The 47913-nt window shown below is 40.6% G+C and carries 35 protein-coding genes; all 35 read left to right on the top strand.

The genetic code is table 11. From position 1 onward, the window contains the following. The first annotated feature begins 390 nt into the window (after nt 1–390). Entirely contained in the window at nt 391–1866 is a 1476-nt protein-coding gene (locus ROSEINA2194_RS09715) for a hypothetical protein (protein ID WP_007886215.1), read from the top strand. A gap of 85 nt (nt 1867–1951) precedes the next feature. Then, nucleotides 1952–3286: an ATP-binding protein gene (locus tag ROSEINA2194_RS09710; RefSeq protein ID WP_007886214.1), complete on the top strand. Its 1335-nt coding sequence runs from the start codon at nt 1952–1954 to the stop codon at nt 3284–3286. Between the two features lie 129 nt (nt 3287–3415). Continuing rightward, entirely contained in the window at nt 3416–6712 is a 3297-nt protein-coding gene (locus tag ROSEINA2194_RS09705) for a DEAD/DEAH box helicase (RefSeq protein ID WP_007886213.1), read from the top strand. Between the two features lie 348 nt (nt 6713–7060). Continuing rightward, nucleotides 7061–7723, top strand: coding sequence for a F0F1 ATP synthase subunit A (locus tag ROSEINA2194_RS09700; RefSeq protein WP_044927571.1), 663 nt, complete (start codon nt 7061–7063; stop codon nt 7721–7723). A 48-nt stretch (nt 7724–7771) separates the two neighbouring features. Continuing rightward, nucleotides 7772–7996, top strand: coding sequence for an ATP synthase F0 subunit C (atpE, locus tag ROSEINA2194_RS09695; protein ID WP_007886211.1), 225 nt, complete (start codon nt 7772–7774; stop codon nt 7994–7996). 19 nt (nt 7997–8015) lie between these two features. Beyond that, complete coding sequence (gene atpF / locus ROSEINA2194_RS09690) at nt 8016–8522, top strand: F0F1 ATP synthase subunit B (RefSeq protein WP_007886210.1); 507 nt, start codon at nt 8016–8018, stop codon at nt 8520–8522. Continuing rightward, complete coding sequence (gene atpH / locus ROSEINA2194_RS09685) at nt 8503–9006, top strand: ATP synthase F1 subunit delta (RefSeq protein ID WP_007886209.1); 504 nt, start codon at nt 8503–8505, stop codon at nt 9004–9006. Before atpF ends, atpH begins: the two co-directional genes overlap by 20 nt. 4 nt (nt 9007–9010) lie before the next feature. Then, nucleotides 9011–10513, top strand: a complete 1503-nt coding sequence (gene atpA / locus ROSEINA2194_RS09680) for a F0F1 ATP synthase subunit alpha (RefSeq protein WP_007886206.1) — start codon at nt 9011–9013, stop codon at nt 10511–10513. A 6-nt stretch (nt 10514–10519) separates the two neighbouring features. Further along, nucleotides 10520–11413, top strand: a complete 894-nt coding sequence (gene atpG, locus ROSEINA2194_RS09675) for an ATP synthase F1 subunit gamma (RefSeq protein ID WP_007886205.1) — start codon at nt 10520–10522, stop codon at nt 11411–11413. Nucleotides 11414–11425: 12 nt separating this feature from the next. After that, nucleotides 11426–12829, top strand: coding sequence for a F0F1 ATP synthase subunit beta (gene atpD / locus ROSEINA2194_RS09670; RefSeq protein WP_007886203.1), 1404 nt, complete (start codon nt 11426–11428; stop codon nt 12827–12829). 3 nt (nt 12830–12832) lie between these two features. Beyond that, nucleotides 12833–13255, top strand: a complete 423-nt coding sequence (gene atpC / locus ROSEINA2194_RS09665) for an ATP synthase F1 subunit epsilon (protein WP_007886202.1) — start codon at nt 12833–12835, stop codon at nt 13253–13255. 461 nt (nt 13256–13716) lie between these two features. Further along, nucleotides 13717–13848: a hypothetical protein gene (locus ROSEINA2194_RS22025; RefSeq protein ID WP_408639583.1), complete on the top strand. Its 132-nt coding sequence runs from the start codon at nt 13717–13719 to the stop codon at nt 13846–13848. Nucleotides 13849–14000: 152 nt separating this feature from the next. Beyond that, nucleotides 14001–15794 (top strand): sensor histidine kinase, encoded by a 1794-nt coding sequence (locus ROSEINA2194_RS09660; protein WP_227970513.1) that lies wholly within the window; start codon nt 14001–14003, stop codon nt 15792–15794. After that, a complete protein-coding gene (locus ROSEINA2194_RS09655) occupies nt 15782–16534 on the top strand; it encodes a response regulator transcription factor (protein WP_007886199.1) in 753 nt (250 codons plus the stop codon). The genes ROSEINA2194_RS09660 and ROSEINA2194_RS09655 overlap by 13 nt, the downstream gene beginning before the upstream one ends. After that, nucleotides 16518–17789: an extracellular solute-binding protein gene (locus ROSEINA2194_RS09650; RefSeq protein WP_007886198.1), complete on the top strand. Its 1272-nt coding sequence runs from the start codon at nt 16518–16520 to the stop codon at nt 17787–17789. The genes ROSEINA2194_RS09655 and ROSEINA2194_RS09650 overlap by 17 nt, the downstream gene beginning before the upstream one ends. 211 nt (nt 17790–18000) lie before the next feature. Further along, nucleotides 18001–19311 (top strand): ABC transporter substrate-binding protein, encoded by a 1311-nt coding sequence (locus tag ROSEINA2194_RS09645; protein WP_007886196.1) that lies wholly within the window; start codon nt 18001–18003, stop codon nt 19309–19311. A 73-nt stretch (nt 19312–19384) separates the two neighbouring features. Continuing rightward, the gene (locus ROSEINA2194_RS09640) at nt 19385–20317 is read left to right on the top strand and encodes a carbohydrate ABC transporter permease (protein WP_007886195.1); all 933 of its coding nucleotides are present in this window, start codon (nt 19385–19387) and stop codon (nt 20315–20317) included. Between the two features lie 15 nt (nt 20318–20332). Further along, nucleotides 20333–21187 (top strand): carbohydrate ABC transporter permease, encoded by an 855-nt coding sequence (locus ROSEINA2194_RS09635; protein ID WP_007886193.1) that lies wholly within the window; start codon nt 20333–20335, stop codon nt 21185–21187. A gap of 36 nt (nt 21188–21223) precedes the next feature. Beyond that, entirely contained in the window at nt 21224–22531 is a 1308-nt protein-coding gene (locus ROSEINA2194_RS09630) for an alpha-L-fucosidase (protein ID WP_007886191.1), read from the top strand. 19 nt (nt 22532–22550) lie between these two features. Further along, a complete protein-coding gene (locus tag ROSEINA2194_RS09625; RefSeq protein WP_227970514.1) occupies nt 22551–25490 on the top strand; it encodes a glycoside hydrolase family 98 domain-containing protein in 2940 nt (979 codons plus the stop codon). Nucleotides 25491–25566: 76 nt separating this feature from the next. Beyond that, on the top strand, nt 25567–26829 hold the full coding sequence (locus tag ROSEINA2194_RS09620) for a Gfo/Idh/MocA family protein (RefSeq protein WP_007886188.1): 1263 nt from the start codon (nt 25567–25569) through the stop codon (nt 26827–26829). 71 nt (nt 26830–26900) lie between these two features. Continuing rightward, complete coding sequence (locus tag ROSEINA2194_RS09615; protein ID WP_044927570.1) at nt 26901–29129, top strand: alpha-galactosidase; 2229 nt, start codon at nt 26901–26903, stop codon at nt 29127–29129. A 375-nt stretch (nt 29130–29504) separates the two neighbouring features. Next, nucleotides 29505–30086: a manganese efflux pump MntP gene (locus ROSEINA2194_RS09610; protein ID WP_007886184.1), complete on the top strand. Its 582-nt coding sequence runs from the start codon at nt 29505–29507 to the stop codon at nt 30084–30086. Between the two features lie 253 nt (nt 30087–30339). Then, complete coding sequence (locus ROSEINA2194_RS09605) at nt 30340–31308, top strand: calcium/sodium antiporter (RefSeq protein WP_007886182.1); 969 nt, start codon at nt 30340–30342, stop codon at nt 31306–31308. Between the two features lie 135 nt (nt 31309–31443). After that, complete coding sequence (locus ROSEINA2194_RS09600) at nt 31444–32460, top strand: ATP-binding protein (protein ID WP_007886181.1); 1017 nt, start codon at nt 31444–31446, stop codon at nt 32458–32460. A 135-nt stretch (nt 32461–32595) separates the two neighbouring features. Continuing rightward, on the top strand, nt 32596–33000 hold the full coding sequence (locus ROSEINA2194_RS09595) for a zinc ribbon domain-containing protein (RefSeq protein WP_044927569.1): 405 nt from the start codon (nt 32596–32598) through the stop codon (nt 32998–33000). Between the two features lie 215 nt (nt 33001–33215). Further along, a complete protein-coding gene (locus ROSEINA2194_RS09590; RefSeq protein ID WP_044927568.1) occupies nt 33216–33413 on the top strand; it encodes a hypothetical protein in 198 nt (65 codons plus the stop codon). A gap of 205 nt (nt 33414–33618) precedes the next feature. Further along, nucleotides 33619–35616, top strand: coding sequence for a methionine--tRNA ligase (metG, locus tag ROSEINA2194_RS09585; RefSeq protein WP_007886173.1), 1998 nt, complete (start codon nt 33619–33621; stop codon nt 35614–35616). A gap of 187 nt (nt 35617–35803) precedes the next feature. Beyond that, nucleotides 35804–36496 (top strand): response regulator transcription factor, encoded by a 693-nt coding sequence (locus ROSEINA2194_RS09580; RefSeq protein ID WP_007886172.1) that lies wholly within the window; start codon nt 35804–35806, stop codon nt 36494–36496. 16 nt (nt 36497–36512) lie between these two features. Beyond that, a complete protein-coding gene (locus tag ROSEINA2194_RS09575; protein WP_007886171.1) occupies nt 36513–38606 on the top strand; it encodes a sensor histidine kinase in 2094 nt (697 codons plus the stop codon). Continuing rightward, a complete protein-coding gene (locus ROSEINA2194_RS09570; protein ID WP_007886169.1) occupies nt 38603–39244 on the top strand; it encodes an HAD family hydrolase in 642 nt (213 codons plus the stop codon). Before ROSEINA2194_RS09575 ends, ROSEINA2194_RS09570 begins: the two co-directional genes overlap by 4 nt. 177 nt (nt 39245–39421) lie before the next feature. Beyond that, complete coding sequence (locus ROSEINA2194_RS09565; protein ID WP_044927573.1) at nt 39422–41713, top strand: hydratase; 2292 nt, start codon at nt 39422–39424, stop codon at nt 41711–41713. Between the two features lie 140 nt (nt 41714–41853). Beyond that, the gene (locus ROSEINA2194_RS09560; protein WP_172727084.1) at nt 41854–43188 is read left to right on the top strand and encodes an AI-2E family transporter; all 1335 of its coding nucleotides are present in this window, start codon (nt 41854–41856) and stop codon (nt 43186–43188) included. Nucleotides 43189–43285: 97 nt separating this feature from the next. Continuing rightward, complete coding sequence (locus tag ROSEINA2194_RS09555) at nt 43286–45898, top strand: tetratricopeptide repeat protein (protein WP_007886164.1); 2613 nt, start codon at nt 43286–43288, stop codon at nt 45896–45898. A 58-nt stretch (nt 45899–45956) separates the two neighbouring features. Beyond that, nucleotides 45957–47855, top strand: a complete 1899-nt coding sequence (gene glgB, locus ROSEINA2194_RS09550) for a 1,4-alpha-glucan branching protein GlgB (RefSeq protein WP_007886162.1) — start codon at nt 45957–45959, stop codon at nt 47853–47855. Nucleotides 47856–47913 lie beyond the last annotated feature (58 nt).

Below are 47913 nucleotides of genomic sequence, written 5' to 3'. Positions count from 1 at the left end.
GATAAAAATAGTTTGATTTGCGAAGAAATTACGAGTATTGTAATTATAACGACTGAAAATACAGTTGTTTTACCTTACCTATGAGGAATTGACACTCTCTGTTCTTTAGACATTTCCTTCATGTTTTTTGTTTTACCTTACCTATGAGGAATTGACACGTATAGAGTTAAGATACCTCTACCATTATTACAGGTTTTGTATCATTTCCAGAGCCTGTTTTACCTTACCTATGAGGAATCAACATAACCGCGCAAACATTGTCCGAAGACATTTCCTGCAAAAAATTAGGAAATGTCTTTTTATGATACTGAAAATCCTTGGCAGTTTTGAAAAGATGCTTATAATAATAGTTAAGCAATGGAAAAAAGTAGAAGACATGGGAGAAGGCTTATGGTGAATATTTTATGTGCGAGAATCCGGTATATTGTTCCATTTATGTTTTGCAGTGAGACATCTTACGATAAGCTGGTAGAGGAGATTGCAAAAAATCCTTTGTGGAACATCCAGAAGATGCATGAGCAGGAAGCGGAGCAGGATTTGTATCAGATGATAGCAGACTGCTTTGAGATGGACGAAAAACAGAATAATATCGGCTGTTCATTGCACTATTGTATGCCTGGAAACAATATTTTGGAGATTAATTATACAAAATTTAAGAAAGACTTTGTCGTGTCTATAACGGATTTGGGCTTGTACTTATTTCGTTCAGGCGTTGGTTTTCTGTGGTATGAGATTTCACTTCCGCAGGGAGCAGCTGCGGATGAGATAATGCTTTTTCAAAATGAATTCAAGGAACTGTCTTATGAAAGATTTGTCTCTAAACGGAGAGAAAATGACCGCTACACGTTTGAACAGAATGAGAATCGAAATACAGCTATTTTAATGGGACATTGGATTAATCGGTTATTAGCGCAGTTCCCATTTACGGTTACTTATTATGCAGAGCGGAGAGATTGTCTGGAGAAGGGAAAATGCATACCGGATAAGGCAATTTTATTTAATTATGTTGTTATGGCGGGCGAAGATAAAGAACAGTGGTGGGATTACATTTACCGGATTACCAATGGTTATAATAAAAAGTATATGCGGAAATCGGATTTTTCCAATGATATATTGGAACCTTTTGAACACGCATATTGCTATGCAACTTCACAGGGATGCGGATATTATGCAATACTGAATGAGCAGAACCACAATTTTTACATGCGGACTTTCCGGAAAAAAGTAATGGTGGATTATTTCTTATTAGAAATATTGGCATTATACCAATATTATTCTATTTTAAAGTTTACAAAGAACATGGAAGGTGAATTATCTGCGGAGCGTGAAAAATACCAGTTGGAATCGGAAGATATTTTGAGTGTGTTGAAAAACCTGAGCGCAGAGATTAATATTTTCCTTGTAAAAAGTGTCTATTCGTCTGTGAGTCATATCAGCCATCAGAATGATTTTTATGAATATTTGTTAAGGAGACTGCGAATCAGAGAAAATATTGAAGGATTGACAATAGGACTGGAATCGCTGGAAAAGCTTCAGGAAGCAAGGGAAAGAGAGCGGATACAGAGAATTGAAAGTCTGGAAAATGAGGAACAGGAATTATCGGATGACAGATTAAATATTGGTTTGGGATTGATTTCTATTCTTGCATTAGTTTCAGCAATTGCAGATGGATACGGAGCAGCGGATGCGCTGGTGAAATTATTTCATTTGCCAGAGTGTATGCGTGTCTGGATCAGTGTGATACTTTTAATTTTGGTTGTAATTATCGCGGTAATAGCAATCTCATCAATTGTGCCGTCAATAAAGAGATCCAGAAGAAAACGAAAACGCTGGAAAGAAAGATGGAAAAATAAAAACGTGAAATAATAAATAAAAATAGTTATAAAAACGTGAAAATTGTGTATAATAATCATATAAAAACGTGAATAGAAAAAACAGGAGAAGATTACATATGTATCTCAGAAGAAAAATAGATGATTATCTCACACAATGGAAAAATAATGAAAATAGATACCCGCTGATCATAAAAGGCGCAAGGCAGATAGGGAAAACAGAGTCTGTGAAGCATTTTGCAGACCGAAATTATGAGAGCGTTGTTTCAATCAACTTTGCATTGGAAAAGCAGTTTCAGATGATATTGAGCGATGGGTATGACGTAGAAAATATTATAAAAAATATTTCCCTGATTGATCCTTCTAAAAAATTTATTGCGAACCGAACCCTGATTATTTTTGACGAATTACAGGAACTTCCGGATATTGCAACATCATTAAAAGCATTTAAACTGGACGGACGATTTGATGTGATCTGCAGTGGTTCTTTACTTGGAATTAATTATAAGAAAATTCACAGTAACAGTGTCGGTTATAAAACAGATTACGAGATGTTTTCTATGGATTTCGAAGAATTTTTATGGGCAAAGGGATATTCAGAAAGCCATGTAAATGAAATGTTAGAGCATATGACTTCCGGAAAACCGTTTTCAGAGACAGAGCTAATGGTTTATAAGAAACTGTTTCTGGAATACTGTGTTCTTGGAGGAATGCCGGCGGTTGTAAAGCAATTTATCGAAACGAATACATTCTCAGAAACGTTGGAAATCCAGAGACAGATCCAGCTTGACTATGAGGAAGATATCAGAAAATATGCAGAAGGGCTGGATCAGGCGAAAATAGCAAGTGTTTATCGGAGTGTTCCGGCACAGCTTGCCAAAGAGAATAAGAAGTTTCAGTTAAGTAAAATTGACAAAAAGGCGCGAAGCCGTGAATATATGGGATGTATTGACTGGTTAAAGGATGCAGGGGTAGTTTCTGTCTGTTATTGTCTTGAGTATCCGGAACTGCCATTAAAGGGAAATTTTGATGATTCCAAATTCAAACTTTATTATCCGGATACAGGGCTTTTGATTGCTTCTTTAGATGAAGAAGCACAGATAGATTTACGTGCAAATAAAAATCTCGGCGTTTATAAAGGCGCACTATATGAGAATTTTGTCGCGGAAGCGTTTTTAAAACAGGGGTTAGGTTTGTATTATTATAAAAAGGAAAATGGAACGCTTGAGGAGGATTTTTTTGTCAGAACATCAAACGAACTCGTTCCAGTAGAAGTCAAGGCAAATAATAACCGATCAAAATCTTTGAGACAGCTTATTGATAACAGCAATTATGCGGATATTAAGTGGGGAATAAAACTGGCTGACAGTAATATTGGAATAGAACAGGGAGTTCATACGTTTCCATATTTCTGTACTTTCTTGTTAAAAAGATATCTGGCAGAACAAAATTAAAATTCAAAGAAAAAACTATAGCTGTCTTTTCCGTTTTTGTGTTATTATAAAAGGACAGTCGTAATTATGGCGCTATCGAATAATTACAGACAGTACGAATGAAAATGAAAGGACAGAGTAAGTAGTAATATGTTTTCCGTATCAGACATTAAAGAGACAGTGTATCCGGCGGCGTACCGGAGAGGGAAAGAGCTGTATGAGACGGCGGGGGTTTTTGATTTTTCCTATGAGTTGTATTTAGTGGATGAGCTGCCTGTGGCTGATGTCAGGGCAAAAGTTCGTGGAATCAATCAGGAGTATTATGAAGTGACAGCCACTATCGACGAGGAGTTCGGGGATGTGACGAACTGCAATTGTGGATGTGAGGCTTTTTATAATTATGAGGGGATGTGTAAGCATTGTGTAGCAATGCTTTTGAATTATGTAAACAAGAGAACTCCAATTGAGATTCTCAAATTAAAGAGAGGTCAGAGCACAGAGACGCCGGAGGAGGGGAAACGTCCGGTTGGAAAAATGGAGACAGCAGCACCGTTGAAGAATCTGCTGAGCCAGTATTCCATGCGTGCAACATCAAAATATATGCTGCCGGAGACCATTTACGGCAAGGTCGAGTTAGAACCTTATTTTGAGATGGACTACGGCTATGCAAGACTGGAATTTAAAATTGGAATGGAGACAAAGTATGTGTTAAAAAACATTTCCGCGTTTTTACATTCCGTTCAGGTCAATGAGAAAGTACATTACGGTAAAAAACTTGATTTTTATCATCACATGGAAGCTTTTTCGGAGGATGCAAAGCGCCTGATCCGGTTTATGCAGCAGCAGGATGATGATAAAAAGCGCCAGAGTAAGTTCCATGCTTATTATGCCTACACCGGCGGCTATGAGCGTACCATGGAGCTTGATGGTGTGGGGATCGATCGGTTTTTGGAAGCGGTGAAAGGAACTCCTTTTCATGCAACGATCGGTTATGATATGAATGAAAGCTACATCTATAATGGAACAAAACGCAAACCGAAGCTGATACTGAAAGGTGGAAGTGCGGGAGCGTTTCTCTGCATGGAAGATCTGCCGATGATCGAGGGCGACAAGTATTATTACTTTTATGAGGATGGGGAGATTTTCCTCGGAGAGCCATTGTTGAAAGGAAAAGTATCAGACTTCTTCCAGTTTTTACACCGCCAGGTAGGGGGAGACTGCTATATTGCAGCAGAAGAGCTCGCAATGTTCTGCAGAGATCTTCTGCCGATGGTGAGGGAGAGCTTCGATGTGATCCCGGAAGGATTTGACGAGGCGCTTTACGTTCCGCCGAAGCCGGAATTTGAGTTATATCTGGACCGCCAGGCAATGGATGTTGTCGGTGCGAAGCTGGTCGCAGTCTATGGGGATAATAAATACAACGTGCTTGCCAAAGTAGAACCGGGCGAGGTGCGTGATCTGTCAGAGGAGCTGCGCATCAAGAGCCTTGTGGAGCCATATTTCAATGAGTATGACCATTCGAAGACATTTTTTGTCATTGCAAAAGACGAAGATCTGCTCTATCAGCTCGTGGCGGGCGGATTGCAGCGGTTAAGCCATTTTATGGCAATTTACACATCGGACAAGTTCCGCAATATGAAAGTGGTCAATGCGCCGAGCGTATCCGTGGGTGTCTCCTTAAAGAGTGACCTTCTGGAATTAAAGGTACACTCCGATGAGATGTCCTCCGAGGAGCTGGCATATCTGCTTTCCAAGTACGACAGAAAGAAAAAGTATATCCGTCTGAAAAACGGGGATTTCTTAGATATCAAAGAGGATGGGATCAGTGCGCTTGCAGAAGTCAGTGAGGACTTACAGCTTACCGAGGCAAGCCTGAAAAAAGGAACGGTCGTGATCCCAAAATACCGCGCTATGTATCTGGATGCAGCACTGAAAAATAACCAGCTACTGTCCATCGAGAAAAACAGGGAATTCAAAGGCATGGTGCGGAACATGAAGACCATCGAGGACAGCGATTATGAAGTGGTGGATTCCCTGAAAAATGTTATGAGAAACTATCAGAAAAACGGTTTCCTCTGGCTGAAAACGCTGCGGGAGAACGGTTTTGGCGGAATTCTTGCGGACGATATGGGACTTGGAAAAACGCTTCAGGTAATAAGTCTTCTTCTGGCAGAGCGTCAGGATTATGATGCCGGGGAAAAGGAGCGCCGCAGATCACTTATTGTATGTCCGGCATCTTTAGTTTATAACTGGCAGAAAGAGATTGAGCGTTTTGCACCGGAACTTGAGACTGTGACGATCACAGGAAGTGCACCGGAACGGAAAGATATCATCCGTCACACCACGGACGGGCAGATCCTCATCACATCCTATGATCTGTTAAAACGTGATGTGGAGTATTACAAAAACATTGTGTTTGCAGTTCAGGTCATTGATGAAGCTCAATATATTAAAAATGCCGGAACGCAGGCGGCAAAAGGCGTCAAGAAGATCACGGCAGCCTTTAAGCTGGCGCTGACCGGTACACCGATCGAGAACCGCTTAAGCGAGCTTTGGAGTATCTTTGATTACCTGATGCCGGGATTTTTGTATACATACCAGAAGTTCCGTGAGGAGATCGAGACACCGATCGTTGTGAACAAAGATGAGAACAAGATGGAACGTTTACAGCGTATGATCCGTCCGTTTATCCTGCGACGGTTAAAAGGTGATGTATTAAAAGATCTTCCGGAAAAACTCGAAGAGAATGTTTATGCGAAGATGGAGGGCGAACAGCTGGCTCTTTATGATGCGCATGTACAGCAGATGAAGCAGATGTTAGACGGCAAGAGCGAGGCGGAATTTAAGTCCAACAAGATCCAGATCCTTGCGGAACTTACAAAACTGCGTCAGCTCTGCTGTGATCCGGCACTTTTATTCGAAGATTACAAGGGCGAATCCGCAAAAGTCCAGATGTGTATGGATCTGATCGGAAACGCAGTGCATGGTGGACACAAGGTGCTGTTATTCTCCCAGTTCACGACCATGTTAGACCGTCTGGCGGAACAGCTGACAAAGCTGGGCATTGATTACTATATGCTCACCGGCTCCGTCAATAAGGAAAAACGTATGCAGATGGTAGACAGCTTTAACAAAGATGATGTCCCGGTGTTCTGTATCTCCTTAAAGGCAGGCGGAACCGGATTGAGCCTCACCGCAGCGGACATCGTCATCCACTACGATCCATGGTGGAACGTTGCCGTGCAGAATCAGGCGACCGACCGTGCACACCGTATCGGGCAGAAGAATGTCGTGACGGTTTACAAACTCGTCTCTCAGGGTACGATCGAGGAGAAGATCATTGATATCCAGGAGAAAAAGAAAAAGCTTGCCGAGCAGGTGCTGGAGGGCGAGGGAATGGATTCCGTAGTATTCACAAAAGAGGAGATCATGGAACTTCTCGGCTGATCAAAAAAACATAAGTCATTGAATTACAATTATTACAAATGTAATCCAATGACTTTTTTGTATCAAAATCACATAATTATCAAGTTCAAATTAACATTTCTTGGAAAATCTGTAAATTTAATCACAGACAAAATCAGATAAATGTATTTTTATTAAAAATGCAATTCACAAGAAAAACAAAAAAGTGCACAAAAAATAAAATAAAAACTATACAAAATATACAAAAAATAGAAGGGAAAAATAGTCTTTCGAAAAAATTGACATTTCAATAAAAAATAACTAAAAATATGTTTGGCAATCAAAAATAAGAAAGGAAGTGGTCATACGGAAGAACTATCAAAGGAGCTGATGGCGCAGTTGAATTGTGATACGGCATTTACAATCCCGCTTTTTGGCGGAATACCGGTAGCAGAATCGGTTGTTGTCACGTGGATCATCATGGCGGTATTACTGATCGCAGCGGCAATACTCGGGCGGAATTTAAAGGTTGAAAACGTCGGTAAGAAACAGCTCGTATTGGAAACGATAGTTGGAGGTCTCTATAACTTCTTCTATGATCTTCTTGGCGAGGAGGGAAAACAGTATATCCCATATCTGATGACAGTCGGTGTCTATATTGGGTTTGCCAATATGATCGGTCTGTTTGGATTTAAATCACCAACGAAGGACGTAGGCGTGACGGGCGCACTTGCACTTATGAGCATCATCTTAATTGAGGCTGCAGGAGTGCGGAAAAAAGGTACAAAAGGGTTTTTGAAAAGTTTTGCAGAACCAATCCCGATCATGCTGCCGATGAATATCCTCGAAGTATTCATCCGGCCATTATCCCTGTGCATGCGTTTGTTTGGTAACATTTTAGGCGCATTTGTAATTATGGAATTAATCAAAATTGTAGTGCCGATTTTTGTACCGGCAGTGTTAAGCCTTTATTTTGATCTGTTTGACGGATTCATACAGGCTTATGTATTTGTATTTTTAACATCACTCTTCATTAAGGAGAGCATTGAGTAAACACACTCACAGAAAAATTGAAAAAGAAATGGTAAAGGAGAAAACATCATGAATTCATTAATCGCAATTGGAGCAGGTATCGCAGCATTAACAGGCATTGGAGCAGGTATTGGTATCGGACTTGCAACCTCAAAAGCAACGGACGCAATCGCAAGACAGCCGGAAGCAGACGGAAAAATCACAAAAGCATTATTACTTGGATGTGCATTGGCCGAAGGTACTGCAATTTTCGGTATGGTAGTCGCAATTTTAATTATCTTATTCTTAGGCTAAAGAAAGGTTATGGTAGAGTATGCAGTTATTAAGAATTGACTGGAATGTCCTCTTTACCATCATAAATCTGCTGATTCTTTATTTTGGACTTCGCAAGTTTTTGATCAAGCCGGTGACAAATGTCATGGAACAGCGCAGACAGATGATCGAAGGTCAGATGGCGGATGCGAAAAAGACTACGGAGCAGGCGAATGAACTTAAGAGCCAGTATGAGGATGCATTAAAACAGGCACATGACGAGTCCGCACATATTGTGGAGAAGGCAAGAAAAACGGCACAGGCAGAATATGAGAGCAGAGTAAATGCTGCGGATCAGGAAGCAGAAAAAATCATTGCAAATGCACATAAGACCATTGATCTTGAGCGTGAAAAGACAGTGCAGGATCTTCAGACGCAGATTGCAGGACTTGCAATGATGGCAGCCGGAAAAGTGCTTGGCAAGGCAGATGCAGCAGAGCAGAATAAGCTCATGTATGAGCAATTTTTAGCTAAAACAGGTGGTTGCAATGACACAGACAGCAAATAATTACGGAACGGTTCTTTTTGAGCTTGGTATCACAAAAGAAATCGTGGAAAAGACAAAAGAAATATTTGAGCTGACCAGTGAGCTGCCGCGTGTGTTGAACTGCCCGGTTGTTTCCAAAAAAGAAAAGCACCGGATGATCGAAAGATTTTTTCCGCAGCAGATACATCATTTTTTGAAAGAACTGTGTGACCATGAACATATGGACGTGATCGAAGATGTGTTTGCGGCATACCAGAACTGTTATGATGAAAAAAACGGGATACTCCGTGCAAAAATGCAATGTGCAGAGGTGCCGGATGAGACGCAGCTTGCACAGATCAGAAACTATCTGGCAGGGAAATATAAAAAGACACAGGTAGAGCTGGAATTCGAAAAAAAGCCGGAACTGATCGCAGGATTCGTGCTCCGCGTGGGAGACATCGAAGAGGATTTCAGTATCAGGGGACGGCTTGACAGATTACAACAGAAATTAACATGGAGGTGACGACGTGGGTTCCATAAATTCAGAGGAGATTATCTCCATCCTGAAAACAGAAATCGAAAATTATGACATGGTATCCGGTGAACAGGAAGTTGGTTCTGTCATCTGGGTTGGCGATGGGATCGCAACCATTTATGGAATAGAGCATGCCATGTATGGTGAGATCGTTATATTTGAAAACGGCATCCGTGGTATGGTTCAGGATATCAGACGTGACCAGATCGGCTGTATCATTCTTGGAAAAGATACAGAGATCAAAGAGGGCACAAAAGTAACACGCACGAAGAAAAAAGCAGGTGTTCCGGTAGGAAATGACTATCTTGGAAGGATTATCAATGCACTTGGCGCACCAATCGATGGAAAAGGTGAAATCCCGGCAGATGATTACCGTGCAATTGAACAGGAAGCACCGGGTATTGTAGACAGACAGTCCGTAAACCAGCCGCTTGAGACAGGTATTCTTGCAATCGATGCAATGTTCCCAATCGGACGCGGACAGCGTGAGCTGATCATCGGTGACAGACAGACAGGTAAAACATCCATCGCAGTCGATACCATCTTAAACCAGAAGGGAAAAGATGTGATCTGTATTTACGTAGCAATCGGACAGAAAGCTTCTACCGTTGCGAAACTTGTGAATACTTTGACAAAGCACGATGCATTGGATTATACGGTTGTACTTTCTGCAACGGCAAGCGAATCCGCTTCCCTGCAATATATTGCACCGTATGCGGGAACAGCACTGGCAGAATATTTCATGTATCAGGGAAAGGATGTACTGATCGTGTACGATGACCTTTCCAAGCATGCAGTTGCATATCGTGCATTGTCCCTGCTGCTTGAGCGTTCTCCGGGACGTGAGGCATATCCGGGTGATGTATTTTATTTACATTCCAGACTGCTCGAGCGTTCCAGCAAATTATCGGATGCTTTAGGCGGAGGCTCCATCACAGCACTGCCGATCATCGAGACACAGGCAGGCGATGTATCTGCCTACATTCCGACAAACGTTATTTCCATCACAGACGGACAGATTTTCTTAGAGAGTGATCTGTTTTTCTCCGGTATGCGTCCAGCGGTAAACGTCGGACTTTCCGTATCCCGTGTCGGTGGCGCAGCACAGACAAAGGCAATGAAAAAGGCTTCCGGTACCATTCGTATCGACCTTGCACAGTACCGTGAGATGGAAGTATTTACCCAGTTCTCCTCGGATCTTGATGATACGACAAAAGAGCAGCTTCAGTATGGAAAAGGTCTGATGGAACTGTTAAAACAGCCGCTCTGTCACCCGATGAGCCTGGCAGACCAGGTCATCACACTGGTGGCAGCAAACAAGCGTCTGCTTTTGGATGTGGAGACAGCAAAGACCAAGGAATTCCAGCTTGGAATGCTTGATTTCTTCCACACAGAGCATATGGAGATCGTAAATGAACTGAATGAGAAAAAAGTTTTAGACGATACGATCACAGAACAGATTGTTGAGGCGGTTAAAGAATATAAAAGCAGGTGATAAGGCATGGCAAATACCAAGGAAATTCAAAAACGAATGAAAAGTATCCGGGATACCATGAAAATCACAAGTGCTATGTATATGATCTCTTCCGCGAAACTTCGCAGCGCAAAGCAGAAGTTAGAGCAGACAGAACCGTATTTCTATACGCTCCAGTCCGCAATTGCAAGATTTTTAAGACATATGCCAGATACGACAAACCGCTATTTTGATCAGAGGGAGCAGATTTCCGACAATGAAAAAAAGCGTGGTTACATTGTGATCACCGCCGACAAAGGTCTTGCGGGTGCATACAATCACAATGTCATCAAAATGGCACAGGAACTGTTTTCCCAGGGGGAAAACAATAAGTTGTTTGTCGTTGGAGAGCTTGGACGTCAGTATTTTGCAAAGGAAGGACTTGAGGTAGACGCAGAGTTTAAATACACTGTGCAGAATCCGTCCCTGCACCGCGCACGTGTCATTGCAGATTATGTGATGGACTTATACGTGAACGGTGAGTTAGACGAGGTTTATCTGGTCTACACGAAAATGGAAAATTCTTTTTCCATGAACGCGGAGAAACAGAAATTACTTCCGCTGGCAAAAGAGGATTTTATCCATCCGGCTCCGGCGGACATTTATCAGGAAGAGATCAAAGTGGAATCATCCATGGAAGAAATCTTAGAGCATGTGGTTCCAAACTGTGTAACCGGATATATTTATGGTGCGCTGGTGGAGTCTTTTGCCAGTGAACATAACTCCCGGATGATGGCAATGCAGACAGCGACTGACAGTGCAAGATCCATGATAAGCCAGCTGTCTATTGAGTATAACCGGGTACGTCAGGCTGCAATCACGCAGCAGATCACAGAGGTGATCGGTGGTGCAAAGGCACAGAAAAATAAGAAGAAAAAATAGGAAGGAGCTTCTATGAAAAAAGGTAAAATTGTTCAGGTCATGGGGCCTGTCGTTGATGTTGAATTTGAAGATAACGACCTTCCATATATAAAAGATGCACTTGAGGTAGACAATCACGGAAAACGCTGTGTTATGGAAGTTGCACAGCATATTGGAAATAATACCGTCCGCTGCATTATGCTTGCCGCAAGTGAAGGTTTACATAAAGATATGGAGGTTATCGCTGAGGGCAGTGGTATTAAAGTTCCGGTTGGAGCAAAGACTCTGGGCAGACTTTTTAATGTGCTCGGTGATACGTTAGATGGTGGAGAGAATCTTGATGCAGAAGAACACTGGGTGATTCACAGAGATCCGCCGTCCTTTGAAGACCAGAGCCCTGTCGTAGAGATATTAGAGACAGGTATTAAAGTAATCGATCTGCTTGCCCCATATGCAAAGGGTGGTAAAATCGGTCTGTTCGGTGGTGCCGGAGTTGGTAAGACCGTTTTGATCCAGGAGTTGATCCGTAACATTGCGACAGAGCACGGCGGATACTCTATTTTTACAGGTGTAGGAGAGCGATCCAGAGAGGGTAACGATCTCTGGTCCGAGATGAAGGAATCCGGTGTTCTCGAGAAGACCGCGCTAGTGTTTGGTCAGATGAACGAGCCACCAGGAGCACGTATGCGTGTCGCAGAGACAGGACTTACAATGGCAGAATACTTCCGTGATGAGGAACATCAGAATGTATTGTTGTTTATTGATAATATTTTCCGTTTTACACAGGCAGGTTCGGAAGTTTCCGCACTGCTTGGACGTATGCCGTCAGCCGTTGGTTATCAGCCGACACTTGCAACGGAAATGGGTGAGTTACAGGAGCGTATCGCATCCACCAAGAATGGTTCTGTTACTTCTGTACAGGCAGTTTATGTGCCGGCGGATGACCTGACAGACCCGGCACCGGCAACCACATTTGCGCATCTTGATGCAACGACCGTTCTTTCCAGAAAAATCGTAGAGCAGGGTATTTATCCGGCGGTTGATCCGTTAGAGTCCAACTCCCGTATCCTGGAGGAAGATGTTGTCGGAAAAGAGCACTATGAGACAGCGCGTAAAGTACAGGAAATTTTACAGAAATATACAGAATTGCAGGATATCATCGCAATTTTAGGTATGGAAGAACTCTCCGAGGAGGATAAACTTGTCGTTTACCGTGCAAGAAAAATCCAGAAATTCTTATCCCAGCCGTTCCATGTTGCTGAGAACTTTACCGGTGTTCCGGGAAAATATGTTCCGTTGAAGGAGACAATCCGTGGATTCAAGGCGATCATTGACGGCGAGATGGATGACTATCCGGAGGCAGCATTCTTTAATGTCGGAACCATTGACGAAGTCGTGGAACGTGCTAAAGAAATGGGTGCAAAACAAGGAGACTAAATTATGGCAAATACATTTAGTTTAAAAGTGATCGCCTGTGACAGAATTTTCTTCGATGGCAGATGTACACAGGTGGTTCTGCCGCTGCATGATGGCGAGAAAGCAATCCAGGCACATCATGAAAATATGGTTTTTGCAGTGGAGATCGGTGAAATCCGTATCACAGATGAGAACGGAAAAGAGATTATGGGAATCACGGGAACCGGATTTGCCCAGATCATCAACAACCGTGCCACGGTGCTGGTGGATACCTGCGAATACCCGGAGGAGATTGACATCCGCCGTGCGAAGGAAGCAAAAGAGCGTGCCGAAGAGCAGCTCCGCCAGAAGCAGAGTATTCAGGAATACCACCGTTCCAAGGCATCCCTCGCAAGAGCTATGGAGCGTCTAAAAGCCGGCAGGAGAGATACGCCAATAGGATATTGATCAATGTGGTAAATAATTGTAACAGTTCAGCTCTCCGGCTGAACTGCATAAAAAATCATTGTTAAAAACGCTGAATTTTTCCTTTTTTATAGGGACTTTTCCACAGTAAATATATTTTTCTGCACAGTTGGAGGATTATAAGAAAGTTCCTACAAAATATGTGCATAACTTTTGGAGATATTCTTGTTTTTTAGCGTTTTAAGCTTTGTTGATCCACATTTTTTCATGATCAGCCTGTGTTATCCACTGTCATTTTGACGAATAGCAGAAACGTTCGGATTCGCTTTTTTCTTCTGTTTCTGATAAAATCATACTATCAGAAACAGAGAAGGGAGGCGGTCATGAATGGGCGGAAATTATGAAAAAGGTTTATACAACCAGCTTATGGAAGTCATGGCACGCCTTGACGCAGATTTGCCAAGAAGGATGAAAAAGCCCTGTTGAACCGCCTGGAGAAATATATGCACAACCACCTTTTGTTCCTGCATGACTTCCGTGTTCCGTTTGATGATAACATGAGTGAACGTGACCTGAGAAAAGTCAAGAACCGGCAAAAGATGGCCGGAGGGCTGAACTGTTACCATGATTATTAAGTTCAAATAGAAATTACTCGACTGTTCCTGTTTGATGTGTTAGTATATAAAGAATTAGTGAATTTACTATAAAAAGTAATGTGTGAAGCATGATTGTACCTGTGAGAAGGTCGAATATATACAAACATTTCATTAAAATGGGGAAAAGAAAAATGAGAAAAAGACATACTTTAAAGAACGAGCTGACAGTATTTATGTTGCTCGCATCAGTAGTTACATTAATGCTGGTTGCCATAGCAGTTTGTTATGTCTTTTTCTCATTTTTTTTCAAAAATACGCAGGAAGATATAGAATATGTGCTTAATAATACTACTCAACAATATCAATCTCATATGCAGTTTATAGAAGATGGGGCAATTTCTATAAGGCATAACAGTTTATTGGGAGATTTTTTTCAAACAGATTCGTGTGATGCAGATATTGCAAAAGAACAATTAATGTATAGTATGGAGTTGTTTGCAGACAGAAATCAAGTAAATCAGCAGCTGCCATTTGTTACGAGTGTTTATTTATTCAATAACTGGGATCAGTGTATCAAGGAATATTACTATGCAATTACGTTAGCTTCTGAGAAGCAACAGGAAAAATCTTATAAAAACATGCAGCAATGGTTCAAGAAAGATAAAAATCAATATGCATGTGTAACGGATAGTAAAAATCTTAATATTCTTTTTCGCATATATGATGATAATATGAAAGAAATGGGCATTGGAATAGCCCAAATTAGTCTTGAAGCAATAGAGGGAATATTTGAAGATATAGAAGGTTATCAGGATTATTCATGGAGTATATTGTCACACAATAATTTAATGTTAGTGTCAGGGGGAGATGCAACACAAAATGATCTATTGAAAGAAAAAGTTGTATCTTGGAGTGGAAATAAGAATGTGGAAGGAAGGAAAGTAATTGTCAGTGCTGATGCGAGTGGTTTTGGATTAAGAACGATTATCGCAGTGGGGCAGAATAATATTCTGGCAATCTTACGTCCGACACTAATTATCTTTTTAGTGGGATTGGTAATTGTATTAATATTGACTTTTTTGGTATCTTATGGAATCAGTTATCGTTTTACAAAACCTGCAGCTAGAATGATCGCCAATATTCGAGCATTTGGAAGAAAGGAATTGAACGTAAGAATGGAGGATTCTTCTATACAGGAATTCCATGATATCGGACAGGTGTTCAATGAAATGGCAGATAGAATCGAATACCTGATTACGGAAGTATATGAAAAACAGTTATTGGCAACGCAATCACAGGTGAAATATTTACAGTCTCAGCTTAATCCTCATTTTCAGTTTAATATTCTTGCAATGCTCAGTTTAAAGGCAAAAATGGCTGGGAATGAGGAGTTATATGAAAGTTTGAATGCTTTTTCCAAACTAATGCAGGGAAAGATTTTCCGTGAAAAAGAAATAAAAATAAAAGTGAGAGAAGAACTGGAAATTGTTCAATTCTATTTGTTTTTACAAAAGGAACGCTATCAAGATAAATTAACTTATGAAATCAATATAGAAGATGAGCAAATAAAAGAGAATCTGATTCCAAGACTTTTGATTGAACCGCTTGTGGAGAATGCTGTGTCGCATGGTTTGGAACCCAAAAAGGAAAGTGGAATCATAAGGGTATGCATGTATGAGGAGAATTTCATTGAAGAGAATGATGAAATAAAAAAACAAAAGAAAACTTCCAAAATACTTCATATTATTGTTGAGGATAATGGTGTTGGAATTGATTATGAAAAAATGAATGAGAAATCGACAGAAGAAGTTCAACAGCCGGAGAAGATAGATCACACTCATACAGGATTTGAAAATACTCGGAAAATGTTACAAATTTTGTATGGTGAGAATTATAAATTTAACATTTGGAGTGAGAAAGGAAAAGGAACAAAAATTGAAATAATTCTTCCGGCAGAAAGAGGGGAAATACCATGTGGAAAGTAGTAGCGGCGGATGATGAAGGATATATAAGGGAAGCATTAAAAAAGTTGATAAATTGGGAGAAAATGAATTGCGATTTGGTGTCAGTTCTTGAGGACGGACAAGAGCTTATCCAATGTATAGAGAATGAATCTCCAGATATAGTGATCACAGATATTCAGATGCCGGGGGTAAACGGTTTAGAAGTGTGTAAATATTTATATGAAACTAGACCGGAAACACAGGTGATAATATTAACAGCATATTCAGATTTTGATTATGCCAAATTTGCGATCAAGTATAATGCATGTGAGTACGTTTTGAAGATATCCATTATGGATGAACTTCCAGAAGCATTAGAAAAAGCAACGGGAAAATTAACTCAACTAAAAAAAGAAATTGAGAAAGAGGAGATTGCTGTATCAGGACAAAGAACACTACTTCAGCAGATTGATCAGTATGTAGAACAAAATTTTAAAAATAAAATATCATTGGATGAGATTGCAGATGAATTACATGTAAATAGGAGTTATTTAAGTAGATTTTATAAAAATAAAACAGGAATAAATCTGTTTGATACAATATTAAATCTTCGAATAGAAGCAGCAAAGGAATATCTTTTAAATACAGATATGAAAACTTATGAAATTTCGGAAGCGATTGGAGTTGACGATGCAGGATATTTTTCGAAGATGTTTAAAAAAATTACTGGGGTTTCACCTAAAGAATTTAGGAAGCAGGGGAAAGATGAAAAAAACTACTAAGCAGCTAATTGTCCTAATGCTAATTTTAGGAGTTGGTTGTATTTTGGAAGGGTGTGGAAAAGAGAGTAATCACAGTGTTACTATTACGTTGATCCATGCCTGGGGAGGCACAGAAGAAGATCATGTTGCGATGAGAGAGATTTATGAAGAATTTCAGGAAGAAAACCCGGATATTAATTTACAGATGATTTCTATGCCGACAAGAGAAGATATGATGAGAAAAGTAGAAGATATGATAATGGTCGGTAATATACCAGATATTGTATCTTTTAGTGGAACAGGTGAAAATAGTACCTATGATTTTATGATTGAAAATAACATGGCATTAGATATCTATCCATATATGCAACAGGATCAAGAATTTGCTGATAGTATTTCAGAAGTAAATAAAGAATACTGGAGTACGGAAAATGGAGAGTTGTACTCTGTGGCAGATGCACTAATGTTAAGCGGAGGGTATTGGTATAATGAAGATATTTTAAGGGCAGCAGGAATTGAGAAAGTGCCAAAAAGTTGGGATGAATTTCAAACAATGTGTAATCAGATTAGTGAGTGGGCGTTAAATGAAAAAAATGAAGTAAAAGCACTCCAACCAACGGTAGAAGGATGTTTATACTGTATGGATCACATGTTAGCTGGAAGTGAGAATTCTCGATTTGAAGGACATAATCTTATATTTCAGGATGAAATTTTCAATAATGCAATAAATCGGATGAAACGAATGCATAATTCGGCTATTTCTGAAAACGCTGACTATAGTTATCGAGATGAGACTCATCTTTTTAATGAAGGAAAACTGGCAATTTATATTAATGGAGTATGGGGAGCACCGATGATTTCAAAGCAGATTGATGCTAAATATGCACTCTTGCCAACAGACGAGGGAGAATCAATGTCATGTATTTCTTCTGGTTTAGGGTACGTTTTAGGCAATAGTGGGAATGAAGAAAAAGAAAAAGCAGCAGTTAAATTTTTGAAGTACATACTTAGCAAGAAGGTTCAGACGAAAATTCTTGAAAAGACAGAGCAAATTCCGGCAAATCCAGATATATCTTTGGAATCTTATAAGGAAAATAAAAGCAGATTGTATCAGGCAGCTACACTTGTTCTTGAGGCAGACGAAAAAATAGAGGTTCCGAATAATATTTGGTCAGCCGAACAAAAGGATTATTTTACAGAAACCATTTTGGATGTACTGACAGGAAATCTATCTATACAAGAATTTGAAGAAAATTTAGAAAACAAACAAAAATAAAATATGTGCATGTTGACTCTAAAATAGAAACAACATGCACTTTTTTTGTACAAAAATACGAAAAATATTGACAAATGGTAAATATTTTACGTATTTGCTTTGGCAATATGTAAATATTATACGGTTTATAGTCAACCGTATATATTCAAAATGAATAAAAATAAATGTAGAATACACTTAACAAATACAACCGATATGAAAGGAGTTAAAAATGAAAAAAAAATTAGTTAGTGTATTGTTAGTAGCAGCAATGGGAGCATCTGTTTTAGCTGGATGTGGTAGCAGCTCGGTAAAAGAAGATGGAGGAGAGAAGAAGAGCGAATCTAGTGGTAACAATGTTCTGGAGTTCTATCATGGATATTATCAGGATGAAAGTGAGTGGGCTGCGGCGCAGGTAATGAGAGATATTTATGACGAATTTGCGCAGGAACATGCAGATGGAGATGTGACTTTTAAACCGATTGCTGTTGAAAACAGAGATGATATTGTAAGTGCGCAGGTTGCGGGTGGTTCTTTCCCGGATATGGTAGATGTTGGAGGAGATGGAATACCACAGGCAGCAATCTCACAGGATCTTGTTTATGACTTGAAAACGTATATTGATGAAAATAATTTGCAGGATGCAGTAGGACTTAATTACACACAGCATGATCAGGATGGGCATATTTATGCAGTGCATGATCAGATTGAAAGCCGTGGTCTTTGGTATAATTCAAGTATTTTTGAAAAAGCAGGTATTTCTACAGATGCATTTACAGATTGGAATACATTTGGAGATGCAATGACGAAGATTGCAGATCTGGGAGATGATACTTATGGCTACATAGCTGGACAGGGTTCTAGCTATATTGTGAATGCAATTATGGCGTCTACAGATGCAGGAAAGAAAATGGTTGAATCCGAATTGACAGAAGATACAGTAAATTCAGATGAATTTGCTAATGCATTCAAAACAGCAGCAAAATTAGATCAGGCAAATGGATCTGAGCATACAACAGATGATAATGGAAATTTAATGGCTGAATTTAACACAAATGGAAATGTTGGAGTGCTTTTTAATGGTGTATGGAATGCAAGTGGAATTGATGCATCACTGGTTGATTCTATTGAACCAGCGTTATTCCCGGGCAATGTTGCGATTGCATCAGCAGGTGGTGGACTTGCAGTAGCAAACAATATGAGTGAAGAGAAGACAGAGCTTGCACTGGAGTTTATTAAATATATGACTAGCAAGGAAGTACAGGAAAAGATTTTTACTGAAGTACAGGCAAATCCATGTAATACAACAGTTGATCTTAATGCACTTGCAGAAACAAGTGGTGATACTGCAACACAGAAACTTGCAGAAGCATGTGCTCAGGTTAATTCAGCAGATACAATTGTAATTGATATGAAATATACTTGGGGTTCAGATGTGGATAAGGCGATTGTGAATGCTCTGATGGAGTGTGCAGTTTCAGGAACAGATATTGATGCAAGATTCGAATCACTTCAGAAAGAATTACTTGCATTGATTGGTTAATTAAAATTGATTTAGATGTTGATATGAGGGAGGGGAGAGAATATCCCTTCCCCTTTTTATTGGAGGAACCGAGTTGAAAGATAATATTTGTAAGAAGAAAAAAAGTAAATTAGGAATAAGACGTACAGGTTTTATTGTTGCTTTTTTGGCACCAACAATTATAGCGTTTTGTATTTTTTATCTGTATCCAATAATTACAGTATTCGTTACGTCTTTTTGTAAATGGGATTATAGTAATATCACGTCTCCGGAATTCTTTGGATTTCAAGATTTATGGAATAATTATGAGTACATTTTTAAAAAATATCCATTTTTCTGGGAGGCACTTAAGAACTCTACTACATGGGCAATTCTTGGTGCAGTTGTTCAGATTCCAGTTGCTACATTAATAGCTCTGGCTTTGTCAAGAAAAATAAAGGGAATTAAGTTTGTACGGAACGTTTATATTATTCCTAATATGATCTCTACAGCAGCAATGGGAGTGATATTTTTACAGTTATATAATCCATCTTATGGAATTATCAATCCGATAATCAGATTGTTTAATAAGAATTTTACAGATAATATCCTTTTATTAAAAGGACCGGCATTTATAGCTATGACATGTGCTTATATCTTTTTTACTGGAACTACAACATTAATGATACTTGGAAATATTATGGCAGTTCCGGAAGAAGTAAGGGAGGCAGCAATGTTAGATGGAGCAAGCGGATTAAAACAGGATTGGTTTATTACGATTCCAATGATTAAAGGAACATTAAAAACAGTGTCTATTCTTGCAGCAACGTCTGGTTTCCTTCTTTATAATGAGGTATATTTCCTGACAAAAGGAGCGGCAGGAACATATAGTATCAGTTATGTGATTCGCGAATTAGCAATTACAAGCCCGCGAACTCAATTCGGACGTGCAAATGCTGTTGCTTTGATACAGATTTTAGCAGGACTGGTTATTATTCTGGTAATTAATTTTGTATATAGTGTTTCATTAAAAAAAGAGAAACATTAGGAAGGAAGAAGCGTTATGAAAAAATCTCTACATAGAAAAACTGTAAATAATTTGCCAACAGGAACCAAAATTGTAACATATATATGTTTGGCGTGGGCGCTAATTGTCTCTTTAGTTCCGTTGATTTGGCTTGTGTTATCGAGCTTAAAGAAAGATCCGATGGCGAGACCTGGGTTTCAGTTGCCGGAGTCGATTTGTTTAGATGGATATATTTCTACTTTTAAAGATCTTCATGTATTTCGTTATTTTGGAAATAGTTTAATTGTTGCAGGAATATCGGTATTAATTAGTGTGGTTATGATTTCTATGTCTGCTTATGTAGTTGCAAGAATGGAGTTTAAAGGGAAAAAACTGGTAAATATCCTTTTATATTCAACAATGTTTATACCAGCGACTGCTTTGACTTACCCTGTATATAATTTAATCAATAACTTACATTTGTATGATACAAGAGCCGCATTAATTCTTATTTATTCTTGTAGTGGAATCGCAGTTAGTTTTTTTGTTATAAAAAATTATTATGATAATATTCCAAGAGAATTAGAGGAGGCCGCAAGAATTGATGGGTGTGGCTATGTACAGACATGGGTAAAAGTTATTTTTCCGATTGCACGTCCGGGAATTATGACAGCAGCAGTTTTGGCTTTTTTAAATAACTGGAATGAATATTATTGGGCTTCACTTGTATTAATCACGCGAGAAAAATTGACAGTCCCGGCATTACTTTCAACATTTACAACGGCATTTAATACGAATTATAACGGATTGTTTTCTGCGATGGTTGTCATAATTCTTCCACCAGTAATATTGTATTGTGTTTTCAGTAAGTTCTTTATTGAAGCATTATCAGGTGGTGCAGTGAAAGGATAATAGTAGAAGAATCGTAGAAAAAAGGAGATTAACAATATGAATCGGGAAATAAAAGAACGAACAAAATGGTTTATGGATGCGAGATTTGGAATGTTTATACATTGGGGATTATATTCAATTCCTGCTTGTGGCGAATGGGTTATGTCTCAAAAAGAAATGACAATAGAGGAATATAGGAAATATTTCGAACAATTTGATCCGGTGGATTATGATCCAAAAACATGGGTTCGATTAGCAAAAGAAGCGGGAATGAAATATGTAGTTTTAACGGCGAAACATCACGATGGTTTCTGTTTATTTGATTCAAAATTAACGGACTATAAAGCGACAAATACAAAGGCAGGACTAGATCTGGTAAGAGAATTCGTAGATGCATGTAGAGAAGAAGGATTAAAGGTAGGACTCTATTTTTCAATTATTGACTGGCATCATCCAGATTTTCCAAAGTATGGAGACCGCCAGCATCCAATGAGAAACAATGCAGCCTATAAAGATGAAAAAATTGATTTTGATCGATATTTAGATTACATGCATGGTCAGGTAAAAGAACTGGTGACAAATTATGGGAAATTGGATTTGCTTTGGTTTGACTTCTCTTATGATGATATGACAGGAGAAAAATGGAAAGCAACAGACTTAATTAAAATGGTACGTCATTATCAGCCGGATGTGATTATTGATAACCGTTTGGAAGGCGCAGGAGATAATCATGGAAGCATTGCAACAGAACATCCTTTAATTTATAGTGGAGACTTCGCAAGTCCTGAACAGATTATTCCTCCAAAAGGAGTTTGTGATGTTAATGGTGAACCTATTCCATGGGAATTATGTGCAACAATGAACAATCATTGGGGATATTGCAATTTTGATCATCAATATAAAACACCTGAGATGCTGGTAAGAAAGTTGGTAGAGTGTGTCAGCAAGGGTGGAAATATGATTTTGAATGTAGGACCTGATGCAAAGGGGAATATTCCACGAGAAAGTGTTGAAATTTTAAGAGAAGTTGGAAAATGGATGAGTAAAAATAAAGAGAGTATCTATGGTTGTGGAATATCAAATTTTGAAAAACCAGATTGGGGAAGGTATACACAAAAAGATAATGTGATTTATGCACATGTTTACGAAACTCCTTTAGGAGCCCTTCCGCTTTATGGCATTAGTCCTGAACAGTTGGCTGAAATTACATATTTAGCGGATGGAAGTGAGGTGAAAAGAGGTGAAGCATGGAATACAGCTCTTTATAAGGATGTTGCATTCGTGTCATTCGGAGAAGATCCTGTGTTTACATATCCATTGCCAGATGAAAGGGACACTGTATTAAAAATTCAACTTAAGAATTAAGAAAGAGAAGGTATGCAATTTGGTAAAAAAAATGAAAAAAGTACTCAGTACGGCGTTAAGTATTTTTTTAATGCTTTCCGTAGTAATACAAACATCAATTGTTTATGCAGAGGAAGGCAAAACGGGATCAGAATATTATTTGTCTGATTTGAAATGGGTATCAGCTTCTCATGGTGATTATGATACAACAAAAGAGGTACAAAAAGATCATCCATTTACACCGGGAAACAATGGTGAGGATACGAAAATCAGTCTTGCAATGGAAGATGGTGCAACACGCACATTTGAAAAAGGTTTAGGTACAGTAGCAGCATCCCCATCAAGTATTGTATATAATATTACTGGTGCTGAAGTCACTTCTTTTTCTTGTTATTTAGGAATTGACAGAACTGCTAACCATTCTTTAGAAAAACATGCAATGGTTGAAAAGGTAGAAATCACTGCTGATGATGAAATTTTGTATAGTAGTATTGATGATTATCCAAATGGAATTAACTGGGATACAACGGCAATACCTATTAATATAAGTGTTCCAAAGGGAGCAGAGAAATTTGAACTGAAAAGTTATGCGGGAGAGACAACGTGGGGAGATGAAATTGTTTTTGCAGATGCAAAATTTACTGCAACAGGAACTTTTCCAGATCCAGACAAATGGAATACATATACGTATCTGTCAGATTTGAATTGGATATCTGCTACACATGGTGATGCTGATACATCTAAAAAAGTACAGAAAAATCATCCGTTTACTGCTGGAAATAATGGGCAAGATACGCAAATAAGTCTTTTGATGAAAGATGGTATGGTACGTGCGTTTGAAAAAGGAATTGGAACAGTAGCTGCTTATCCATCTGTAATTTCTTATGATATTAGTGGTGCAGGAGTATCAAAGTTTAAAGCATTTGTAGGTATTGATAGAACAGGAACACCATTAGATAGTAATTACGCACATGTAGATAAAATTGAAGTAATAGTTGATGAGGAAGTTATATATTCATCAGAGAAAGATTATCCTGATGGTATATCGTATGAAACAGAAGGAATATACTTAGATTTAGATATTTCGGAAAATGCATCTACATTTCAATTAAAAAGTTATGCAGGAGAATATACATGGGCAGATGAAGTTGTGTATGCGGATGCAAAATTTATGGCGAGAGGTACATTTGTTGATCCTGATGCATGGCAGCCAGCAGAAAAACGACGTGAAATATCAAATACGTCACCACTTATGATGATTCCTTTATACGCAAATGGGGAAACTTATTCTCAATCTGAAAAGGAGTATGGTTTTTGGGGAGATGATACACTTAGCGGAAAATGGGAAGAGGTGCCAGATGATTTAAAACCATATACAGTAATAGAATTGCATCCAGATGATTTGCCAAAGAGAGATGGAGCAGTTCAAGATTTTTACGAACACTTTTTAAAAGAGGCACAAAATCAGGTTGATCCAGAGACAAAAGAGAGTGATCCAATTCCAATTGTTTTGACTGTTTATACAGCGGGAAATCAATCTTATTATACGGCAGCACATTGGATCACAAATGATTGGATTGAAGAGATGTATAGAAATTATTCTTGTTTACAAGGGTTATTCTGTACAGAAAATTATTGGGTATGGGCAAGTGGCATCGAAAGCAGATGTGCAGATTATCTTACAATATCTGCGAAATATGGTGGATATTTCATTTGGTCAGAACAGAATAATGGAGCTGCGATTGAAAAGGCTATGGGAACACAGGGGCAAACAGCTTTTAAGGATGCAGTTGAGAAATATTCGGATTATTTTATTTTCATGTATAAAAATACACCTGCTGGTGAAGGCAATGATGCACCGACGAGCAGTTATATGACAGGATTGTGGTTAGCTGATTATGTATATCAGTGGGGTGGTCTGATGGACACATGGAAGTGGTATGAGACTGGAAAATGGAAACTGTTTGAGACTGGAAATATTGGTAAAAGTCAGGGAAACAGACAGTGGTTAACAGAGCCAGAAGCTTTAGTTGGAATTGAAGCGATGATGATTTATATAAATGGTGGATGCATATATAATTTTGAACATCCAGCTTATACATATGGTGTACAAAATGAACAGTCGCCATTATATAAAAATGTTATACAGGAATTTTTTAGATATGTGATCAAAAATCCTGCTCCATCTAAAGAGGAAATGCTTGCTTCCACAAAAGCGATAGTGCGTGGAAATTTATCTTCAATGGGAAATGGTAATTTCTTCGTAGGGTTAAATACGGAAATGGCACAATCACCAACATATACAACTGGAAGATACGGGAATATTCCATTTGTTCCATCATCAATTTCTATTTCAAAATTAGAGGAAGCATTTGCTGGAAAAGATATAGAAATTGTTGAACAGGGAGACAGTAGAATTAGTACTTTATCGAATCGACAAGACTTTTTTAATAGTCTCTATGCAGAAGAATATCAAGGGGATATTTTCGCAAAGAAAGTTGATAATACATGGTATATAGCAAATTATAAGTACAATGAAAATGTGAAGCAAACAGCTGAAAATATGGAAATGATAATTGATGACAAGAAAGTGAAAGTATCAGCAATCTTGGAACCACATTCTTATGTGATTTTACAGAAAAAGGATAATGCTGTTTCAGTGAAAGTTAATAATTATCGTACTAATAAAGATGAACTGTGGAAAGGTGCAACAACTGCGTCAGAGGCAGCATCTTTACCTCAAATGACTAAGAAAGATGCACTTTCGTGGGTGTTTAGCAATTATATTCATAATACGAAAGATCAGGAACGCAGGGAAACTACTATTACATTAAGTGGTTGGAATCATAATCCAGAAATAAAGAATATTGAAGGGGTAAATGGAAATTATTCTAATCCATCAGTTACCTATGATGAAAAGACAGGAACTGTTCAAATAACAATAATAAGCAATGGATATGTGTATTTTGATATAGTTTAAGGCTAAAAAGAAAAAGAAATGCCTCACAAATATAGACGTGAGGCATTTCAATCGTAAATAGGAAGGAAGAAAAACGATGAAACAGATAACCAGTATTTTAATCGGGGCAGGATTGAGAGGTGGTTATGTATACTCGCAGTATGCACTGGATCACCCAGATGAATTTAAAGTGATAGCTGTAGCAGAACCGGATCAGGAACGCAGGGAACTTTTTGCGGCAAAGCATAATATTCCAAAGGAACTACAATATGAATCCTATGAAGAATTATTACAACAGGACAAAATGGCAGATTGTGCTATGATCTGTACACAGGACAAAATGCACTATGAACCAGTTACTATGGCGATGCAAAAAGGGTATCATGTTCTTTGTGAAAAGCCGATGTCACCAGACAAAGAAGAAATTATAAAAATGGGAGCAATGGCAAAGAAATATGATCGAATATTATCTGTATGTCATGTTCTTAGATATTCTCCGTTTTTCTCTAAAATAAAAGAAATTCTGGAAGAGGGAAGAATTGGAAGGATGATGTCGATTCAGCATATCGAGGAAGTTGGATATTGGCACCATGCGCACAGTTTTGTAAGAGGAAATTGGAGAAACAAAGAAGAATCCAGTCCGATGATATTGCAGAAATGCTGTCATGATATGGATATTATGTTATGGTTGGCGGATAGTAAATGCAAAAAAATCAGTTCCTTTGGAGAACTTACATATTTTACGGAAGAAAATGCTCCGACAGGTGCGCCGGAATATTGTATGGACGGATGTGAACACAGAGATCAGTGCCCATTCTATGCACCGCGTTTTTATCTGGAACATCCAAAAGCTGTGGAAGATGGTCTTGTATATGCAGTAACTGATCAGGCAGATTCTGTGCATGTTCTGGAAGCGTTAAAGAAAGGTCCGTATGGAAGGTGTGTATTTCATTCGGATAATACAGTTGTAGATCATCAGACAGTGGACATAGAATTTGAAAATCAAGTTACAGCTTCATTTTTAATGACAGCATTTACAAATCAGTGCGCAAGAAGAATTCGAATTATGGGCACTAAAGGTGAATTAAAAGGTGATATGGAGTCAGGAACAATAGAAATCATAGATTTTGTAAGTGGAACAAATGATTTGATTCAACTTCATACGCCTTCAAAGGGACATAGCGGAAGTGATATGAGCATGATGCGAGAGTTTGTTCGTATGGTTGGAGAAGGAAAAACGGGAAAAACGGATGCATCAGTTTCTGTGGCGAGTCATCTGATGGCGCTTGCAGCTGAAGAAGCAAGAATTAGTAGATCAGTTATTGATTTTGAAGAATATAGTACTTATGAGATGAAATAAAACTGAAAAGATATAGAATAAACAGAAAAAGTGTACGACAGGTAAAATGCTAATAATAAGGAAAAATGTATATGAGAAATATTGTGTTTCACGACAAGACAAAGACATTTCATTTATATAATGAAAAAATAAGTTACATTATGTGCGTGTTGGAAAACGGACACATGGGGCAGATTTATTTTGGAAAGAAAATTCATGATAAGGAAGATTTTTCTTATCTGGTAGAGAAAATAGAACGTCCGATGACTTCATATATATATGAATGGGACAAAAGTTTTTCACTGGAGCATATTCGGCAGGAATATCCGGTATATGGAACAACAGATTATCGTCATCCTGCAATCGAATTATTACAGAAGAATGGAAGCAGAATTTCAGAATTTAAATATACCGGCTATGAGATTACAATGGGAAAGCCGAAGCTTCAGGGACTTCCTGCCATTTATGCAGAATCTGAGGAAGAAGCGGTGACACTCAGGATTTATTTGAGAGATTCTCTTACAGGAATTATACTGGAGCTGCTTTATACTATCTTTTCTGAATATGGAGCGATTGCAAGAAGTGTTTGCATAAAAAATGCAGGAAAAATGCCGTTACATTTACTTACAGCAATGAGTCTGAATCTGGATCTTCCGGATAAAGATTATATTTGGATGCAATTATCTGGTGCGTGGGCTAGAGAGCGGCATGTGAAGGTGAGGGCTCTGGAACAGGGGATTACAGCGATTGATAGTATGCGTGGGCATTCTTCGCATGAACAAAATCCGTTTATGGTTCTTAAAAGAAAAAACACAGATGAAGTTATGGGAGAAGCAATCGGATTTAGTTTTATTTATAGTGGGAATTTTAGAATTCAAGCAGAAGTGGATACACATGATATAACACGAATTACAGTAGGAATTAATCCAGATGGATTTGATTGGGAACTGGAACCCGGAGAAAGTTTTCAGACACCAGAAGCGGTGATGGTTTATTCAGATAACGGACTTAATGAGATGAGCCAGACATTTCATAAGTTATATGCAAAACGTCTTGCACGGGGATATTGGCGTGATCGTAGCAGACCAATATTGAATAATAATTGGGAAGCAACATATTTTGATTTTACAGAAGATCGTTTGGTAAAAATTGCAAAGAAAGCAAAGGAATGTGGTATTGAATTATTTGTGCTTGATGATGGATGGTTTGGAAATCGTAGAAGCGACCGTGCAGGGTTAGGGGATTGGATAGTAAACAAAAAGTTACTTCCAAATGGAATTGAAGGTTTGGCAGAGCGTATAGAAGAACTTGGCATGCAATTTGGTTTATGGATAGAACCGGAGATGATAAATAAGGATTCGAATTTGTATCGTCAACATCCAGATTGGATTTTACAAACCCCGGGAAGAACGGATTCACATGGGCGTTATCAATATGTACTAGATTTTTCAAGAAGAGAGATTGTTGATTATATTTATACAATGATTGCCAAGATTCTTTCAGAAGCAAAAATTTCGTATATAAAATGGGATATGAATAGGAGTATTACAGAATGTTATAGCATTGCCTATCCTGCGGAACGACAAGGCGAAATTTTCCATCGATATATACTGGGAGTGTATGACTTATATGAAAGACTGACATCAGAATTCCCCAAAGTTCTATTTGAGTCCTGTGCGAGTGGCGGTGGACGCTTTGATCCTGGAATGCTTTATTATGCACCGCAAGGATGGACCAGTGATGATTCTGATGCGATTGAAAGGTTGAAAATTCAATATGGAACCTCGATGTGTTATCCGATTAGCAGTATGGGAAGTCATGTTTCTGTAATACCGAATCATCAAGTTTTTCGAAATACACCATTGCATACAAGAGCAAATGTAGCTTATTTTGGTACATTTGGTTATGAGTTGGATTTGAATAAATTATCTGATTCTGAAATTGAAGAGGTAAAGGCACAAATCTTATTTATGAAAAAGTATCGTCAAATGCTACAATTTGGAACATTTTATAGATTGAAAAGTCCCTTTGAGGGAAATGAAACTATTTGGATGGTAGTTAATGAAGAAAAAACAACAGCACTAGTAGGATATTATCGTGTATTAAATGGCGTGAACATGCCATACAGCAGAATAAAATTGCAGGGACTTGATCCAGATAAACTTTATAAGAACGTGTTAGCAAATACAGAGAGCTATGGGGACGAGTTGATGAATTTAGGACTTATTACAACAGATGTGACAGCTGGTCAGGTTTCAGGAGATGCAAAGCCATGTACGGATTTTGAGTCAAGAATCTATATATTGCAAGAAAAAAGTTAATTGCAGCAAACAAAGCAAGAATTATTAAAAATATAATTAATAATTACGAAGGTAATAATGGGCGATGCTGTTATTGTAAATAAGGTAGATAAGGATAATTGATAAAAATTCGCAAAATACATTGACAAACACATTTGAATGCTATATATTTGTACAACAGTAGTTGGAAAATATAGTTTTTCCATACAAAAGAATAAATTCCGTGAGGGAGTAGTTCGCGTGAAGACGTGATTTGTCAACAAACCCGGTTTTATAACCTGGCAAATCTTAAAGAATGAGACTCATGTATGCCTGTTCCGGTAATACTATACCGGCAGGTATACGTGGAGTCTTTTTTATTTGTCTTTTTATGCGGCTGGGAAAAGGAGAAAAAATATGGCATTCGTGATCGAGTTGTTATTGATCGGAGTCGGTTTATCCATGGACGCATTTGCGGTAGCCGTCTGTAAGGGTCTTGCCATGCGCAAGGTAAACAAGAAACAGGCAGTTGTGATCGGATTATTTTTCGGAGGATTTCAGGCACTAATGCCATTCATCGGATGGGCGCTCGGAACACAGTTTGAAAGTTACATTACCAGAATTGACCATTGGATCGCATTCATCTTACTGGCACTCATCGGTGGCAAAATGGTGGTCGAAGGATACAGACTAGAAGAAGATGAAACAGTGAAGGAACTGGATCCACCTCTTGATCTAAAGGAAATGTTCCTACTTGCAATCGCAACCAGTATAGATGCGCTTGCAGTTGGTATCACGTTTGCGTTTTTGAATTATCCGATCGTGAAATGTATTACGATCATTGGTCTGACAACCTTCGTGCTATCCATTGTCGGTGTTGTTGTCGGGAATATGTTCGGAAGCAGATACCAGAAAAAAGCAGAGATCGCCGGAGGTATTATCTTAATCCTTATCGGTGTGAAAATTCTGTTCGAGCATCTGGGAATTCTTGTATTATAGTAGACAATTGCGAAACTCATGAGAACGTAAATTGAATTGTGAAAAATTAACAAAAGCTTGAGAAAACACTGGGGAGCGGTCGGTACTTAGAAGGCAGGTGCGATGCCAATCGTGACTGGCTTCTTAGTACCGTTACCAGCGACACGTAGCGAGAGCGTGTTTTCGAAAATTTTGTTAATTTTGAACAATTTAAAGAAGATTATGAGGAGTTTCGCAAATGCCTAAACAATTATAAAGAAAAGAGGAGAGAAACATGGAGATTTTAAAGTCAGCAGTTATTTTAGTGATCGGATTTGTATTGCTTATCAAAGGAGCAGATTATTTCGTAGAGGGCAGTTCCTCCGTGGCGAAAAAGTTTAAAGTCCCATCTTTGATCATCGGTATGACGATCGTGGCAATGGGAACAAGCTTACCGGAGCTTGCGGTCAGTGTTACCGCAGCCATGGCAGGGAACAATACACTCGCAGTCAGCAATGTGGCAGGATCCAATATTTTTAATCTGATGGTAGTCTGCGGTGCCTGTGCACTGTTTGCACCACTTGCCATTGAAAAGAATACATTGATGAAAGAGTTTCCGTTTTCGATTCTCTGTGCCGGTCTGCTTGTAGTTATGGGATATCTTGGAATGTCGTTAGGCCGCGTAGATGGTGTGATCCTGCTTGTGATTTTTGCCGTATACCTGTTCTGGATGATACAGTCTGCGAAAAAAGCAAGGACATCCGGTGATAAACTGGAAGCAGAAGAGGAGGCACTTGCCGAGGAAGAGATCAAAATCCTTCCGATGTGGAAATGCATGGTTTTTATTATTGGTGGAATGATCGCAATAAAGTTCGGCGGTGACTTTGTAGTCGATGGCGCATCTGCGATCGCAGCAGGATTCGGCTTAAGCCAGACACTGATCGGTCTTACAATCGTGGCACTTGGAACCAGCCTTCCGGAGTTAGTGACTTCTATTGTAGCTGCAAGAAAAGACGAAGTGGATATGGCACTCGGTAACGTGATCGGTTCCAACATTTTTAATATTTTACTGATCCTTGGTGTTGCAGCTGCGATCAGCCCGATCGCATTCCTCATGGAGAATATCATTGATATTATCATCCTGATCATCATGAGTGTGGTTGTATGGGGATTTGCATGGACATCCAGAAAAATCAACCGCACAGAAGGTATTATCATGCTTCTTATGTATGCGGTTTATATGGTGTATATCTGCATGCGGTAAAAGAAATAAAACGTCTTGACACAAACAGTAAAGAACAGTAAAATTATTGCAAAACAGTAAAAGACAGTAAAGAACAGTAAAACAATACAAGGACAGTAAACAAGAGTAAAGAACAGTAAAACTAAAGGGGCATATATGCAGAATCCATTTACGCTTACATTCGGAAAAAGTCCGCTCGAACCGGTGGAACGGCCGGTGCAGACAAATGAGATCGTGGATGCATTTACAGCAGAGTCTGTCAATCAGCAGATGTTTATTATCACAGGGGTACGTGGTTCAGGGAAAACCGTGATGATGACCGAGATCGCCAGAAGATTACGGGAGAAAGAAAACTGGGTAGTAATAGAACTCAATCCTTCTACGGATTTGTTACAGGCAATGCTGGCAAAATTAAATAGCAATAAAGTCTGTGCAGCAATTATAAAATCGGCAAAGATTGATCTTTCTTTTTTTGGTTTTGGGGTAGCAATCGAAGGAGTACCGGCGATCACAGATGCGGAGACTGCGATTATTACAATCTTAGAGAAAATGAAAAAGAGTGGGAAGAGACTGCTTGTTACCATTGACGAGGTCACAAACAACGATTTTATGAAAGTTTTTGCGGGATCCTTCCAGATCTTTGTGCGGCAGGATCTGCCAGTATTTTTGTTGGCAACAGGGTTATATGAGAATATCGATGAATTGCAAAATGAGAAAAACCTTACCTTTTTATACCGGGCACCTAAGATCCAGTTAAAGCCATTGAATCAGCTGGCGATCATCAATAAATATAAGAATATTTTTGGCACAGACCGTGATACGGCAGAAAAGATGGCGGAACTCACAAAAGGGTATCCATTTGCATTTCAGGTACTCGGTTATCTGACATGGAATCACAGTGGTCATTATGAGGTAGTAATAGATGAGTATGAACAGTATTTGAGTGAGTTTGTATACGATAAAATATGGTCAGAGTTATCGCAGAAGGATCGCATTGTGGCAAGGGGAATTGCCGAGACGGAAAGCGGAAAAATCAAAGAGATCCGGGAACATCTTGGCATGGAGACAAACGAGTTTAATCCCTACCGGAAAAGACTGATAAAAAAGGAATCGTTTCCGGCGAGACCAGAGGGTATGTATTTTTTACACTGCCGCTTTTCGAGAGATATGTGATCGATAATTCATGAGTGAAAACAGGCGAATACAATTCAGGCATTATGTCGTCCCCGTATTGTGTACACCGTGGAAAAAGCGTATAATACAAAGCACGAAATGGAAAGATATTATATACGGATGGAGGTAGTCATTATGTCATTTTTTGATGAGATGAAAGAGTCATTGGTATCAGCAGGAAAAGATGTATCCCAGAAGGCGAAGGAAGTATCCGGTGTTGCCAAGTTAAAATTAGACGTAAAGTCCAAAGAGGATTATGTAGAAAAACAGTATGCAGAACTGGGACGTACTTATTTTGATGCACACAGAGATGATGAGGAAAATGCCGAAAATGAACAGTTCAAAGTGATCAAAGAGGCATTGGCAGAGATCGAGCGCATGAAAACGGAGATCTTAAATCTTCAGGGTGCAGCAGAATGTCCAAACTGTGGAGCAAGAATGCCACAGGGAGCATCTTTCTGCAGCAGTTGTGGAACAAAAATGGCAGAGCCGGAGCATTTTACAGGCGAAGTTGTTGATGATGAGAAATTTGATGAATAAAGAAATTCATATCATTCGTTTACAGATAAGCGATGCGCAGAAAATGTAAAATTAAATGCAATAGCACGGAAACACCGAAAAACCAATGTATTCATTGACTTTTCAGTATTTCCGTGCTATTTTATGTGATAGGCGTTCAGCGTCTGATGTAACAGGACGCGATAATGCATACAATTATTTTAATATAAAACACAATGAAAAAGAGAGTACATGAAATGGAACTCAACAGATCATTTGTACAGATGGTCTTAGCAGAGAGGTTCCCGGGATATAGCAGGGCATCTGATTTTAACTCAGTAATATCAGATCCGCAGGATATCATGGTGCAAGGGAATGAGGAAAGCTTCATGGAACATGGCTTTGGAGTGGCAGGGCTGAACGGATGCAGAAAAGTGGCATGCGATAAGTTCTGACGGGACCGCCTGTTATAGCGGAGATGTTTTTGACAGAGACAGAAAATGGACTGGCAGAGAGTGTGCCGGCGGACAGAGTACGGTCAAAGACATATTGAGGTCTGTGCTGTGAGGTACAGATGAACTGAAGTGGTAACACGGAAACAACCCGTCTTCTAAGAGATTAGAGGATGGGATTTTTATTTTAAGGAAAGAGGTAGAGAGAATGAGCAATAAGGGAAAGTATTATATGACAACAGCGATTGCCTATACATCGGGCAAACCGCATATCGGAAATACTTACGAGATTGTACTTGCAGATGCGATCGCCAGATATAAAAGAGCAGAAGGTTATGATGTATATTTCCAGACAGGAACTGACGAGCACGGACAGAAGATTCAGGAAAAAGCAGAGGCAGCAGGTATTACACCAAAGGAATTCGTAGATGGAGTTGCAGGAGAGGTAAAAGCAATCTGGGATCTGATGAACACATCCTATGATAACTTTGTCCGCACTACAGATGCAGACCATGAAAAATGCGTAAAGAAAATCTTTAAAAAATTATACGATCAGGGAGATATCTATAAGGGAGCTTACGAGGGACTTTACTGTACACCATGTGAATCCTTCTGGACAGAGTCCCAGCTTGTAGATGGCAAATGCCCGGACTGCGGACGTGAAGTAAAACCGGCAAAAGAGGAAGCTTATTTCTTCAAAATGAGCAAATACGCAGACCGTCTGATCGATTACATTAACACACATCCTGAGTTTATCCAGCCGGTATCCCGTAAGAACGAGATGATGAACAACTTCTTACTTCCGGGCTTGCAGGATTTATGTGTATCCAGAACATCCTTCAGCTGGGGAATCCCGGTAGATTTTGATCCGAAGCATGTTGTTTATGTATGGCTTGACGCACTGACCAACTACATTACAAAAATTGGTTATGACCCGGATGGTTCTTCTGAGTTGTTTCAGAAAAACTGGCCTGCAGATTTACACTTAATTGGAAAGGATATCGTCCGTTTCCATACGATTTACTGGCCAATCTTCTTAATGGCATTGGATCTGCCATTGCCAAAACAGGTGTTTGGTCATCCATGGCTTTTACAGGGCGGCGATAAGATGAGCAAATCCAAAGGAAACGTGATCTATGCAGACGATATGGTAAGACTGTTCGGCGTAGACGCAACCCGTTACTTCGTCCTTCATGAGATGCCATTTGAAAATGACGGTGTCATCACATGGGAATTGGTAATTGAGAGATTCAATTCTGATCTTGCCAATATTTTAGGAAATCTGGTAAACAGGACGATCTCCATGAGCAACAAATATTTTGATGGTGTTGTAAGAAAAACTGGAGCAGCCGAAGAAGTCGATGAGGATTTAAAGGCTGTCGTTACCGGAACCAGAGACAAAGTGCAGGAGAAAATGGACAAACTCCGCGTGGCAGATGCAATCACCGCTGTATTTGACCTGTTCCGCCGCTGCAACAAATACATTGACGAGACGACTCCATGGGTACTTGCAAAAGATGAGGCAGACCATGACCGTCTTGCAGAGGTATTATACAATCTGACAGAGTCCATCACGATTGGAGCAGGATTACTGCACAGCTTCCTGCCGGAGACAGCAGAGAAGATCGTAAACCAGCTGAATACTACATTGCGCGATTATGACGATCTGGACAAATTCGGACTTTATGAGAGTGGAAGCAGAGTGACAGATACACCGGAAATCCTATTTGCACGTCTGGATGCAAAAGAGGTTATGCCGAAAGTGGAGGAGATCAAAGCAACCCAGAAAGCTGAGTTTGAGGCAGAACAGAAGAAACTTGCCGGAGAAACGGAAACAGCAGAAGAAGCGGAAGAATCCGCAATTGACATTGAACCGAAAGCAGAGATTGAGTATGATGATTTTATGAAGATGCAGTTTCAGGTAGGAGAGATCATTGCCTGCGAAGCAGTTCCAAAATCAAAGAAATTACTCTGCTCACAGGTGAAGATCGGAAGTCAGGTAAAACAGATCGTTTCCGGTATCCGCAAGCATTACACACCGGAAGAGATGGTTGGCAAAAAAGTCATGGTATTAGTGAACTTAAAACCGGCAAAACTTGCAGGTGTAGTCTCAGAGGGTATGTTACTCTGCGCAGAGGATGAGAACGGGGAACTTGCATTGATGGTTCCGGAGAAAAAGATGCCAAGCGGAGCAGAGATCTGCTAGAAAAACAGAAATTAAGACACAATTAAGATTTCTCTACTATTAAAATACTTTTTTAACTGCTAAAATAAAACTGTTCAGGCTGATAAACGCCGGACAGTTTTATTTTATTCATGTTTGCAGCAATGGACAGATTTGTCCGTAAAGCGGGAGACAGGCTGTTCACAGAAAAATATTGGGAGGATAGGACATGCAGACAATTTTAGTGTGTGATGATGATAAAGAAATTGTGGAAGCAATCGAGATCTATTTACAGCAGGAAGGCTTTCATGTGCTGAAGGCATATGATGGTGAAGAAGCGCTTGAGATATTGAAGAACAATGAAGTACATCTTCTGATCATGGATGTCATGATGCCGAAGCTGGACGGAATCCGTGCAACCCTGAAAATCCGTGAGAACAGCAGTATTCCGATCATCATTTTGTCAGCAAAAACAGAGGATTCAGACAAAATCTTAGGACTGAATATCGGGGCGGACGATTATGTAGAGAAACCGTTCAATCCGCTGGAACTGGTGGCAAGGGTAAAATCCCAGCTCCGCCGCTATACGCAGCTTGGAAATGCAGCAGAATCCGGTGACAGTATTTATACAGTTGGAGGTTTAAGCATCAATGACGATCTGAAGGAAGTGACGGTGGATGGCGAAGTGGTGAAGCTTACCCCGATCGAGTATAACATTCTTTTACTGCTGGTGAAGAATCAGGGAAAAGTATTTTCCATCAACCAGATTTATGAGAGCATCTGGAATGAGGATGCGATCGGAGCGGATAATACAGTGGCAGTACACATCCGCCATATCCGCGAGAAGATAGAGATTAATCCAAAAGAACCCCGCTATCTGAAAGTTGTATGGGGTGTTGGTTACAAAATTGATAAGAATTAAGAGTTAAGGAGCAATTATGGAGAGCCATCCTTATTCCTACGGAACAAAACTGACGGGTCTGATCCTGCATCTGTTTTTTACAGTGGTTTTAACGATAGCAGTATTTTTGCTGGCATCCATGCTTAGTAAAAATATTTTTGAGTTGTCAGACGTTGGAACAGAACAGTTTCTGGATTCCGGGTATTACACAAAATGTATTGAAAAAAAATGTGATGACCTGAGCGATTACCTGCGTCTGCTGATCAAAGGTGAAAGCCGTACTTCAGAGGAGAACAGGCGTTATCTGCAATACACCAATGAGTTTAAGAGTGGTGAGAGTAATTTCTGCTATTGGTACAGGATTGGTGAGGCGTGGTACACAAATCAGCCGGACACGAAGGAAGGACAGGAGTTTGACGTGGAAGCTGTGCTGATGGAGGCGAAGACCATGGGAAATTACCTGATCTATGATCTTGTGGACAAAGAATTTGGCACTGACATTAACGGCATGGCAGACTACTTCTTTGGCGGCGGAAATCAGATGCTCTGGCCTGCAGATGATATGACACTGATCATCGGGATCGATACGGAGCTGTCTGCAGAAGATGATATTTATGAGGCATCCCGGGAGTACGAACAGCTTCATCCATGGATCAAGGTCTGTATTTTCTGTGGTCTGGTCAGTCTGATGGGATGGATCATCTCACTGGTTTATCTGACTTTGGCAACCGGACGCCGCACAGGTGAGGAGAAAATCCATCTGAATCCGATCGATAAGATCAAGACGGAGATCCTGGTGGCGGCTTTTATTTTTATGATGGCAGAGCTTGTGATCCTCATTGCCAAAGTAAACAGTGAGGAATGGGCTGTTTACGGGATCATTGTAGCATCGGGAACCGTGAGTCTTGTGATCGACGGATTATTCCTGATCTTTTATCTGAGCATGGTGCGCAGAATGAAAGTGGAGATGCTCTGGGAGACAAGCGTTGCGTGCTGGCTCGAAAGAGGCATCCGCAAAGTATTTGCCAGACAGAAAACAACGGTGCGTGTGCTGCTGCTATTTGCAGGACACATGGCTGTCTGCTTCATATTGGCGGTCGGTGCATTTTACTATCGGAGCATGACTGCACTGGTGCTGCTGCTCTTATTTTCAGCGGGAGAGTGTTACATGATTCTGCGAAAGGCAGTGGAGCAGTATCAGATCCGGCTGGGTGTGGAAAAGATCAGGGATGGAGCGCTTTCCGGGAAAATTGACATTGAACAGTTGCACGGCGAGGAGAAAAGTCTTGCGGAGGCGATCAATAACATTGGAGAAGGTCTTTTACATGCAGTGGATGACAGCACCAAAAATGAACGCATGAAGGCAGATCTTATCACAAATGTATCTCATGATATCAAAACACCACTGACATCAATTATTAATTATGTAAACCTGATGAAGCTGGAAAAAATTGATAATGAGCGTGTGCAGGGATATATTAAGATTCTGGATGAAAAATCACAGCGGTTAAAGCAGCTTACAGCGGATCTTGTGGAGGCATCTAAGATCAGTTCCGGTAATGTGAAACTTGACATGCAGGTCATTGATCTTGTAGAACTTGTCTATCAGACGAGTGGAGAGTTTAATGAAAAGTTTGAGCAGAAGGAGCTTACGATTGTAACAAAACTTCCAAAAACAGCCGTGCTCATCCGCGCAGATGGCAGACAGCTTTACCGCGTGATCGAAAATCTTTATAATAATGTTGCAAAGTATGCACTGGAAAAAACAAGGGTGTATGTGGATATTGCATATGTGGAAGAAAAGGTTGTCTTTTCCATTAAGAATGTATCAGAACATTCCCTTGCAAGGGAGAACAGCAATGCCGGAGATCTGACGGAACGTTTTATCCGCGGGGATTCGTCGAGAACGACCGAGGGAAGTGGTCTGGGACTTTCCATCGCAAAGAGCCTTACGGTTTTAATGGGTGGAGTGTTTGACATTAAGGTGGATGGTGATCTGTTTAAGGCATCTATTACATTCCCACAATATGTAGACGAGAACAGCAGTAATCCGAAAATGGAAGAGCCGGCAAGCGAAGATGATTACGAGATTGAAGAATTAGAACCAGAGGAGAGAACAGAGAAAGAATGATAAAAGCAGTTATTTTTGACATGGATGGCGTGCTAATTGACACAGAAAAATGGTTGAATATATACTGGCAGCAGGCGGCAAAAGAGGCGGGATTTCATTTTACCAGAGAGCATGGACTTGCAATCCGCAGCCTTGCAACAAAGTATACAGGACCTTATCTGCAAAAGATATTTGGACCGGAATTTGATTATGAAGCAATCCGGGCGAGACGCAAACAGCTCATGAAAGAACATATTGAGAAAAATGGGATTGAGAAAAAGCCGGATGTGGATGAAATCCTGGATTATCTCCGCTCAAAGAACATCAAGACTGCCGTTGCAACAGCAACGGATCCGGAACGTACAAAACAGTATCTCACACAGATTGGTATCTACGATAAATTTGATCAGCTTGTGAGCGCCACAACCGTAGAGAACGGAAAACCGGAGCCTGACGTGTACCTTTATGCATGTGAGCAGATTGGGGAGAAACCAAAGGATTGCATTGCGGTGGAAGATTCGCCAAATGGAATCTTATCTGCATACCGCGCAGGGCTTTCTGTTGTGATGGTGCCGGATCTCGCAGAACCGGACGAGGAGACAGCAAAACTTCTGTATGCAAAATTTGATACACTCGCCGGATTGAAAACAATCATTTAGAAGAGAAAGAACTTTGGGGATTCCCGGAGTTCTTTTTTAAATGCATAAAACAATTGATTTATTAATTTAGTGTATGAAAGTCTTGATTTTTACAGGGAGTATCTTTATAATTCATATAAAAGCGCGAAAGACGAGTTGAGTTAGAAAGCTTCGCCGGAGATTGGGATGGAGGAACGTATGAAATTATATGATAGTGGCGTTTACCTTGTAAACGGAAAAGAAATTATGACGGACGCGACAGAGGTACAGCAGAAGACGGGAAAAGCTGTCACGAAAGAGCAGGCTGCCGAAAATACCATCGCTTATGGTATTTTGAAAAAACATAATACTTCAGGAAACATGGACAAGCTTCAGGTTAGATTTGACAAGCTTACCTCACATGATATTACATTTGTAGGAATCATTCAGACCGCAAGAGCATCTGGCTTAGAGCGTTTTCCAATGCCATACGTCCTGACAAACTGCCATAACAGTTTATGTGCAGTCGGTGGTACGATCAACGAAGATGACCACATGTTTGGACTTACCTGTGCAAAAAAATACGGTGGAGTTTATGTTCCACCGCATCAGGCAGTGATCCATCAGTTTGCAAGAGAGATGTTAGCAGAGAGCGGAGCCATGATCTTAGGATCTGATTCCCATACCCGCTACGGTGCATTGGGAACCATGGCAGTCGGCGAAGGCGGACCGGAGCTTGTAAAACAGTTACTGAACAAAACATACGATATTGATATGCCGGGCGTTGTAGGTGTTTACCTGACCGGAACACCACAGAAAGGGGTTGGACCTCAGGACGTTGCCCTTGCCATTATCGGTGAAGTGTTTGATAAAGGTTATGTGAAGAATAAAGTCATGGAATTTGTGGGACCGGGTGTGTCGAACTTAAGCGTTGATTTCCGTATCGGCGTGGACGTTATGACGACCGAGACGACCTGCCTTTCCTCTATCTGGAGAACCGATGAAAAGGTACAGGATTTCTATGCGATCCATGGAAGACCGCAGGCATACAAAGAGCTGAATCCGGGGGATGTGGCTTACTATGATGGAATGATCGAGATTGACCTCGGTCAGATCAAACCAATGATCGCAATGCCATTCCATCCAAGCAACACTTATACCATCGAAGAGCTGAATGCAAATCTGATGGATATTCTGGACGACTGCGAGAAACGTGCAGAAGTCAGCTTCGACGGAGCTGTAAAATTAGATTTAAAGAGCAAAGTAAGAAACGGAAAGCTTTATGTAGATCAGGGAATTATTGCGGGCTGTGCCGGCGGTGGATTTGAAAATATCTGTGATGCCGCAGACATTTTAAAAGGTGCGAGCATCGGACCGGATGAGTTTACATTGAGCGTATATCCGGCAAGTACCCCGATTTACATGGAACTTGTAAAAAATGGTGCAGTGGCAAGCCTCATGGAGACAGGAGCGATCGTCAAAACAGCGTTCTGCGGTCCTTGCTTTGGTGCTGGAGATACTCCTGCAAACAACGCATTCTCCATCCGCCACTCTACAAGAAACTTCCCGAACCGCGAAGGTTCCAAGGTCCAGAAGGGACAGGTTGCATCCGTTGCGCTTATGGATGCAAGATCCATTGCAGCAACTGCAGCAAATAAGGGATATTTGACCGCAGCTACCGATCTGGATGTAAATTATACAAAACCGAAATACTTCTTCGACAAGAAGATTTACGAGAACCGCGTCTTTGACAGCAAGGGAGTGGCTGATCCAAGTGTGGAGATCCAGTTTGGACCAAATATCAAAGACTGGCCGGCAATGAGTGCATTACCGGAGCATATGGTATTAAAGGTTGTTTCAGAGATTCACGATCCGGTTACGACAACTGACGAGCTGATCCCGTCCGGAGAGACTTCCTCCTTCCGGTCCAATCCGCTTGGACTGGCAGAGTTTGCACTTTCCAGAAAAGATCCGCTCTATGTGGGACGTGCAAAAGAGATCCAGAAGGCAGAGAAGGCAGTGGAAGCCGGAGAGTGTCCGATTGAGGCTGTGCCGGAATTGCAGGCAGTGATCGATACGATCAAGACGGTTTATCCTGATTTTGGTGAGAAAGCAAGAAAAGAGAAAGGCTATGCAGGATTTGGAAGTACCATTTTTGCAGTGAAACCGGGGGACGGTTCTGCGCGTGAGCAGGCTGCTTCCTGTCAGAAGGTACTCGGAGGCTGGGCGAACATTGCGAATGAGTATGCAACCAAACGTTATCGTTCCAATCTGATCAACTGGGGCATGCTGCCATTCATTATCGGAAAAGGTGATCTTCCATTTGAAAATCTGGATTATCTCTTTATTCCGGAAATCAGAAAAGCTGTTGAGAACAAGCAGTCTGAAATTCAGGCTTACGCAGTGAAAGACGGCGCATTAAAACCATTCAGCCTTCATATGGATGCCCTGACGGATGATGAGAGGGAGATCATTTTAAAAGGCTGTCTCATCAATTACTACCGTGGTTAATTTATAAATCTAAAAAGATAATAAAAACAGAGGCCTGCTTAGTGACAGACCTCTGTTTTTGCGTTAGAATGAGAGTATAAATTACGCTTAGAAGCGCATGTTTGCACAAGCCGTTTCCGGCAGAAAAAGGAGAGCTTAAGTTGGAAGAACTAAAACAAAACGAACAGATACAGACACCGAAGACAAAAAAGACAGATGAATTTCATTTGAAACAGATCACGATCATAGCGCTTGCTATTTTTATCACATTCTGCTGCTGCATTTTATTTTTCTTTGTCATATACCGTTATAACGGGTTTACAGATTTCTGGAAGAAACTGACATATATTTTACAGCCGGTCATTATCGGACTGGTTGTGGCATATCTTCTGAATCCGTTGATGAAACTCATAGATGGAAAGTTATTTTCCCTGTTTAAAGGAAAGATGAAGAGTGAGAAAAAAGCGAAAAAAATATCAAGAGGGCTGGCAATCGCAGGTGCACTGCTGTTTTTGGTAGGCATCATTGTCCTGCTGATCGCTGCGATCGTTCCATCCATCATCCAGAGCATACAGGGCATCATATCCACACTCCCTGCTGAGGTGCGTTCGCTTGTTGACTGGATCAATGATATCGCCAAGGGAGACAGCCAGATAGCGGACATTGCGGAAGAAGTAATCACACAGGCGGGTAACTTCTTTGAAAACTGGATGAAAAACACGCTGCTTCCACAGGCAGAAGTCTATATCTCTTCCATTACCAGCGGAGTGATCACCGGAGTAAAATTTGTGATCAATATTCTGGTCGGACTTATCATCTCTGTGTATGTTATGGCGAGTCAGGAGAAGTTTGCAGGTCAGGCGAAGAAAATCATTTATGCTATTTTTAAACCGGTCAGAGCCAATGTTGTAGTAGAGACTGTGCGGAAGAGCAACGAAATCTTTGGCGGATTTATCAGTGGAAAAATTTTAGATTCTGCCATTATCGGTGTGATTGCCTATATCGTGCTTGCGATCATGAAAATGCCGGATACCATGCTGGTGGCTGTGATCATTGGTGTGACCAATATTATTCCGTTTTTTGGACCTTTTATCGGGGCGATCCCATCCTTTATCATTATTGTTTTACAGAATCCGGTACAGGGATTATATTTCCTGATTTTTGTTATCATTTTACAACAGGTAGACGGAAATATTATCGGACCGAAGATCCTCGGAGATTCCACCGGGCTTTCCTCTTTCTGGGTTGTATTTGCCATTCTCGTATTTGGCGGTCTGTGGGGCTTTCCTGGAATGCTGCTTGGTGTGCCGATCATGGCAGTGATTTATTATATTGTTTCCAATGTTGTCACATATTCCCTGAAAAAGCGTGGGATCCCGGAAACGGAGATAGATTATGTCAACCTTGACCGCATCGATAAGCACACCAATCAGCCGGTTTATGAGACCACGGAAAAGAACAAAAAACAGGATGAAAAATCGGCAGGGGAAGCATGATAATTTTTGACATCTAATTGTGCCTATGATAAACTAAAAGGTATCATAGACAAAGTGAAAAAGGTAATGGATCATTACGTGAAATGCACAGTTTGAGGTGGCAGAATTGGATAAATATGAATACAAATTAAAGCTGGATCAGATGAAATCACTCACAGCCGAGGGGAAATACGAAGAGGCGGCTGAGATTGCGGATACTATCAACTGGCGTAAGATAAAGAACATTAACGCTCTGGTAAAAGTAGGAGAGATTTACGAGAAAGTAGGGCGTTACGATGAGAGCAAGGATGTTTTGCTGACGGCTTATGACAAGTCGCCGATCGGCAGAATGATCATTTATCGTCTTGCAGAGGTTGCAGTCAGGACAAAGAGTTTTGATGAGGCAAAAGAGTATTATCAGGAGTTTGTGGAGATTGCACCTCATGATAATTTAAAATACGTGTTAAAGTATGAGATAAGCAAAGCGCAGGGTGCAGATATTGGCACCCTTATTGGCATTTTAGAAGAACTCAAAGAGCAGGAGTATTCGGAAGAGTGGGCATATGAGCTTGCATATCTGTATCATAAGGCCGGTATGAGCGAGAAATGTATCGATGCCTGCGACGAACTGATCTTATGGTTTGGTGATGGCCCATATGTAGAACGCGCATTAGAATTAAAGATGTTATACCAGCCACTGACAAAACAGCAGGAAGACAAGTACCGCACATTCCGTCAGAGACATGACGGTGTTGTGGAAGTGAGACCGGAAGATCCGTTAGAATCTGGAGAGATCGTACCGGAACCGGTGCAGATCAAAGATGTGAAGATGTCTGCGGAGCGCTTTAACACACAGAATCTGCAGGAAGAACTTCAGAGAAGTATGCAGGAGATCATGAATGCCACAGAAAAAGAGGCAGTCAATGATACGATGGATAACATTAAGAAACTGGTAGAGGATATTCCGTATCTCCAGATTCCATCCGAGAAAGAAGAAGAGCCACAGGAAGAAGAGGTTTACCAGCATATTGAGACAGATGAGGAGATTGACAATTCTTTAAAATCCAATTTCCAGGAGATGTTAGTGGATGAGGATGGACAGATGAGCCTTTATATGCAGGGAGGCAGAGTGGCAGAGCCGCAGGTATCCGGACAGATGAGCATTGAGGATGTGCTTGCTGAATGGGAAAAGACCAAGCGTGCCGCAGAGGCAGCCTTGCAGGAAGCAGAGCAGAGAAAACTCGAGTCTGCAAAGGCGAGAGCACTTCAGGAAGCGGAAGAACTGCTGGGGCGGCTTGCGGATGTCATTCCAATGCTTGATTCCGGCTTGACGCCGAAGGATCTTCTGGATCAGAAATACTTAAGCAAAGACGGACAGCCGAACGACAGTGCAGTCTCCATGGTTACGAACATGAACCAGTTTTTACAGCAGGAGATCGACCGCCTCAGCGATGAAAATGCACAGATGGATGAACAGCTCGCAGCTGTCGGGGCATCTCCGGTTGGAGATTACATGGCAAACGCCGGTGTGGCTGCGGAAGACGCAGCACAGAACGTTGTGGCAGCCGGTGTACAGGAATTAATGGCAGAGGAAGAACTTCCGGAAATCGCAATGCCGGAAGGATTGGATGATATTGACAATCAGTGGGAGGATGAGGACTTCGAGGAGCTGGATGCAGAAGTTCCACAGGAGAATGCCGCATCCCTTGCAGAACACACAGCAGAGCAGACCAAACCGGAAGCGTTAGCAGAAGCGGACGACACAATGGAGGCAGGCACATCTGCGGAAGATGTGGAAGCAGCTATTTTAGCAGAGACTGCGCGCCAGATGGCAAAAGAATCAGTGGAAAAAGAAGAATTACCGGAGATTGAGCTGCCAGGGGACTTAGACCTTGGAAAAGAGGAAACAGCAGAAGAGATTCTTCCTGCCATTGCGGAACCGGAGGCATTTGAAGTTCCGGATACGATCAGTAAGCTTTCCAAAGAATTAAGAGAAATCTTTACATATTTTGTTCCAATCACGGGTATGGAAGAACAGCTCTGTCAGGCACTTACAGGTGTATCCCAGCATCTGACGAAGGGAGCGACAGCTGGAACCGGAAATATGATCATACAGGGCGGTTCCGGAAGCGGTAAGACAGTGCTTGCGACGAGTATGATCAAGGCATTACAGAAAGAAACCGGAAAGCCAAACGGCAAGATCGGCAAGATCGAAGCATCTGTCCTCAATCAGAAGGATGTTGCAGCATTGCTGAAAAAAGTAGCCGGTGGCTGTCTGATCATCGAAAAAGCCGGAGATCTGTCCCGCGAGACAGCGTTAAAACTTTCTCTTTTATTAGAACAGGATACAAGTGGAGTGCTTGTGATCATTGAGGATACAAAACACGGAATCCAGAAGGCTTTATCCAGAGATGATGGATTTGCAGCGAAGTTTTCTGAGAAGATCAATATTCCTATTTTTACCAGTGATGAGCTGGTTTCGTTTGCAAAATCTTACGCAAATGAATTGGGATATACCATTGATGAGATGGGTGTGCTGGCGCTGTATAACAGCATCAGTAATATTGAGCACGCTGACAGGGAGACAACCCTGACAGAGGTAAAAGAGATCGTCGATAAAGCAGTAGCACATTCAGAAAAGGGTGGTTTGAAAAAGGCGTTCAGCATTATCACATCCAGAAGATATGATGAGGATGATTACATTATCTTACGGGAGAAAGATTTTGACTAAAGAAGAAAACCACAGTGAGTCTGCGGTTTAGAGATAGAAGTGAAGAGGGGTAGGGATTATGGCGAATTTTACTGAATTAGACCGCTATCTGTTCGGTCAGGCGACACATTACGATATTTATCGGAAGCTGGGGGCACATTTTGCAGAGGTAAAGGGAGTAAAGGGAGTATACTTCGACCTGTGGGCACCGAATGCGGAAAGAGTTTTCTTGATCGGCTCATTTAACGGATGGAATGAGACGGCAAATGAGATGACACGCCTGAAACCGGAGACAATGGGGATTTACGAATTGTTCATTCCGGGATTGAAGGAGGGGGAGCTATATAAGTATCTGATCGAGACAAAAGATGGCAAGCGTCTTTATAAGGCAGATCCTTATGCAAATTATGCAGAACTCCGGCCGGGAACAGCATCTGCGATTGCGGATATTGAACATTTTAAATGGACAGACAGCAAGTGGATGGAGAATCGTAAAAAAGAAGAGGATGTGTATGCACAGCCGATGGCAATCTACGAGGTTCATCCGGGCTCCTGGAAACGTCATCCGGGCAGGGATGATGAAGGATTTTACAGTTACAGGGATCTCGTAACCTATCTGATCCCATATGTAAAAGAAATGGGGTACACACACATTGAGCTGATGGGTATTTCGGAGTATCCGTTTGATGGTTCCTGGGGATATCAGGTGACCGGATATTATGCACCGACTTCCCGCTACGGAAAACCTGAGGACTTTGCATATTTTATCAACGAGTGCCACAAGAATAAAATCGGTGTGATCCTGGATTGGGTACCGGCGCATTTTCCAAAAGATGCCCATGGACTGGCAGAGTTTGATGGTACATGCCTGTATGAGTATGCAGATCCAAGAATGGGAGAGCATCCGGACTGGGGAACCAAGATTTTTGATTATGGCAAAAATGAGGTGAAGAACTTCCTGATCGGCAGTGCGCTGATGTGGGTAGAACACTATCATATTGATGGTCTCCGTGTGGATGCGGTTGCCTCTATGTTATATCTGGATTATGGAAAAGAAGAAGGACAGTGGGTCCGCAATAAATATGGCGATAATAAGAATCTGGAAGCCATTGAGTTCTTTAAGCATATTAACACATTGATTCTGGGACGTAACCACGGAGCGGTGATGATCGCAGAGGAATCTACTGCATGGCCGAAAGTGACCGGACCGGTGGAAGAGGACGGACTGAACTTCAGTTATAAATGGAATATGGGATGGATGCATGACTTCCTTGATTATATGAAGTTAGACCCATATTTTAGAAAAAATAATCATCATAAAATGACATTTGCCATGAGTTATAATGCGAGCGAACATTATATCCTGGTGTTATCTCATGACGAAGTGGTACATTTAAAATGCTCTATGCTCAATAAGATGCCTGGACTTGGAAGAGACAAATTCCAGAATCTTATGGCTGGTTATGCCTTTATGCTTGGGCATCCCGGCAAAAAACTTCTGTTTATGGGACAGGAATTTGCCCAGCTTCAGGAGTGGAGTGAGGAGAGAGAGTTAGACTGGTATCTCCTCGAGAACCCGGATCATAAACATATGCAGGACTGGGTAAAAGCACTCCTCCACTTATACCAGAAGAATCCGTGTCTTTATGAATTAGACGGCAATTGGGATGGCTTTGAGTGGATCAATGCGGATGACGCAGACCGCAGCATTTACAGTTTTGTCCGTAAGAGTAAAGATGGAAAGAACAATATGCTGTTTGTATGTAACTTTACTCCGGTTGCCCGCCCGGATTACCGTGTCGGCGTGCCAAAGAAAAAGACCTATAAACTTGTCTTGGACAGTGATGCTGCTGAATTTGGCGGTGAAGGAATTGAAAAACCGGTATCCTACAAAGCTGTGAAATCAGAGTGCGATGGAAGAGCGTTCTCCTTTGCATATCCACTTTCCGGCTATGGAATTGCAGTGTTCAAATATTAAGCCGGAGGTTAACGGACGTAGTGTCGCAGATTCTGTGGTGCTTTTATAGGTTGTGACA

This window comes from Roseburia inulinivorans DSM 16841 (assembly GCF_000174195.1).
GTDB lineage: Bacteria > Bacillota > Clostridia > Lachnospirales > Lachnospiraceae > Roseburia > Roseburia inulinivorans.
The sequence above is the reverse complement of the archived record's forward strand: the minus strand, read 5'-3'. Positions and strand labels throughout refer to the sequence as shown.

Bases quoted from the DNA above. Each gene is read 5' to 3' on its own strand.
- ROSEINA2194_RS09655 (WP_007886199.1), top strand. From the start codon at position 15,782: ATGTGGAAAGTAGTAGCGGCGGATGATGAAGGATATATAAGGGAAGCA.
- atpH (WP_007886209.1), top strand. From the start codon at position 8,503: ATGACACAGACAGCAAATAATTACGGAACGGTTCTTTTTGAGCTTGGT.
- atpF (WP_007886210.1), top strand. From the start codon at position 8,016: ATGCAGTTATTAAGAATTGACTGGAATGTCCTCTTTACCATCATAAAT.
- ROSEINA2194_RS22025 (WP_408639583.1), top strand. From the start codon at position 13,717: ATGCACAACCACCTTTTGTTCCTGCATGACTTCCGTGTTCCGTTTGAT.
- ROSEINA2194_RS09630 (WP_007886191.1), top strand. From the start codon at position 21,224: ATGAATCGGGAAATAAAAGAACGAACAAAATGGTTTATGGATGCGAGA.
- ROSEINA2194_RS09705 (WP_007886213.1), top strand. From the start codon at position 3,416: ATGTTTTCCGTATCAGACATTAAAGAGACAGTGTATCCGGCGGCGTAC.
- ROSEINA2194_RS09575 (WP_007886171.1), top strand. From the start codon at position 36,513: ATGGAGAGCCATCCTTATTCCTACGGAACAAAACTGACGGGTCTGATC.
- ROSEINA2194_RS09605 (WP_007886182.1), top strand. From the start codon at position 30,340: ATGGAGATTTTAAAGTCAGCAGTTATTTTAGTGATCGGATTTGTATTG.
- ROSEINA2194_RS09715 (WP_007886215.1), top strand. From the start codon at position 391: ATGGTGAATATTTTATGTGCGAGAATCCGGTATATTGTTCCATTTATG.
- ROSEINA2194_RS09580 (WP_007886172.1), top strand. From the start codon at position 35,804: ATGCAGACAATTTTAGTGTGTGATGATGATAAAGAAATTGTGGAAGCA.
- ROSEINA2194_RS09660 (WP_227970513.1), top strand. From the start codon at position 14,001: ATGAGAAAAAGACATACTTTAAAGAACGAGCTGACAGTATTTATGTTG.
- ROSEINA2194_RS09700 (WP_044927571.1), top strand. From the start codon at position 7,061: ATGGCGCAGTTGAATTGTGATACGGCATTTACAATCCCGCTTTTTGGC.
- ROSEINA2194_RS09600 (WP_007886181.1), top strand. From the start codon at position 31,444: ATGCAGAATCCATTTACGCTTACATTCGGAAAAAGTCCGCTCGAACCG.
- atpC (WP_007886202.1), top strand. From the start codon at position 12,833: ATGGCAAATACATTTAGTTTAAAAGTGATCGCCTGTGACAGAATTTTC.
- glgB (WP_007886162.1), top strand. From the start codon at position 45,957: ATGGCGAATTTTACTGAATTAGACCGCTATCTGTTCGGTCAGGCGACA.
- atpD (WP_007886203.1), top strand. From the start codon at position 11,426: ATGAAAAAAGGTAAAATTGTTCAGGTCATGGGGCCTGTCGTTGATGTT.
- ROSEINA2194_RS09570 (WP_007886169.1), top strand. From the start codon at position 38,603: ATGATAAAAGCAGTTATTTTTGACATGGATGGCGTGCTAATTGACACA.
- ROSEINA2194_RS09610 (WP_007886184.1), top strand. From the start codon at position 29,505: ATGGCATTCGTGATCGAGTTGTTATTGATCGGAGTCGGTTTATCCATG.
- ROSEINA2194_RS09620 (WP_007886188.1), top strand. From the start codon at position 25,567: ATGAAACAGATAACCAGTATTTTAATCGGGGCAGGATTGAGAGGTGGT.
- atpE (WP_007886211.1), top strand. From the start codon at position 7,772: ATGAATTCATTAATCGCAATTGGAGCAGGTATCGCAGCATTAACAGGC.
- ROSEINA2194_RS09650 (WP_007886198.1), top strand. From the start codon at position 16,518: ATGAAAAAAACTACTAAGCAGCTAATTGTCCTAATGCTAATTTTAGGA.
- atpG (WP_007886205.1), top strand. From the start codon at position 10,520: ATGGCAAATACCAAGGAAATTCAAAAACGAATGAAAAGTATCCGGGAT.
- ROSEINA2194_RS09710 (WP_007886214.1), top strand. From the start codon at position 1,952: ATGTATCTCAGAAGAAAAATAGATGATTATCTCACACAATGGAAAAAT.
- metG (WP_007886173.1), top strand. From the start codon at position 33,619: ATGAGCAATAAGGGAAAGTATTATATGACAACAGCGATTGCCTATACA.
- ROSEINA2194_RS09615 (WP_044927570.1), top strand. From the start codon at position 26,901: ATGAGAAATATTGTGTTTCACGACAAGACAAAGACATTTCATTTATAT.
- ROSEINA2194_RS09635 (WP_007886193.1), top strand. From the start codon at position 20,333: ATGAAAAAATCTCTACATAGAAAAACTGTAAATAATTTGCCAACAGGA.
- ROSEINA2194_RS09595 (WP_044927569.1), top strand. From the start codon at position 32,596: ATGTCATTTTTTGATGAGATGAAAGAGTCATTGGTATCAGCAGGAAAA.
- ROSEINA2194_RS09565 (WP_044927573.1), top strand. From the start codon at position 39,422: ATGAAATTATATGATAGTGGCGTTTACCTTGTAAACGGAAAAGAAATT.
- ROSEINA2194_RS09645 (WP_007886196.1), top strand. From the start codon at position 18,001: ATGAAAAAAAAATTAGTTAGTGTATTGTTAGTAGCAGCAATGGGAGCA.
- ROSEINA2194_RS09590 (WP_044927568.1), top strand. From the start codon at position 33,216: ATGGAACTCAACAGATCATTTGTACAGATGGTCTTAGCAGAGAGGTTC.